The 49,869-nt window shown below is 72.7% G+C and carries 46 protein-coding genes and 1 pseudogene; 20 read left to right on the forward strand and 27 right to left on the reverse strand.

Annotated features, from left to right (window positions below; genetic code table 11):
* Positions 1-583 (reverse strand): RNA polymerase sigma factor (locus ACFVYA_RS21795; protein ID WP_387047411.1); only part of this gene is annotated, 583 nt, incomplete at its 3' end.
* Positions 584-1,030: 447 nt separating this feature from the next.
* Between ACFVYA_RS21795 and ACFVYA_RS21800 the strand changes: the two genes are divergently transcribed.
* From ACFVYA_RS21800 to ACFVYA_RS21810, 3 genes are read left to right on the forward strand one after another with little or no spacing between them, the layout of a single operon-like run.
* Complete coding sequence (locus tag ACFVYA_RS21800) at positions 1,031-1,399, forward strand: roadblock/LC7 domain-containing protein (protein WP_387047413.1); 369 nt, start codon at positions 1,031-1,033, stop codon at positions 1,397-1,399.
* A gap of 45 nt (positions 1,400-1,444) precedes the next feature.
* Entirely contained in the window at positions 1,445-1,816 is a 372-nt protein-coding gene (locus tag ACFVYA_RS21805) for a hypothetical protein (RefSeq protein WP_285993770.1), read from the forward strand.
* 6 nt (positions 1,817-1,822) lie between these two features.
* The gene (locus ACFVYA_RS21810) at positions 1,823-2,491 is read left to right on the forward strand and encodes a hypothetical protein (protein WP_387047414.1); all 669 of its coding nucleotides are present in this window, start codon (positions 1,823-1,825) and stop codon (positions 2,489-2,491) included.
* Positions 2,492-2,556: 65 nt separating this feature from the next.
* Here ACFVYA_RS21810 and ACFVYA_RS21815 read toward each other — a convergent pair whose 3' ends face one another.
* Positions 2,557-3,705, reverse strand: coding sequence for an epoxide hydrolase family protein (locus ACFVYA_RS21815; RefSeq protein ID WP_387047415.1), 1,149 nt, complete (start codon positions 3,703-3,705; stop codon positions 2,557-2,559).
* A 62-nt stretch (positions 3,706-3,767) separates the two neighbouring features.
* Between ACFVYA_RS21815 and ACFVYA_RS21820 the strand changes: the two genes are divergently transcribed.
* From ACFVYA_RS21820 to ACFVYA_RS21840, 5 genes are all read left to right on the forward strand, one after another.
* On the forward strand, positions 3,768-4,718 hold the full coding sequence (locus ACFVYA_RS21820) for a YafY family protein (protein WP_285990425.1): 951 nt from the start codon (positions 3,768-3,770) through the stop codon (positions 4,716-4,718).
* Positions 4,719-4,830: 112 nt separating this feature from the next.
* On the forward strand, positions 4,831-6,240 hold the full coding sequence (locus ACFVYA_RS21825) for a DHA2 family efflux MFS transporter permease subunit (RefSeq protein WP_387047418.1): 1,410 nt from the start codon (positions 4,831-4,833) through the stop codon (positions 6,238-6,240).
* A 4-nt stretch (positions 6,241-6,244) separates the two neighbouring features.
* On the forward strand, positions 6,245-7,021 hold the full coding sequence (locus tag ACFVYA_RS21830; RefSeq protein ID WP_387047420.1) for an isocitrate lyase/phosphoenolpyruvate mutase family protein: 777 nt from the start codon (positions 6,245-6,247) through the stop codon (positions 7,019-7,021).
* Positions 6,999-7,571: a maleylpyruvate isomerase family mycothiol-dependent enzyme gene (locus tag ACFVYA_RS21835; protein WP_387047421.1), complete on the forward strand. Its 573-nt coding sequence runs from the start codon at positions 6,999-7,001 to the stop codon at positions 7,569-7,571. The genes ACFVYA_RS21830 and ACFVYA_RS21835 overlap by 23 nt, the downstream gene beginning before the upstream one ends.
* Positions 7,568-8,536 carry an RNA polymerase subunit sigma-70 gene (locus ACFVYA_RS21840; RefSeq protein ID WP_387047423.1) on the forward strand — a complete coding sequence of 323 codons (969 nt, stop codon included), beginning with the start codon at positions 7,568-7,570 and terminating at the stop codon, positions 8,534-8,536. Before ACFVYA_RS21835 ends, ACFVYA_RS21840 begins: the two co-directional genes overlap by 4 nt.
* Here ACFVYA_RS21840 and ACFVYA_RS21845 read toward each other — a convergent pair.
* The 4 genes and pseudogenes from ACFVYA_RS21845 to ACFVYA_RS21860 all read right to left on the reverse strand — a co-directional run bounded on the left by ACFVYA_RS21845 (position 8,533) and on the right by ACFVYA_RS21860 (position 10,970).
* Positions 8,533-9,015, reverse strand: a complete 483-nt coding sequence (locus ACFVYA_RS21845; protein ID WP_285990430.1) for a hypothetical protein — start codon at positions 9,013-9,015, stop codon at positions 8,533-8,535. The genes ACFVYA_RS21840 and ACFVYA_RS21845 overlap by 4 nt on opposite strands.
* Positions 9,016-9,026: 11 nt before the next feature.
* The gene (locus ACFVYA_RS21850; RefSeq protein WP_387047424.1) at positions 9,027-9,674 is read right to left on the reverse strand and encodes a DedA family protein; all 648 of its coding nucleotides are present in this window, start codon (positions 9,672-9,674) and stop codon (positions 9,027-9,029) included.
* Positions 9,671-10,045 (reverse strand): bacteriophage spanin2 family protein, encoded by a 375-nt coding sequence (locus tag ACFVYA_RS21855; protein ID WP_387047425.1) that lies wholly within the window; start codon positions 10,043-10,045, stop codon positions 9,671-9,673. Before ACFVYA_RS21855 ends, ACFVYA_RS21850 begins: the two co-directional genes overlap by 4 nt.
* A 2-nt stretch (positions 10,046-10,047) precedes the next feature.
* Positions 10,048-10,970: pseudogene (locus ACFVYA_RS21860) on the reverse strand (TerC family protein).
* Positions 10,971-11,154: 184 nt separating this feature from the next.
* Here ACFVYA_RS21860 and ACFVYA_RS21865 point away from each other — a divergent pair.
* Positions 11,155-11,487, forward strand: a complete 333-nt coding sequence (locus ACFVYA_RS21865) for a winged helix-turn-helix domain-containing protein (protein ID WP_285990434.1) — start codon at positions 11,155-11,157, stop codon at positions 11,485-11,487.
* Between the two features lie 4 nt (positions 11,488-11,491).
* Here ACFVYA_RS21865 and ACFVYA_RS21870 read toward each other — a convergent pair whose 3' ends face one another.
* On the reverse strand, positions 11,492-13,147 hold the full coding sequence (locus ACFVYA_RS21870; protein WP_387047427.1) for a glycoside hydrolase family 13 protein: 1,656 nt from the start codon (positions 13,145-13,147) through the stop codon (positions 11,492-11,494).
* A 48-nt stretch (positions 13,148-13,195) separates the two neighbouring features.
* Here ACFVYA_RS21870 and ACFVYA_RS21875 point away from each other — a divergent pair, with 48 nt between their 5' ends.
* From ACFVYA_RS21875 to ACFVYA_RS21885, 3 genes are all read left to right on the forward strand, one after another.
* Positions 13,196-14,140: an RNA polymerase sigma-70 factor gene (locus tag ACFVYA_RS21875; RefSeq protein WP_387047428.1), complete on the forward strand. Its 945-nt coding sequence runs from the start codon at positions 13,196-13,198 to the stop codon at positions 14,138-14,140.
* A gap of 83 nt (positions 14,141-14,223) precedes the next feature.
* On the forward strand, positions 14,224-15,399 hold the full coding sequence (locus ACFVYA_RS21880; protein WP_387047430.1) for an NAD(P)/FAD-dependent oxidoreductase: 1,176 nt from the start codon (positions 14,224-14,226) through the stop codon (positions 15,397-15,399).
* A gap of 26 nt (positions 15,400-15,425) precedes the next feature.
* A complete protein-coding gene (locus ACFVYA_RS21885) occupies positions 15,426-16,268 on the forward strand; it encodes an NAD(P)H-binding protein (protein WP_387047432.1) in 843 nt (280 codons plus the stop codon).
* 66 nt (positions 16,269-16,334) lie between these two features.
* Here ACFVYA_RS21885 and ACFVYA_RS21890 read toward each other — a convergent pair whose 3' ends face one another.
* From ACFVYA_RS21890 to ACFVYA_RS21915, 6 genes are all read right to left on the reverse strand, one after another.
* A complete protein-coding gene (locus ACFVYA_RS21890; protein ID WP_387047433.1) occupies positions 16,335-20,051 on the reverse strand; it encodes a glycoside hydrolase family 2 TIM barrel-domain containing protein in 3,717 nt (1,238 codons plus the stop codon).
* 126 nt (positions 20,052-20,177) lie between these two features.
* A complete protein-coding gene (locus ACFVYA_RS21895; protein ID WP_387047435.1) occupies positions 20,178-22,133 on the reverse strand; it encodes a DUF2264 domain-containing protein in 1,956 nt (651 codons plus the stop codon).
* On the reverse strand, positions 22,130-23,143 hold the full coding sequence (locus ACFVYA_RS21900) for a hydroxyacid dehydrogenase (protein WP_387047437.1): 1,014 nt from the start codon (positions 23,141-23,143) through the stop codon (positions 22,130-22,132). The genes ACFVYA_RS21895 and ACFVYA_RS21900 overlap by 4 nt, the downstream gene beginning before the upstream one ends.
* Complete coding sequence (locus ACFVYA_RS21905) at positions 23,140-23,949, reverse strand: carbohydrate ABC transporter permease (RefSeq protein WP_285990442.1); 810 nt, start codon at positions 23,947-23,949, stop codon at positions 23,140-23,142. Before ACFVYA_RS21905 ends, ACFVYA_RS21900 begins: the two co-directional genes overlap by 4 nt.
* 104 nt (positions 23,950-24,053) lie before the next feature.
* On the reverse strand, positions 24,054-24,986 hold the full coding sequence (locus ACFVYA_RS21910) for a carbohydrate ABC transporter permease (protein WP_387047439.1): 933 nt from the start codon (positions 24,984-24,986) through the stop codon (positions 24,054-24,056).
* On the reverse strand, positions 24,986-26,302 hold the full coding sequence (locus ACFVYA_RS21915) for an ABC transporter substrate-binding protein (protein WP_387047441.1): 1,317 nt from the start codon (positions 26,300-26,302) through the stop codon (positions 24,986-24,988). The genes ACFVYA_RS21910 and ACFVYA_RS21915 overlap by 1 nt, the downstream gene beginning before the upstream one ends.
* Positions 26,303-26,409: 107 nt before the next feature.
* On the opposite strand from ACFVYA_RS21915, the gene ACFVYA_RS21920 reads away from it, so the two are divergent.
* Both ACFVYA_RS21920 and ACFVYA_RS21925 read left to right on the forward strand, forming a co-directional pair.
* The gene (locus ACFVYA_RS21920) at positions 26,410-28,224 is read left to right on the forward strand and encodes a heparinase (protein ID WP_387047442.1); all 1,815 of its coding nucleotides are present in this window, start codon (positions 26,410-26,412) and stop codon (positions 28,222-28,224) included.
* Positions 28,224-29,342, forward strand: a complete 1,119-nt coding sequence (locus tag ACFVYA_RS21925) for a substrate-binding domain-containing protein (protein WP_387047444.1) — start codon at positions 28,224-28,226, stop codon at positions 29,340-29,342. The genes ACFVYA_RS21920 and ACFVYA_RS21925 overlap by 1 nt, the downstream gene beginning before the upstream one ends.
* Positions 29,343-29,396: 54 nt before the next feature.
* Here the strand turns inward: ACFVYA_RS21925 and ACFVYA_RS21930 are convergent, their stop codons facing one another.
* The 4 genes from ACFVYA_RS21930 to ACFVYA_RS21945 all read right to left on the reverse strand — a co-directional run bounded on the left by ACFVYA_RS21930 (position 29,397) and on the right by ACFVYA_RS21945 (position 34,537).
* The gene (locus ACFVYA_RS21930; protein WP_387047445.1) at positions 29,397-30,284 is read right to left on the reverse strand and encodes a protein kinase; all 888 of its coding nucleotides are present in this window, start codon (positions 30,282-30,284) and stop codon (positions 29,397-29,399) included.
* Positions 30,285-30,378: 94 nt separating this feature from the next.
* Positions 30,379-31,479, reverse strand: a complete 1,101-nt coding sequence (locus ACFVYA_RS21935; RefSeq protein ID WP_387047447.1) for a LacI family DNA-binding transcriptional regulator — start codon at positions 31,477-31,479, stop codon at positions 30,379-30,381.
* Between the two features lie 125 nt (positions 31,480-31,604).
* Complete coding sequence (locus ACFVYA_RS21940) at positions 31,605-32,987, reverse strand: serine/threonine-protein kinase (RefSeq protein ID WP_387047449.1); 1,383 nt, start codon at positions 32,985-32,987, stop codon at positions 31,605-31,607.
* A gap of 164 nt (positions 32,988-33,151) precedes the next feature.
* Positions 33,152-34,537, reverse strand: a complete 1,386-nt coding sequence (locus ACFVYA_RS21945) for a protein kinase (RefSeq protein ID WP_387047450.1) — start codon at positions 34,535-34,537, stop codon at positions 33,152-33,154.
* Positions 34,538-34,849: 312 nt separating this feature from the next.
* Here ACFVYA_RS21945 and ACFVYA_RS21950 point away from each other — a divergent pair, with 312 nt between their 5' ends.
* On the forward strand, positions 34,850-35,269 hold the full coding sequence (locus ACFVYA_RS21950; protein WP_285990451.1) for an STAS domain-containing protein: 420 nt from the start codon (positions 34,850-34,852) through the stop codon (positions 35,267-35,269).
* 46 nt (positions 35,270-35,315) lie between these two features.
* Here ACFVYA_RS21950 and nrfD read toward each other — a convergent pair whose 3' ends face one another.
* The 4 genes from nrfD to ACFVYA_RS21970 form a co-directional block, all read right to left on the reverse strand.
* Positions 35,316-36,314 (reverse strand): NrfD/PsrC family molybdoenzyme membrane anchor subunit, encoded by a 999-nt coding sequence (gene nrfD, locus ACFVYA_RS21955; protein ID WP_387047451.1) that lies wholly within the window; start codon positions 36,312-36,314, stop codon positions 35,316-35,318.
* The gene (locus tag ACFVYA_RS21960) at positions 36,311-37,342 is read right to left on the reverse strand and encodes a 4Fe-4S dicluster domain-containing protein (protein ID WP_387047452.1); all 1,032 of its coding nucleotides are present in this window, start codon (positions 37,340-37,342) and stop codon (positions 36,311-36,313) included. Before ACFVYA_RS21960 ends, nrfD begins: the two co-directional genes overlap by 4 nt.
* Entirely contained in the window at positions 37,339-40,620 is a 3,282-nt protein-coding gene (gene fdh, locus ACFVYA_RS21965; protein WP_387047454.1) for a formate dehydrogenase, read from the reverse strand. Before fdh ends, ACFVYA_RS21960 begins: the two co-directional genes overlap by 4 nt.
* Positions 40,621-40,789: 169 nt before the next feature.
* Positions 40,790-42,298 (reverse strand): MFS transporter, encoded by a 1,509-nt coding sequence (locus ACFVYA_RS21970; protein WP_387047456.1) that lies wholly within the window; start codon positions 42,296-42,298, stop codon positions 40,790-40,792.
* A gap of 193 nt (positions 42,299-42,491) precedes the next feature.
* Here ACFVYA_RS21970 and ACFVYA_RS21975 point away from each other — a divergent pair, with 193 nt between their 5' ends.
* On the forward strand, positions 42,492-42,905 hold the full coding sequence (locus ACFVYA_RS21975; RefSeq protein ID WP_285990455.1) for an STAS domain-containing protein: 414 nt from the start codon (positions 42,492-42,494) through the stop codon (positions 42,903-42,905).
* A 73-nt stretch (positions 42,906-42,978) separates the two neighbouring features.
* Here ACFVYA_RS21975 and ACFVYA_RS21980 read toward each other — a convergent pair whose 3' ends face one another.
* The 3 genes from ACFVYA_RS21980 to ACFVYA_RS21990 form a co-directional block, all read right to left on the reverse strand.
* Positions 42,979-43,473 carry a hypothetical protein gene (locus ACFVYA_RS21980; RefSeq protein ID WP_387047458.1) on the reverse strand — a complete coding sequence of 165 codons (495 nt, stop codon included), beginning with the start codon at positions 43,471-43,473 and terminating at the stop codon, positions 42,979-42,981.
* 203 nt (positions 43,474-43,676) lie between these two features.
* Positions 43,677-44,159: a DinB family protein gene (locus ACFVYA_RS21985; RefSeq protein WP_387047460.1), complete on the reverse strand. Its 483-nt coding sequence runs from the start codon at positions 44,157-44,159 to the stop codon at positions 43,677-43,679.
* A gap of 11 nt (positions 44,160-44,170) precedes the next feature.
* Positions 44,171-44,788, reverse strand: coding sequence for an SAM-dependent methyltransferase (locus tag ACFVYA_RS21990; protein WP_387047461.1), 618 nt, complete (start codon positions 44,786-44,788; stop codon positions 44,171-44,173).
* A 65-nt stretch (positions 44,789-44,853) separates the two neighbouring features.
* Between ACFVYA_RS21990 and ACFVYA_RS21995 the strand changes: the two genes are divergently transcribed.
* From ACFVYA_RS21995 to ACFVYA_RS22010, 4 genes are all read left to right on the forward strand, one after another.
* Complete coding sequence (locus ACFVYA_RS21995) at positions 44,854-45,432, forward strand: helix-turn-helix domain-containing protein (protein ID WP_387047463.1); 579 nt, start codon at positions 44,854-44,856, stop codon at positions 45,430-45,432.
* An 84-nt stretch (positions 45,433-45,516) separates the two neighbouring features.
* On the forward strand, positions 45,517-45,837 hold the full coding sequence (locus ACFVYA_RS22000; RefSeq protein ID WP_387047464.1) for a hypothetical protein: 321 nt from the start codon (positions 45,517-45,519) through the stop codon (positions 45,835-45,837).
* Between the two features lie 70 nt (positions 45,838-45,907).
* The gene (locus ACFVYA_RS22005; protein WP_387047466.1) at positions 45,908-46,228 is read left to right on the forward strand and encodes a hypothetical protein; all 321 of its coding nucleotides are present in this window, start codon (positions 45,908-45,910) and stop codon (positions 46,226-46,228) included.
* 52 nt (positions 46,229-46,280) lie between these two features.
* The gene (locus tag ACFVYA_RS22010; protein ID WP_387047468.1) at positions 46,281-46,850 is read left to right on the forward strand and encodes a hypothetical protein; all 570 of its coding nucleotides are present in this window, start codon (positions 46,281-46,283) and stop codon (positions 46,848-46,850) included.
* A gap of 334 nt (positions 46,851-47,184) precedes the next feature.
* Here the strand turns inward: ACFVYA_RS22010 and ACFVYA_RS22015 are convergent, their stop codons facing one another.
* From ACFVYA_RS22015 to ACFVYA_RS22025, 3 genes are all read right to left on the reverse strand, one after another.
* The gene (locus ACFVYA_RS22015; RefSeq protein ID WP_387047475.1) at positions 47,185-47,943 is read right to left on the reverse strand and encodes an alpha/beta fold hydrolase; all 759 of its coding nucleotides are present in this window, start codon (positions 47,941-47,943) and stop codon (positions 47,185-47,187) included.
* Positions 47,825-48,262 carry a transposase gene (locus ACFVYA_RS22020; protein ID WP_387047469.1) on the reverse strand — a complete coding sequence of 146 codons (438 nt, stop codon included), beginning with the start codon at positions 48,260-48,262 and terminating at the stop codon, positions 47,825-47,827. Before ACFVYA_RS22020 ends, ACFVYA_RS22015 begins: the two co-directional genes overlap by 119 nt.
* Positions 48,263-48,516: 254 nt before the next feature.
* Positions 48,517-49,632, reverse strand: a complete 1,116-nt coding sequence (locus ACFVYA_RS22025; protein ID WP_387047471.1) for a serine hydrolase domain-containing protein — start codon at positions 49,630-49,632, stop codon at positions 48,517-48,519.
* Positions 49,633-49,869 lie beyond the last annotated feature (237 nt).

The raw sequence follows: 49,869 nt of genomic DNA on the forward strand, positions 1-49,869 counted from the left end.
CACCCCCAGCGGCGGTGCGGGCGTTCCGGCTTCGACCCGGGTGGACTTCGTAGCGCGAGGGGGGTTTTCCGGGGGTGTGCAGCCGGGCGCGGACCGCGGTCCGCGCCCGGTGCAGGTGGGATTTCATCGCCGCGGTGCTGAGCCCGAGCGCGCCGGCGACCGCCCGTCCCGGGTGCCCGAGGACATCGCGCATGACGAGCACGCGGCGCTGGACGTCCGGCAGCGCCCGGATGGCTTCGGCGACGCGCTCGGCTTCGAGCCGCCGGAGGACCTCGTCTTCGGCCGACGCGGCCAGGCCGGGGTCGGCGGCGTCCTCGAACAGCCGCCGGGCGCGGCGCAGGCACTCGTTCCGGACGATCCGGAACATCCACGACGCCAGCGCGGCCGAGGCCCGCAGGGAACCGATCTTGCGGTAGAGGACGAGCAGGGCCTCCTGCGCCGCGTCCTCGGCGTCCTGCGGCGACGCGCAGAGGTGGTCGGCGAAGCGCCGCACGTGCGGATGGGCCCCGTGCACGACCGCCGTGATCGACTCGAGGTCGCCACCCCGCGCCGCTTCGACGAGCCGCTCGCTGACCCAACCCATCGCATCTCTCCCTGTCGGTGTGACCACACCCCATAAGAGGCTCCGGCACCCCGAAAGGATTCACCACCGGTCCGGGACGGCGGTCCGGCGGCGGGTCTCGTCGCTCAGCGTGTCCGGGCCCGGGTGCTTCCGGACCGCCTCCCGCTCGCGGCGGGCAGCGCCGGTGGCGCGCCGTCGCTCCGGGAGGTCGCGTCGTCGCCTTTCCCGCCCTCCGCCCGGAAACGCCGAACATCGAAATCCCCGATTTCGTGATCAATGGACATCGTCACTTGTTCCCGTTACAACGCATAATTGAGGTTCACTCGATCGTGTGATACTGAAATTCTGGCTCTCGTGCTGGTTGGCCAAGAGTAATGGCGTCGGTAAGGTCGTCCCGTGGAGAGCAACCCGAATGGTTGACTATTTCGCCACTCGCCTTCCGTGATTCCGGAGCAGAAAGAAACAGCCTTGGATTTCGAAGCACTGGCCGGCGAGCTGCGGAACCTGCGGGAGAACGTCGCCGGGGTGACCGACACGGTGCTGGCCGCGGTCGACGGCATCCCGATCATCGCCGACGCCGCCGACGACATCGATCCGGCGAAGATCTCCGCGCTCGCCGCGGCCGATCTCGGGATCGCCCGGCAGGCCGCCGAAATCACCGGCAAGGGCACGCTCAACCAGACCGTGGTGTTCGGCAGCGAAGGCTACATGGCCGTCTACGCCATCGGGCGGCTGGCGCTGATGGTCGTGCTGGGCGACAAGGGCCTGAACGTCGGGCGCCTGCTGTTCGAAGCCCGGCCCGTCATCGAGCGGATCGGCTCGATCCTGGCCGCGTAGCACGCCGGCCGACCACCCGTTTCACCGAGAGGAAGCAGCACGATGATGAACATCGATACGGCACTCAAGGAAGCCATGTCGATCAGCGGCGCCGTCGGCGTCGCGCTGGTCGACTACGAAAGCGGGATGTCGCTGGGCACCAGCGGCGGCGGCGAATGGCTCGACCTGGAGGTCGCCGCGGCCGGGAACACCGAAGTGGTGCGGTCGAAACTGCGGGTGATGTCCTCGCTGGCGCTCAACGATTCCATCGAGGACATCCTGATCACCTTGCACCGCCAGTACCACCTGATCCGGCTGATGAATTCGGTGGGTTCCCGGAATTCGCTGTTCCTGTACCTGGTGCTGGACCGCGACCGGGCGAACCTGGCGCTGGCCCGGCACTACCTCAAACGCATCGAAACGGATTTGCAGGTGTAGCCCGGGATGACCGGAGGCGGCTCCCGCGCCGCACTCGTCGTCGGCTCGGCGTTCGTGCACGACATCGGTTCCCTGTTCCCCGTGACGATGAACCTCGCCGGTGAGGAGCTGGCGTTCACGTTCGTGTCGTCCTGCCCGTCACCCGACGCCGTCGCGGAGTGGGTCCGGCTGCGCTCGGGCACCGTCGTGGCCGGCCGGGTGCCGCGCTTCTTCGTCGACGCGAACGGGCGGCGGATCCGCGTCGAGCTGGCCGGATCGGCGATCCGCGCCCTGGTCGTCCTCGCCGACGAGGTGACCGCCGCACCGGCGTCCGTCCCGCAGCTCGGCCGCTGGCAGGACCAGATGCCCTGCCGCGTGCGGGGCGCGATGGACGAGCTCGCGCGGATGCTGTCGCGCTGCCACCACCGCGCGGGCGGCGCCGCGCCGCTGATCGACCTGGAACTGGCCTACCGGCCGGACCGCGAATACGAGACGCGGCTGGCCGGCGCGCACGAACGGGTGCGGGCCTACATCGCGCCGGTCCGCCCGGTGCTGGCCATGCGCTGGCGCTCGGCGACGGCGGCCCAGCGCAAGGCGTTCCTGGCGGAGATCCCGGACGATGCACCGGTCCGGGGCTGGCTCCGGCGGCGCCGGACCACGCGGATCATGGGAATGGAGGTGGAGGTCTCACCCTGACCGGCGCCCCTCGGGGCAGCACCGCACCGGCGGGGCGGCCGTCCTGCGCCCCGCCGGCGGACCGGTCACCGCAGCTTGCCGAAGAACGCCCGGACGTCGCCCACCAGCAGATCGGGTGCCTCCATCGCCGCGAAGTGGCCGCCCCGGCCGAACTCGGACCAGTGGACGATGGTGTGCTCGCGGTCCAGCGCGCCGCGGATCGACACGTCCAGCGGGAACACCGCGACCCCGGTCGGCACCGGAGACCGCTCGCTCGCGCCCCACGCGCCCGCGTGCGCGGTCTCGTAGTAGCAGTTGGCCGACGACCCGCCGGTGCCGGTCAGCCAGTAGAGCATCACGTTGGTGAGCAACAGGTCGCGGTCCACCGCGTCCTCCGGGAGCTCGGCGGCCGGGTCGGTCCACTCCTTGAACTTCTCCACGATCCAGGCCAGCTGCCCCACCGGGGAATCGTGCAGCCCGTGCGCCAGCGTCTGCGGCCGGGTCGTCTGCATCGCCACGTACCCGGACTGTTCGGTCCGCAGGTACGCGAAGTGCTCCAGCCGCGCCTTCTCGGCCTCGGTCAGCTCGGCGCCGTCGTCCGGCGCGCCGAACGCGGCGAGCCCGTTGGCGTGCACGCCAACGACCTTGTCCGGGGCGAGCCGGCCGAGGCCCGGGCCGACGACGGCGCCGGTGTCGCCGCCCTGCGCGCCGTAGCGGTCGTAGCCGAGCCGGTGCATCAGCTCGGCGAACGCGCGGGTGATCCGGCCGGTGTCCCAGCCCGTCTCGCGGGTCGGCCCGGAGAAGGCGGTGCCGGGGATCGAGGGGATCACCAGGTGGAACGCGTCCGCCGGGTCACCTCCGTGGGCGCGCGGGTCGGTCAGCGGGCCGATCACGTTCAGGAACTCGACGATCGAACCGGGCCAGCCGTGGATCAGGATCAGCGGCAGGGCGTCCGGCTCGGGGGAGCGGACGTGCAGGAAGTGGATGTCCTGCCCGTCGATCTCGGTGACGAACTGGGGAAACGCGTTCAGCTTCCGCTCGTGGGCGCGCCAGTCGTAGCCGTCGCGCCAGTACCCGGCCAGCTCCTTGAGGTAGCTCACCGGTACCCCGCGGCTCCAGCCCGCGCCGGGCAGGTCCGCCGCCCACCGGGTGCGGGTGAGCCGGTCGCGCAGGTCGTCCAGGTCGGCCTGGGGGACGTCGATGGTGAAGGGCCGGATCTCTTCGTTGTTCCGCATGCCTCCAACCTAGGAGCCGGTTAGGTCAGCTCCGGTCCTAGGCGAAGAGCAGAATGAGCCGCATGCGGGAAACCTCGGCACGGCTGCTGCGGCTGCTTTCGCTCCTGCAGACCCGGCGCGACCGGTCCGGAGCGGAACTGGCCGAACGCCTCGACATCACCCCGCGGACCGTGCGCCGCGACATCGAACGGCTGCGCGCGCTCGGCTACCCGGTGCTGGCCACCGCGGGCACCGCCGGCTACCGGCTGGGCGCCGGCGCGGACCTGCCGCCGCTGCTGCTCGACGACGACGAAGCCGTCGCCGTCGCGATGGGCCTGCGCACCGCTGCGGGCGGGTCGATCACCGGCATCGAGGAGACGTCGGTGCGCGCGCTGGCCAAGCTCGAACAGGTGCTGCCGTCCCGGCTGCGCCACCGGATCAACGCCCTGCGGTCGGCGACGGTGCCGCTGGCCGGCACCGGCCCCACCGCCGACCCGGACACCCTCACCGCCATCGCCGCCGCCGTCCGCGACTCGGTGCGGCTGCGCTTCGGCTACCGCGCCCACGACGGCACCGAGAGCGTCCGCACGACGGAGCCGCACCGGCTGGTGCACACCGGACGGCGCTGGTACCTCGTCGCCTGGGACGTCGACCGCGCGGACTGGCGCACCTACCGCGTCGACCGCCTCGAACCCCGCACGCCCACCGGGCCGCGGTTCACCCCGCGCACGCCGCCCGCCCCCGATCTCGGCGGCTACACCTCGCGGGCGATCTCGACGTCGGCCTACCGCTACCAGGGCCGGTTCACCCTGCACGTCAGCGCCGAGACCGCGGCCGAGCGGATCGCCCCCACCACCGCGGCGCTGGAACCGATCGACGAGCACAGCTGCACCCTGCGCGCCGGCTCCGACTCGCTCGACGAGCTCGCGATCTACGTCGCCGGCAAGGGCTTCGACTTCCAGGTGCACGAGCCCCCGGAACTCGTCGACCACGTCCGTGCGCTGGCGGCGAGGTTCGGCAAGGCGGCCGGCTGAGCCGAGGTGACCGCGCCGCGCTCCCCGGGGCACCGATTCCTTCGGGGACCGCGCGGAGTCCATGTCTTCGGAAGCGGCGCAGGCGCCGGTGACCGGAGGCGAGGAGACACGAGTGCGCACCAGGACATCACCCACGCCGGTGGCCCCGGCCGCGGGACCGGCACAGCGAAGATGGGTGCTCGTCATCACCTCGGTGGCGTCGCTGATGGTCGTCCTCGACGCGCTGGTCGTGGCGACCGCCCTGCCGGCGATCAGGACCGGCCTCGGCGCGTCGGTCACCGAGCTCGAGTGGACGGTCAACGCCTACGGCCTGAGCTTCGCCGTCCTGCTCATGACGGCGGCGGCGGCCGGTGACCGCTGGGGGCGGCGCCGGGTCTTCGCGGCGGGGGTGACGCTGTTCGCGGCGGCGTCGCTGGTCTGCGCGGTCGCGCCCGGCGTGGCGGTCCTGATCGCCGGGCGGGTGCTGCAGGGCGCCGGGGCCGCGTTCGTCATGCCGCTCGCGCTCGCCCTGCTCGGGGCCGCCTTCCCGGCCGGGCTGCGGCCCAAGGCCCTCGGGGTGTTCGCGAGCGTGAGCGGGGTGGCGGTGCCCCTCGGGCCGCTGCTCGGCGGCGCGGTCGTGGAAGGCATCTCGTGGCCGTGGATCTTCTGGATCAACGTCCCGATCGGGGCGGCGTTGGCGTACTTCGCGCTGACCCGGGTCGAGGAGAGCCACGGCCCGGACCCGGCCCTCGACGTCCCGGGCCTGGTGCTGGCCGGCGCCGGCTCCTTCGGGGTGGTGTGGGGCCTGGTCCAGGGCAACTCGGCCGGCTGGAGCAGCGTGGCCGTGCTGGGGCCGCTGGTGGCCGGGCTGGTGGCGCTCGGCGCATTCGTGGCGTGGCAGCGACGAGCCGCCCACCCGATGCTGCCGCTGCACCTGTTCCGGTCCCGCCGGTTCGCCGCCGGCAACGCCGTGATCTTCTTCCACTGGGCGTCCGCGCTGGGTGCGGTGTTCTTCATGGCCCAATTCCTGCAGGAGGGGCTGGGGTACGGGCCGCTGGCCGCCGGGCTCGGGCTGGCGCCGTGGGGACTGACGACGACGGTCGTCCCGCAGCTGGCGGGCCGGCTGGCCGGCCGGTTCGGCGAGCGGCCGTTCATCGTGGCGGGACTGGGGCTGCACGCCCTCGCCATGGGGTGGATCGCCCTGGTCGCCGGGCCCGGAATCGGCTATGGCGTGATCGTCGTGCCGCTCGTGCTGTCCGGCACGGGGATCGCGATGTGCCTGCCCGCCGCGCAGAGCGCGGTGCTGACGTCCGTCGCGCCGCGGTTCCTCGGCAAGGCCTCCGGCGCCTTCAGCGCGATGCGGCAGCTCGGCGGGGCGTTCGGCGTGGCGCTCCTGGTGGCCGCGTTCTCGCTGACCGGCAGCTACGCGTCGAGGGCCGAGTTTTCCGCCGGGTTCACGGCGGCCGCCGTGGGCAGCGCCGTGCTCGCCGCGGCCGGCGCGCTGGCCGGTTCCGTCATTCCCCGCCGTGAAACGAAGGAGTAGAGCCATGTCCGAGCCGAAAGCCGTTCTGTTGCGCGAACTGCACCACGGGAAGCTGCTGGTGCTGCCGAACGCGTGGGACGAGGCGAGCGCGGAACTCGTCGTCCACATGGGATTCCCGGTCGTGGCGACGTCCAGCGCCGCGGTGGCCGGTGCGCTGGGGCACGAAGACGGCGAACGGGCGCCGTGGCGCGAGATGTTCGCCGCCGTGGCGCGGATCGCCCGCGCGGTGCCGGTTCCGGTGACGGTGGACGCCGAGGCGGGCTACGGCCTGGAGCCGGACCAGCTCGTGGCCGAGCTGCTGGCCGCCGGGGCCGTGGGCTGCAACCTCGAAGACACCGACCACCGGGCCGGGGGACTGGTGCCCGCGGCGGCCCAGGCTGACCGGCTGGCCGCGATCCGCGCGGCGGCCGGGGAGTCCTTGGTGCTCAACGCGCGGATCGACACTTTCCTGCCGCCGAGCGGGTTTTCGGGAGCCGAGCGGACGGACGAGGCGATCCGGCGCGGGCGGCTGTATCGCGAGGCCGGAGCGGATTGTGTCTACCCGATCGGTATTTCGACCGCGGCCGACCTCGGGAAGGTGGTCGCCGGCGTGCCCGGGCCGGTCAACGGGAACACAGGCGCGGAGCTGGATTTGGCCACCCTGGCGGCGCTGGGGGTCGCCAGGGTGTCCTTCGGACCGCGGTTCTACCGCGTGGGGATGGCGGCGATGCGCGGCGGGCTCGAAGAGCTGCGCCGCGCGGCGGGGATGGAGGTACCCGGTGCCCGGGCCACCGGCCGATGAGGCGATGCTCGCCGCCGCGCTCGAGCACGCCGTCGCGTCGGCGGCCGGGGTCGGTCTCGCCGATCTCGGCCGGCCCTCGGCCTGCGACGGCTGGACCGTCGCCGACGCGCTTGCCCACCTCACGGGGTCCCTCCGCTGCGTGGCCACCGCACTCGCGTCCGGCGTCGTGCCGCCGGAGACACCGGCGCGGACCGGACCGGTCACCGCCCGGTGCCTCCGGCGCGATCTCGGCGACGCCGCGGCCGCGCTCACGGCCGCGGCAAGGGATCTTCGCGGCCGGCGCGCGGTCGCCGTCGACGGGCTGGCGCTGCCGTGTCACCAGCTGATCGTCGTGGGCGCCATCGAAGCCGCCGTCCACGGCTGGGACGCCGACCCGGCCCGGCCGATCCCCGGCGAGCTCGCCACCCGGTTGCTCGCCGAACTGCCGTCGGTGCTCGACGGCGGCACGCGCCGGGGGGTGTTCGCCGAGCCCGTCACCCTGCCGCCGGGGCGTCCTCCCGGTGTCCGGCTGCTCGCCGCCCTCGGGCGGGATGATCGACGATGTCCATGACGAACGAGGAGCGTGTGGTGTCTTCCGAGGAGCGGCTGCGGGACGAGTTCGGCTCGCTGCGCCCGGCGCTGGTCGCGCACTGCTACCGAATGACCGGGTCCTACCAGGACGCCGAAGACGTCGTCCAGGAGACCTACCTCAAGGCCGCCCGGGGCGTGGACGCCTTCGAAGGGCGGTCGTCCCTCAAGACGTGGCTCTACCGGATCGCCACCAACACCTGCCTCACCGAGCTGAACCACCGCAGCCGGCGGGTGCTGCCCGCCGGGCTCGGCGCACCGTCCGACGATCCGGGGGCGCGGGTCTTCGCCGACGACTCGGTCGCGTGGCTCGGGCCGCTGCCCGACGCCGTGCTCGGCGATCCGGGGGAGGTCGTGGTGCGGCGCGAGTCGGTCCGGCTGGCGCTGGTCGCGGCCCTGCAGCACCTCCCGGCGCGGCAGCGCGCCGCGTTCCTGCTGCGCGAAGTCCTCTCGTGGTCGGCCGCCGAAATCGCGGACGTCCTCGGCATCAGCGTGCCCGCGGTGAAGAGCCTCCTGCAGCGGGCCCGCGTCCGGCTCGACGAACTGGACCTCGACGGCCGGCCGGAGCCGCCCGGCCCGCAGGACGAGCGCGCGCTGCTCGACCGCTACATCGCGGCGTTCGAGGCCGAGGACACCGCGGCGCTGCGCACCGTCATCCAGGACGACTTCAGCCTCGAAGCGGTGCCGCACCCGGTCTGGTTCCGCGGCGTGGCCGTGTGCCTGCCGTTCCTGGAGCGGGCCTTCACCGCCCCGGGCGGCGCGGCCCGGCTGCTGCCCACCCGAGCCAACGGCCAGCCCGCCGCGGGCAGCTACCGTCCCGACGCCACGGGCGTCCGGCGCGCCGACGGACTGTGGGTGTTCACGGTGACCGACGGCCGCTTTTCCCGGGCGGTCAAGTTCCACGACCCCCGGCTGGTGACGGCGGCCGGGTTGCCCGGCCGGCTCTAGTGGGCGAGCAGCTTCACGCCCACGACGGCGAGGGCGATCGCCACCTCGACGACGAAGAGCAGCAGCTTGACCGGCCACCGGACGGCCGTGCGCCGCGTCGCGAGCAGGGCCAGTACGGCGATCGTGAGCACGAGCGACAGGGCGGCGAGCCACAGCGCGGTGCTCAGCGGCAGCCAGCCCAGTGCCGCGGCACCGACGCTGAGCAGCGGCAGCAGGGCGGTTTCCAGGACGTGGCTCGCCGCCTTGAGGATGTGGCGCAGATCGGGGCCGCGGGGAAACCGGCCATGGGCGATGCGGTGGGCGCTCACGTCCGCGAACCCGCCCGCCAGGCAGAGCGCGCCCATGGCGGACGCGATGTCCGCGACGGCCTCCGGCGCCGATGTCTCGTTCGCGTAGCTCACCAGGACCAGCACGGTCGACAGGCCGACCAGCGTCGCATACACACGTTCCCGCAGGGCGGACACGACGGCTTGGCTCATGGTGAGGAACCTTAAACGGCCTTGCGCTCCTTGATCCGGCGGACCACGAACAGTCCGATCGCGACGATGACGATCGCCAGGACGGCGTACTGGAAGAACCCGGCGTACCGCTCGACCAGCGGCCAGTTCTCGCCGAGCAGGTAGCCCGCGACGACGAACCCGGTGTTCCAGATCAGGCTGCCCGCCGTGGTGTAGAGCAGGAACCGCCCGAACGGCATCCGTTCGACCCCGGCGGGAACGGAGATGAAGCTCCGGAAGACCGGGATCATCCGGCCGAAGAAGACGGCCTTGCCGCCGTGGCGGGCGAACCAGGCGGCGGTGCGGTCGAAGTCGGCGGCCTTGACCAGTGGGAGCCGGCCGACGAGCCGGCGCGTGCGGTCGTGCCCGAGCCGCAGGCCCAGCAGGTAGACGACGACGGCACCGGCCACGGACCCGAGGGTGGTCCAGAAGAGGGCGCCGCCGAGCGTGAAGGCACCCTGCCCGGCGGCGAACCCGGCGAGCGGCAGGACGAGCTCGCTGGGCAGGGGCGGGAAGAGGTTGTCCAGCCCGACGACGAGGGCGGCGCCGGGACCCCCGAGCGACTCCATCAGCCCGACGGCCCACCCGGCCACCCCGGTCGGTTCTCCGGTGGTGGCCGGGACGGTGGCGGCGCCCGTCATGAGCCGGCGCAGGCCTTGGTCAGGGCCGCCACCTGGTCCGCCTTCTTCTGCACCCAGGCCGCCGGGGTCTTCACCAGCTCGTCGGCCGTCGTCTCGCGCAACGTCGTCGCCAAGCCGGTGATCGCTTCGGCCGCCGTGGTGTTCGCCGCCTTCGCGGCCAGCCCCGTCAGCTCGTCCGCCGCCGCGTGGGCCCGGTCGGCCGCCGCCTGGGGGTTCGTCAGGTCCGGGTTCGCCGTGGCGATCCGGACCGCGTCCGCGCAGACCGCGGCCGTCGAGGCCGCGTTGCCCACCTGGCCGGCCGTCTCGGCCACGCCGCAGCCCGTCAGGGTCAGCAGGAGACCTCCGGCGAGGACCGTTGTCTTGAGGCGCATGGTCATTCCTTTCGGGAGACAGCGGAGGTTCGGAGCAGGCTGGCGGTGACCGCCGTCGCGAGGATGGCGCCGACCACGCCCAGCGAGAGCACCGTCGGGATCTTCCAGACGTCCAGCAGCAGCATCTTCACACCGACCCAGACCAGCACCAGCGCCAAGCCGAGCTTCAGGTACACGAACCGGTGCATCACGTCGGCGAGCAGGAAGTACATCGCCCGCAGGCCGAGGACCGCGAAGGCGTTCGACGTGAACACCAGGAACGGTTCCTGGGTGACGGCGAAGATCGCCGGGATCGAGTCGACCGCGAAGACGACGTCGGTGACCTCGATCAGCACCAGGACCGCCAGCAGCGGCGTGGCGACCCAGCGGCCGGCCTGCCGGACCAGGAACTTCCCGCCGTGGTCGCCGTCGGTGGACGGGACGAGCCGGCGGAACGCCCGCAGCACCCGGTTCTGCTCGTAGTCGACCGTCTCGTCCCGGTGCAGCGCCATCCGCACGCCGGTGATGACGAGGAAAGCGCCGAAGACGTAGAGGATCCAGGCGAAGCTCGCGATCAGCACCGAGCCCGCGGCGATGAACACCGCCCGGAACACCAGGGCACCCACCACGCCGTAGAACAGGATGCGTGCTGGTACTCGCGGGGGACCGCGAAGTAGCCGAAGATGATCGCGAACACGAAGACGTTGTCGACCGCCAGGGACTTCTCGATGACGTAGCCGGCGAAGTACTGGCCCGCGAACTCCGCGCCCCAGACCCACCAGACCACGGCGCCGAAGGCGAGCCCGAGCACCACCCACGCGCCGGACCAGGCCAGCGCCGACCGGACGCCGACGACGGGTGTCTTGCGGTGGGCGGCCAGGTCGATCGCGAGCATGGCCAGGATGACGCCGAGCACGGCGGCCCAGGCCCAGATCGGGACGGTCACGAGACACTCCTCCGGTTCGGTGACGAACCGGAGGTCTCCCCGGTCACCTGACGGTGACGCCGGCACCGGGCTGCTCAGGGGCAGCCGGATTGACGATGCCGGACCGGGCGGGTACTCCCCTCCGTGACTCCAGAATGACGAACTGGACTTCGTCTGTCAAGTTCGGACGTCTACTGTGGCCGGTATGGCTTCGTGGACGTTCCTCAGCAACCACGCGCACGTCCTGCTGTGCGTGGCCGCGGATCCCGACCGGACGCTGCACGACATCGCCGAGCGGGTGGGCATCACCGAACGCGGGGTGCAGCTGATCCTCGCGGACCTGATCGCGGAGGGCTACCTCGAGCGCGAGCGCGTCGGACGGCGCAACCACTACAAGATCCACCCGGAAGGCCGGCTGCGCCACCCGCTGGAGGCGCACCACCGGGTGGCCGACCTGGTCGCGGCGCTCGGCCTCGATCCCGGCGAACTCCCGGCACCCGACGCGGCGATCACCCGGCGGCGAGGAGCGGCAGGCTGATCGCCTACCCGAGCCGAGCCGGCGGCACGAACCAGGCCGCGGAGTCGCCCGCCACCCCACCGGCCCCGTCGCCGCCGAGCAGTACCGCACCCCAGCCGCCGGGCGCCGCGAACGGCGTGCTCCCGGTGTTGACCACGCACACCAGCCCGCCGTGCCGGAACGCCAGCACCGCGTCGTCGCCGGTGTCGAGCCACTCCACCGGGCCCGGTGTGCCCGACCGCAGCTCCCGCCGGGCGCGGACGGCGCGGCGGTACAGCTGCAGCATCGAGGCCTCGTCCTGCTCCTGCACGTCCACCGCGTACCGGCCGAACCACGGCGGCTGCGGCAACCACGGCACCCCCGTGCCGAACCCGAACGCCGGGGCGTCCGCCACCCACGGCAGCGGGACCCGGCAGCCGTCGCGGCCCTTCTCCCGGCCTCCGGTGCGGTGGAACACCGGGTCTTGGCGGGCTTCGTCGGGCAGGTCCTGGACCTCCGGCAAGCCGAGTTCTTCGCCCTGGTACAGGAACACCGAGCCGGGCAGGGCCAGCACCAGGAGCAGTGCCGCCCGGGCCCGGCGCTCGCCGAGTTCCGCGTCGACTTCGCCGCGGGGGCGCATCAGGGCCGCGAAGGCGTCGTTGCTCGCCGGGGCGGCCTCGGGGCGGACGATGCCGTAGCGCGTGACCGCCCGGTGGACGTCGTGGTTGGCCAGCGTCCACGCCGCCGGGGCGCCGTGCACCGCGGTGCGGGCCGTGGCGCGTTCGATGGCCCCGCGCAGGGCGCGCGCCTCCCACGGCTGGACGAGCAGGTCGAACGAGAACGCCTGGTGCAGCTCGTCCGGGCGCAGGTAGCGGTCCAGGTCGGCCGGGTCCGGGACCCAGACCTCGCCGACCAGCAGCAGGTCGCGCTCGCGGCCGTAGCCGGCGGCGAGGGCGTGCCAGCGCCGGAAGATGTCGTGCACCTCCGGCCGGTTCCAGCTGTAGGCGTTGTAGCCGCCGTCGGCCGGGTCCCAGTCGCGCAGGGCGGCGTCCTTGACCAGGCCGTGGCACACGTCGATGCGGAACCCGTCCACGCCGCGGTCGAACCAGAACCGCAGGACGTCGTCGAAGTAGGCCAGGACTTCCGGGTTGCGCCAGTCGAAGTCCGGCTGCTCGCGGGTGAACAGGTGCAGGTACCACTGCCCGGGCGTGCCGTCGGGTTCGGTGACCCGGGTCCACGCGGGCCCGCCGAAGACCGACTGCCAGTTGTTGGGCGGCTCGTCGCCCCGGCCGTCACGGAAGACGAACCGCGCGCGCTCGGGGGAGCCGGGGCCGGCGGCCAGGGCCGCGGTGAACCAGGGGTGGCGCTCCGAGCAGTGGTTGGGCACCAGGTCCATGAGGATCCGCAGGCCGCGGGCGTGCGCCTCGGAGACCAGGCGGTCGAACGTCTCGAGGCTGCCGTACTCCGGGTTGATGCCGTGGTAGTCGGCGATGTCGTAGCCGTGATCGGCCTGCGGCGAGGGGTAGCAGGGGTTCAGCCAGATCGCGTCGGCGCCGAGCCCGGCGATGTGGCCGAGCCGCCGGATCACCCCGCCGAGGTCACCGACCCCGTCGCCGTCGCTGTCGGCGAAGGAACGGACGTAGAGCTGGTACACCACCGCGTCGTCCCAGAACGAGCGCGGGCGGGAGGAAGTCGAAGACACCTCGGGATCTTCGCACGCGTGCCCCAGTGCGGATGGTTGACTGGAAGCATGCCGGTGGGGACGCACGAGGTCGAGGTGTTCGAGGGGGCCAGGGGGAGGCTGGAGGCCATCGCCTACCGCCTGCTTGGGTCGGCCGGCGACGCCGAGGACGCCGTTCAGGACACGTTCCTGCGCTGGCAGTCCGCGGACCGGGAGCGCATCGAGACGCCCGAAGCGTGGCTGACCAAGGTGCTCACCAACCTCTGCCTCAACCGGCTCACCTCGGCCCGGGCCCGGCGGGAGACCTACGTCGGCCAGTGGCTGCCCGAACCGGTCTTCGCCGGGGACCGGATGCTCGGTCCCTCCGAGACCGTCGAACAACGTGAATCGGTCTCCATCGCGATGCTCACGCTGATGGAGCGGCTGTCGGCCAAGGAACGCGTCGTGTACGTGCTGCGCGAGGCGTTCGGGTACTCGCACGCCGAGATCGCGGAGGTGCTCGACCTCACCGAGCCGAACTGCCAGCAGATCCACCGGCGGGCCAAGCAGCACCTGGCCGCCGACCGGCGCCGGGTCGAGGTCGACGCCACCGCCGCCCGCAAGATCGTCGAGGAGTTCCTCGCCGCGGCCCTCAGCGGCCGGACCGACGCGCTGGTGAAGCTGCTGGCCGACGACGCGATCCACGCGGGTGACGGTGGTGGCGTGGTCTTCTCGTTGCCGTTGCCGATCACCGGTGCGGTGCGGGTGGCGCGGTTCCTGCGCGGGCTGTTCGAGCCCAACCCCGCCAGGTGGGCGATGATCGGCGGCCGGCCCCTCCTGTTCCCCGGGGTCGCCAACGGCGTGCCCGCGTTGGTGCTGGTGGTCGATGACCGGGTCGCCGCCGTCGTCTCGCTGGAGGTGACCGCAGACGGCATCGCGGCCGTCCACACCCAGGCGAACCCCGGCAAGCTCGAGCGCGCGACGCGCCACTGGGCCACCGGCGACCACGGGGAACCGTTCGCCGACCCCTGGTGACTCAGGTCACACCCCGCAGCTGTCAGGTTTCGCGCCGCTGTCCGGTTCAGGGAGCACACAACGAACCGGACAGGAGCGAAACCATGAAGCACCGCATCGTCGTCCTCGGGGCCGGCTACGCCGGAGCCAACGCCGCCGGCCGGCTCGCCAAGCGGCTGCACCCCGCCGGCACCGAGATCACCCTCGTCAACGCCGACCCCGAGTTCGTCGAGCGCGTCCGCCTGCACCAGCTGGCGACCGGCCAGGACCTGAAGCCCCGCCCGCTGGCCGACGTCTTCGCGGGCACCGGGGTGCAGGTGCGGATCGCGCGGGTCACCGCCGTCGACGCCGAACGCAAGACCGTCGCCCTCGCCGGCGGCGACGAAATCGCCTACGACACCCTCGTCTACGCCCTCGGCAGCACCGCCGGCGACAACGGCGTTCCCGGCGTCGCCGAGCACACCCACCACATCGCGGGCAAGCAGTCCGCGCTGCGGCTGCGGGCGCGGCTGGCCGGGCTCGCCGCGGGCGGCACCGTGCTCGTCGTCGGCGGCGGCCTCACCGGCATCGAAGCCGTCACCGAAATCGCCGAAGCCCGCCCCGACCTCGACGTCGCCCTCGCCGTCCGCGCCGGACTCGGCGACTGGCTGAGCGAGAAGGCGCGCAACCACCTGCGGAAGGCGTTCGACCGGCTCGGCATCACCGTGCACGAAAACACCGCCATCGCCGGCGTAGAGCCGTCCGCCGCGATCACCGCCGAGGGCCGCACGATCCCGGCCCGGGTGACCGTCTGGACGGCCGGGTTCGCCGTCCACCCCATCGCCGCGGCCACCACCCTGGAGGTCTCCGCGACGGGGCAGATCGTCGTCGACGACACGATGCGGTCGGTCTCGCACGCGGACGTCTACGCCGTCGGCGACGCCGCGTTCGCCCACGGCGCGAACGGCCATCCGCTGCGGATGTCCTGCGCCTCGGGCGTTCCCTCGGCCTACCAGGCAGCCGACGCCATCGCCGCCCGGCTGACCGGCCGCCCGCTCCCGGAGAACAAGATCGGCTACACCGCCCAGTGCATCAGCCTCGGGCGTCACGACGCCGTCGTGCAGTGGGTGACCCCGGACGACCAGCCGAAACCGTCCGCCCTCACCGGTAAGGCGGCCGCGCGCGTCAAGGAAATCATCTGCAAGAGCGCGGCCTGGAGCATCTCGCACCCGACCTCGATGGCCCCGTCGCGTCGCCGCCACCCGGTCCTGGCCGGAGAACCGGCCACGACGACCGTCTGATACCGCTGGAGAAGGGAGCCACCACCATGATCCTGCTCACCGGAGCCAACGGCGTCGTGGGACGCCAGGTGCAGAAAATGCTTTCGAACGAGGGTATTCCCGTCACCGCCGTCACCCGCGGCCTCGACGAGGGCCCGCAACCCGGAAACCGGAAAGTCGTTCGGGGCGACCTGTTCGATCCACGGTGGATCGAGGCCGCGCTGGAGGGGGTCGAAGCCGTGCAGATCAGCCCGCGCGCCACCGGCCCCGGCCTCGGCGAGCTGCTGAAGCTGGCCGTCAAGCAAGGCGTGCGGCGCGTGGTGCTCCTGTCGGCCACCACCGTGGAGCACCCCGCGGGGGAAGCCCGCTTCGCGGCTCAGTTCCGGGCCGCCGAGGACCTCGTCACCCGCTCCGGTCTGGAGTGGACGGTCCTGCGCCTGGCCGACTTCGCCGCCAACGCGCTGGCCTGGGTGCCGCAGCTCAAGGCGGGCGACGTGGTGCGCGGCGCGTACGGCCGGGCCGCCAGCTCGCCGATCCACGAAGCCGACATCGCCGCGGTCGCCGTGCGGGCTCTCCGCGGCGCCACCCCGGCGGAGTCGGTCCACACCCTGACCGGACCACAGTCGCTGGACCAGCACGAGAAGGTGCGGCTGATCGGGGCCGCCACCGGGCGGGCACTGTCCTTCCGGGAGCTGTCGCCCGAGCAGGTGCGCCACGGCATGCTCGCGCAGGGTCTACCCGACGAGGTCCCCGCCCGCCTGCTCGGTTCCCTGGCCGACTACAGCGAGCGTCCCGGCCCCACGACCGGCACCGTGGAAGAACTCCTGGGCCGGCCCGCGCTCACCTTCGCCGGCTGGGCGCGCGACAACGCCGCCGCCTTCGGCCGCTGAGCCCGCACCGAGAAGCCGCACCGAGGGCCGGCCCCGCTGCGGCTTCTCCGTCCGTGCGGACCCGGGTCAGCCGCCCGCGGGCAGGCCCGCCCACGCTTCGGTCAGGCTCAGCGGCCGCATCGACAGCGTGTACTCGTACGTGGTGTCCGCCGCCACCTGGCTCTTCTCCCGCACCGGGTTCGGCGTGTCGCCGACGCCGGTGGCCGCGTGGCCGGCGTGCAGCGTGAACCAGCCCGGGTTCCGCTGCAGCTGGAACGGGTACGCCGCCCGGTCCAGGTCGTCGTACGGCGTGACGCTGACGTCCTTCACCCCGCTGACCAGCAGCCCCGACAGCCGGCCGTCGGTCAGCAGCGCCCAGCGGGTGTCGGTGTGGTTGCCGTGGTCCTGCGGGCGGTGGTAGTCCACGTACTGTTCGTCCACAGTGGACTTGTTCACCGCGATCGGCGTGCCGTCCCTGCGGTCGGCGTAGCTCTCGGCGGTCCGGCCGTACCACGCGAACTGCTTGAAGCTGTCCGGGACGCCCAGCGACACCCCGATGCGCGGCAGGTAGTTCAGGGTGCGCACGGTGCCCTGCGGCGTCACCTTGTGGCCGAGGCGCAGCACGCCCGCCGAGTCCACTGTGTAGGTCATGGTCTGGTCGAACCAGGCGCCGGCCACGTCCGGCGCGGCCACCCGGCTGTCCACCACGACGCTGACGCTGCCGCCCGCGCGTTCCACGCGGACTCCGGAGACGGTGGTCCGCAGGCGGTCGAGCCCCAGCTTGCGCCAGTCTTCGCCCTCGGCCCGGCCCCAGGCGAACGTCTCGTTGCTGATCGGGGCGCGCCAGGCGTCGAGCTTCGGCCCGCTCGCCAGCAGTTCCCGGCCCCACGACCGCATCGACGACAGCGTCCCGGTGCGCTTGTCCACCCGGTAGGCGACCGGGCCGGCCTGGGCGGTGACCTCGTCGGTGGTCTCCCGCGCCGTCACCAGGCCCCAGTCGAGCGGCGCCCGGTCGAGGCCGGGCACCCGCGTGCCGCCGAGCGAGAACTGGTCGTGCGCCAGGACGTGCCCCGCGGGCAGCATCGGCCGCGGCGTCTTGACGACCGCCTCGACCGTGAGGAAGCGCTCGCGCTCACCCGCCTTGACCGGCAGGGGGATCCGGCCGGTGGTGGCCGCCGCGACGCGCAGGGGCTGCTCACCGCTCTTGATCGTCTTCGAGCCTTCGGTGACGCGCCACCTGAGGTCGACGTCGCCGGTGTCGCTGAACTGGCGTTCGTTCGTCACCGACAGCACGCCGTCGGCGTAGGCGAACCGCAGCGGCTGGTGCGCCCACGCCATCTGCAGGGTTTCCGGCTGGGGCTTGCGGTCCGAGCCGATCAGTCCGTCCACTCCGGACAGGCTGGAGCCGTAGGACAAGTACGTGCCCCGTTCGGTCACGCTGTCGAAGTCCAGCGCCAGCAGCGCACCGGGCACCGGCTCCGGCCCCGAGAGCTCCGCGGGGTTGAGCGCGCGGTCGTGGATGCGGACGTCGTCCACCACGCCCCGGGCCAGCCAGCCGATGGTCGAGGGGTCGTTCCACGACGTCTCGAAGTCGCGCCCGATGTTCACTTCGGCCGACGAGGTGTCGATCCGGCCGCTGAACGCCTTCTGCGCGACCTCCCGGCCGTCGATGTACAGCCGGAGCGTGGCGCCGTCGTAGGTGCCGCTGACGCGGTGCCAGTTGCCGGAGAAGTCCGCGGGCACCGGCGCCTGCACCGGGATCCACGTACCACTGTGGACGAAGAACTCGAGGGTCGTCTCGTTCTTCATCTTCAGGGAGTACTGGTGGTCGCCCTTGGTGATGATCGGGAACTCGCCGGTCCACTTGCCCGGCTTCACCCACGCGTCCAGTGTCAGCGCCGTCCCGGTGAGGTCCAGCCTGCGGTCGCGGTAGACCTCGGCGAAGTCGTCCAGGCCGGACAGTTCCAGGGCCTTCCCGCGGCGGCCGTCGACGAGTTTCGCCGCGCCGGAGAGGTGGGTGGAAATGCCGTGCCCGGAGACGTCCGGGACCGTGCGGACCGGTTGCCGGATGTTCTGCTCGGCCCAGTCCCAGATGAACCCGCCCTGGGTCTGCGGGTTGGCGCGGATGATGTCCCAGAACTCGCGGAAGTTGCCGAGGCTGTTGCCCATCGCGTGCGCGTACTCGCCGAAGATCAGCGGTTTGGTGGTCTTCTTCGCCTGGTCGGCGAACTTCTCCGGCGACGGGTACCGCGGGCCCCAGACGTCGGCGAAAGGCGCGTCGCCGTCGGGGTTGTTGGACTGGTGGTAGATCGGGCGTGTCGGATCGTGGGCCCGCAGCCAGTCCGCCATCGCGTAGTGGTGGGCCCCCAGGCCGGCTTCGTTGCCGGTGTCCCACAGGAAGACGCTGGGGTGGTTCTTGTCGCGTTCCACCATGCCGATCAGCCGGTCGAGGAACGCGTCACGCCACTCGGGCTGGTTCGCCTGGCACCAGGTGGCGCAGTTCTCGTGGTTGTGCGTCTCGATGTCGACCTCGTCGTCGATCCAGAGGCCGTGCTCGTCCGCCAGCCGGTAGAAGTACGGGTCGGACGGGTAGTGCGACGTGCGGACGGCGTTGACGTTGAGCTGCTCCATCAGCGCCACGTCGCGTTCCTGCGCCGTGCGCGGCACGTGCCGGCCGTGATCGGGGTCGGTTTCGGCGCGGTTGACGCCCTTGAACAGCACGCGCTTGCCGTTGACCAGCAGCTGCTTGTCGCGGATCTCGAGCTCGCGGAAGCCGGTGGTTTCGCGGGTGATGTGCGGGGTCTTGCCGTCCGGGCCGGTGAGGGTCAGCACGGTCGTGTACAGGTTCGGCGTCTCGTCGGTCCACTTGGCGGGGTTCCGCACCGGCAGGGTGAGGGTGACCGCGGCGCCGGTGTCACTCACCTCGACGTCCTGGCTGGTGGCACCGACCTCCTTGCCGGCGGCGTCGCGGAGGCTGAGCCCGACGGTGTGCTTCCCGGTGGTGCCACCCGGTTTGTGCGCGACCTCGACGGCGGCGGAGAGGACGGCGTCGGTGTAGGTCGCGTCGAGGTCGGTCCGCAGCGTGACGTCCCGGACGCTCGTGGCGGGGGTCGAGGTGAGGGTCACGGACCGGAAGATGCCGGCGTAGCGCCACTGGTCGTAGTCCTCGAGATAGGCGCCCGCGCTCCAGCGGTGCACCTGCACGGCGAGCCGGTTGCGGCCGGGTTTCAGCGCGGCGGAGATGTCGAACTCCGCGGGGGTGTAGCCGCCTTGGTCGTAGCCGATGTACCGGCCGTTGACCCAGACGAAGTAGGCCGAGGTCACGCCGTCGAAGCGCAGGGAGGTGCGCCGCCGGGCCCAGTCCGCGGGGAGATCGAAGTCGCGGGTGTAGGCGGCGGTCGGGTTGACGTCCCGGGGCACCTTCGGCGGCGCGTCCGGCTGGATTTCGGTGGCGATGTTGCGGAAGACGGGGTGGTCGAGACCGTCGGTCTGCCAGGTGTGCGGCACGGAGACTTCGCGCCACCCGGACGTGTCGTACCCGGCGGCGTGGAAGCCCGCGGGCACCTGGGCGGGGTTGTCCGCCATGGCGATCCGCCACTTGCCGTCGAGCGTCTTGGTGAACGGCGTCTGTTCCCGTCCCCGGACGGCGGACTCGACGTCGGCGTGCGGAGCGAGGAACGCGTGCGGCGGCTCCTGGCCTTCGCCGACCTTCCGCGGGTCCTCGAGGTAGGCGTAGACGTCGTCGACAGCAGCGTTGCCCTGGCTCGTGGGCACCAGGGTCCCCGCGAGAGCCAACAGAACCACACTCAGAGTGCGCAACCGCACGGGAAGAACCTCCATGTTCCGACAAGACCCGGGCAGAACCCAACAAAATGGAACAGGATGCGCCGGAGGAGGTCAATAGGACATTTGGTGCGGAACAGGGCGCCTTCAGGACGGTGCCGCGGGCAAGGGGACTTCGGCGGTGACGCCGTCGGGCCAGGTGAGGGTGACCTGGCGGCCGTCCGCGGCGACCGCCAGGGACGGGTCGGCGTCATCCGGGCCGCCGCGGTCCAGGACCACGACCGCGGCGAACACGGCTCCCGGCTCCGGCGGCCCGTCGGTCGCGACGAAGGGGGTCGCGGTCCACTCGCCCAGGGGCGAGGTGCCGGACTCGACCGCCACGTCCGCCGTGGTGAAGCCGCGAAGCGGCCGCACCTGCGACCGCAGCTCCGGGGTCCGTGCCGAGGCCGCCCCGGATTCCGGCGGTGTGTCGCCCGAGACCGGCCATCCGCTCAGCCGCAGCGCGGTGAACGAGTCATGCACTGCATCCGGGCGCGGACGGACCGGATCGTCGACGTCGTCGAGGCGCGCGAGGCGCACCTCCACGCCCCGCCGCACCACGGAAGCCACCGTCAGGACCGGCCCCGGCACCAGCGGCCCGCTGCGGCCGGAGCCGTGGTCGGGGGAGTCGTCGCCGGACGTGTCCACCCAGCGGACCCGGCCCTGGGACGCGGCCGCCAGTATCCCGCCCGGCAGCTCGATCGCGTAGCACGTCGAGAACCCCGCCCGGTGGCTCGCGCGGCCGTCCGCGTCCAGCACGACCACCGTGTTGTCGGGGACGGCGGAACCGAGCGGGGGGACGGTTGCCGTCGAATAACCGAGCCGGGCGTAGAGCGGCGCGTCGGCGCGCTGGTCATCCGGGTGCGCGTGGTCCGTGCCGTGGTTGACCACCAGGGCGATGCCGTCGCGACGCCGTCCCGACACCAGCCACCCCGGCGCGGGGACGACGCGGGCGACGTCCCCCGTCTCGATCGGCAGTGGCTCCTCGACGTCCGTCCACACGGGATGGTGGGCGGGCAGGGCCAGCCCCAGCAAGCCTTTGGCGGCCCAGTACGGCGATCCGGGCCCGGAGTACGCCTGGCGCATCGCGGGCCAGGCGTGGTGCCAGCCGAGGTCCAGCAGGCCGTCGGGCGCGCCCCGGTCGGCGAAGTGCCGGACCATCCCGCCGGCCACCCGCCGGGTCAGGCCCGGGGACAGCCCGGACGTCCCGGTGAGGGCGCCGACCCAGAACGGTGCCGCGGCCGCGAACCGGTAGACCAGGCTGCGGCCCTGCAGCAGCGGTGAGCCGTCGCTGCCCACCAGCCGCACGGCGTCGTCGAGGTAGCCCCGGAGGTCCGCGCCCCACTGGTGCCGCAGCGAGCCGGGGCACAGGGTGCCGGTGACGTCGAACAGGTGCGTCCACAGCAGCGGGTACAGGTGCAGGGCCCAGCCCGTGTAGTGGTCGTAGGCGCGCTCGTCGCCGTCGCTGAGCCAGCCGCCCGGCCGCCGCAGCGACGCGTGCACGGCGAGGTCCTCCTCGACGTCCGCCGCCGACCACGGCCCGCCCGCCTCGCGCAGGAACGACTCCACGACGATCCGGAACCAGACCCAGTTGATCGGCGGGTAGGGTTGCCCGATCACCGTCGCGAGCCAGGCGACGACCCGGTCGCGGACGGCGTCGTCGAGCCGGTCCCACAGCCAGGGCCGGGTCAGCTGCAGCACCAGCGCGATCGACGCGGCCTCCACTTTGGACTGACCGAGCTCGTCGGGGCGCGGCCACGCCTCGGGTGACGCCGGATCGGTCCCGGCGGCCAGCCCGCGCGCGTAGTGCTCCAGCAGACCGGCCGGATCCGCGCCGCCCTCCCCGGCGACGCGGAAGCCCGCGATGAGGAACGTCCTGGCGAACCCCTCGAGGCCGTCCGAGACGCGCCCGTTGCGGCTGGCCGGCCCGGGCAGGTCGATCCGGGCACCCGCCGGCGAGCGGTGCTTCCCGGCCGCCGCGAGCAGCCGGTCCGCGTACGCCGCCCAGTGCGCGCGGGTCCAGCCGGTGTACGGCGACAGCCGCCGGTCCTCGACGGCGGTCATGCCTGCACGGCCAGGGAATGCCGGGTCACCGGGGCCCGGGGCGGCAGGCCCGCGGCGTAGCGCTCGAGCTCGCCGAGCGCCTCGGCGCTCATCCGGCGGGTCTCCGAACCGAGCGAGCCCGCCACGTGCGGTGTCAGCACCACGTTGGGCAGGTCGTAGAGCGGGGACCCGGCGGGCAGCGGCTCGGGCTCGGTGACGTCGAGGACGGCGTGCAGGCCGTCGGCGGTGCAGGCGTGCTCGAGGGCCGCGGTGTCGACGAGGGCGCCGCGCGCGGTGTTGATCAGCACCGCGCCGGGCGGCAGGGCGGCCAGCTCGGCGGCGCCGATCATGTGCCGCGTTTCCGGCAGCGAGGGTGCGTGCAGGCTCAGCACGTCCGCTTGGGGCAGGGCTTCCGCCAGCGGTGCGGGCTCGGCCCCGGCCGCGCGGATCTCGCCCGCGTCGGCCACCGGGTCGACGACGAGCACCCGGGCCAGGTCCAGCAGCCGCAGCAGCGCGGCGACCCGGCGGCCGACGCGGGAGAAGCCGACCAGCACCACCGTCCGGTCGCGGCCGGACAGCTCGCCCCGCTGGTCGCGGTAGCTCCAGTCCTCGCGGAACTTCCGGGCGTCGGAGGCCAGGAACGGCACCTTCTTGAACGCCCACAGGATCGCGCCCAGGGTGTACTGGGCGACCGGCTCGGCGTTGGCGTCGGCGGCGGTGGTGACCAGCAGGCCGCGGTCGAACACCGCCGCGCCGACGTGGTCGCGGACGCTGCCGGCCGCGTGCAGCACCGCCCGCAGGTGCGGCGCGGCCCGCAGGACCGCGTCGTCGAGCGGGGGACAGCCCCACGACGTGATCAGCACCTCCACCTCGGCCAGCCGAGCGCGCACCGGCGCCGAGGCGAGTTCGTCGGTGCACAGCGGCTCGCCCAGCCGGGCGGTGGCGCGCAGCCGGGCCAGTTCGGCGGCGCCGAACTGCAGTTCCCTCGTGTCCCGCGCCATCACCAGCAGGGTCTCCGGGCGGCGGGTCACTTGACGCTGCCCGCCGCCAGCCCGGACCGCCATTGCCGGTGCAGCAGGACGAACGCCACGACCAGTGGCAGCACGGCCAGCAGGGAGCCGGTGATGACGAGCGGGTTGTACTGCGGGAACTGGGTGACGCGCGTGCTCCACTGGTACAGGCCGAGGCTCATCGGGAACAGTTTCGGGTCGGTGAGCATCACCAGCGGCAGGAAGAAGTTGTTCCAGATCCCGACGAACTGGAACAGGAAGATGGTGACCAGGCCGGGCCGCATCATCGGCAGCGCGATGGTGAAGAACGTCCGCAGCTCGCCCGCGCCGTCGGTCCGGGCCGCTTCGAGCACCTCGCCGGGCACCGCGGCTTCGGCGTAGACACGGGCGAGGTAGACGCCGAAGGGGTTGGTGAGCAGGGGGATGAACACCGCCCAGAACGTGCCGACCACCTGCAGCTGCGAGGCCAGCAGGTACAGCGGCAGGGCCAGTGCGGTGGTCGGCACGAGGACCCCGGTCAGCGTCACCGCGAACAGCGCGCGGCGGCCCGGGAAGTCGAGCTTCGCGATCGCGTACCCGCAGGCGGCGCAGATCAGCGAGCCGAGCACCGCGCCGAGGCCGGCGTAGAGCAGCGAGTTGCGGATCCAGGCGAGGAAGACCCCGTTCTCCTGGGTGAACAGGGCGCCGATGTTGCTGCCGAGGTTCCACTGCCCGAACTCGAACGCACCGGTCGTGGAGAAGTCGCCGACGGACTTGGTGGCCGAGGTGACCAGCCAGACCAGCGGCAGGACCGCGTACAGGGCGGCCAGCACCAGCAGGACGTGCACGACCGTGCGTGACGTCCACCGCGAACCTGCTTTCCGGGGGTTCCGGGTGGCCGAGCCCCCGGCCCGAGGCGAAGCCTCGGATGTCGCAGCGGCGGGGGACAGGGTCACCGGGACCTCCGGGCGGACAGGCGCATGACCAGCGCCGAGAGCAGGGCGGAAACGACGGCCAGCAGCACGGACGCGGCGGCGGCGCGGCCGTAGTCGTTGGCGATGAACGCGGCCTCGTACACGTAGAGGCTCGGGGACCAGGTGCTCGTCACCGAGCCGGTGAACCCGCGCAGCACCAGGGGTTCGGTGAACAGCTGCAGGGACCCGATGACGGTGAACACGAGGGCGACGAACAGGGTCGGCCGGATCATCGGGACCTTGACCGACCACGCCGTCCGGAAGCCCCCGGCGCCGTCGGCGCGCGCGGCTTCGAGGACGTCACGGGGGACGGCCTGCAGCGCCGTGTAGAAGATGATCATGTTGTAGCCGACCCACTGCCACGTCGCGATGTTCACGATCGAGGGCAGGATGCCGGTCTTGCCCAGCGGGTCGAACGGCAGCAGCGCGGTCAGCCCCGAGTTCGGGCTGTAGAGGTAGGCCCAGATGAGCCCGGTGATCACGGTCGGCACCGCGTAGGGCAGGAAGACCGCCAGTGACCAGACCCGCTTGAGGCGCACGACGGCGGAGTCGATGAGCAGGGCGAGCAGGAGGGCCAGGCCGAGCATGATCGGGATGTGGACCACGACGAACAGCGCCACGTTGCCGAGGCTGGCGTGGAACGCGCTGTCGGTGAGCACGTCGGCGTAGTTGCCGAGCGCGACGAACGCCTGCCGCGGGCCGGAGAAACCCAAGCCGGACAAGCGATCGGTGAACAAGCTCAGGTAGAGCGCGTACCCGATCGGGACGAGCACGGTGGCCGTCAGCAGGATCGCGAACGGCGCCGCCAGCACGAGACCGGCGCGGCCGCGGCCACGGCGGCCCTGCGCCGTGGCACCGGGGCGGGCGGGCGCCGGCACGCTCGCGGCGCGTTCGGGGGTGAGGACGGTCATCAGGCTTTCCCTTCCAGCACGGTCAATCCCCGCTCGCGCAGCTCGGCGACGGCGCCGGCCTGCGTCTGCCGGACGGCGGCGGCCAGGGTCGTGCCGCCGGTCTTCACCCCGCTCATGCGGTCGACGACGGTGGAGAAGATCCGCAGGGCGTTGGGGCCCCACGTCCAGTCCGGGACGCGCCGGGCGGCTTCGTCGAGCACGTCGTACACCGGGGCGCCCAGGAAGTACCCGCCCTTGTAGGCCTGCCGGGCGACGTCCCGGCTCGGCAGGTAGCTGGGGAAAGGCGTGGTGAACGTCGTGCCGATCTTCGCGACGGCGGGGTCGGTGCTCAGCCAGCGCAGGAACTTCACCGCGGCCTCGGGCACCTCGCTTTCGGCGGAGACGGCGAACGCGCTGCCGCCCTGCACGCCGTTGGCCGGGACGCCGTCCCAGGTCGGCATCGTGGTGACCGCCCACCGGTCCTTGTCCTTCGGGATGGACTTCACCAGCGAGCCGACGCTCCAGGAAGCGCCGAGCAGGCCCCAGAGCCGGCCGGTGTGCATCGCCCCGATCCAGTCCTGGTCCCCGGTCGGAGCCGTGGCGACCAGGCCGTCGCGGATCATGCCCTGCCAGTAGTCGGCGGTGCGGAGCGTGCCTTCGCCGCTGATGTTCACCCGCCACGACCCGCCGTCGACCCGCCACCACGGATCGCCCGCCTGCCAGCACATCCCGGCGAAGAAGGAGCCGTCGTTGAGCGGGAACGTCGTCACGCGCGCCGCCGGGTCGGCCTTCTTCACCGCCTGCGCGGCGGTGCGGAACTCGTCCCACGTGCGCGGCACCGCGATCCCGTGCCGGTCGAACAGGTCCTTGCGGTAGTAGAGCACCATCGGGGCGAGGTCCATCGGCACCGCCCAGGTGCGGCCGCCGGGCCGCACGCCCTGCCAGGCCGCGGGGGAGTAGCCGCGCTCCAGGTCCGCGAGGTCGTCGGTGAGGTCCCGCAGGCCGCCCGTGGTGAGCAGCTGCGGCAGGCCCTGGTACTCGGCGTGCAGGATGTCCGGGGCGTTGTGGGCGCGCAACGCGTTGGTCTGCTGGGCGTAGCCGCCCTTCAGGCCGGCCGCGATCACGTTGAGCTCCACCGTGATGTCCGGGTGCGCCGCGTTGAACCCGGCGACGTACTTGTCCATGCCGGTGAGCCAGGACCAGATGCGCACCCGCGTGGCACCGGAGGCCGTGGTCGTCGACGACGCGCAGCCGCCGACCAGTCCACCGGCCGCGAGGGCGGCCGTGGCCGAGAGGAACGTCCGGCGGTTCAGGCCCGCCGATTCCGGAAGCGTCATTGCTCCTCCGTCGAAGTGATGGCTGTCACTGTCGGGCTGTGCCATAGTTCGAGTCAACAATTCAGGTCAAAACCGATCACAAACGATCAGAAGCGAAGGAACACACCGTGGTGTTGCGCTCGCTCTTCGACGGCCGTCCGGTGGTGCGGCCCGCCTTCCCGGACGTGCGCGACCGGGCGGTCTGGGACGCGGCCGACGGCGGTCCGGTGCTCGCGGACGCCCGCGCCCTGCTCGCGCGGCCGGGGCCGGTCCTGGCGGCCACGGCGTGGGCCCGGACGTTCCGCGACGGCGTCCGGACCGATTACGAAGACGCCGCCCGCGAGCTTCGCGAACGCGTCACCACGCTCGTGCTGGCCGCGGTGCTGGCGGCCCCGGAGGAGACGTCGTTCCTCGACGGCGCGATCGACGGCCTGGTGGCGCTGGCCGAAGCGACCACCTGGTGCTGGGCGCCGCACGACCGCCACGCGGCCGCCCGGGGCGAGGTGCTCGCCGATCCCGACGATCCGTTCCTCGACCTGGGCGCGGCCGAAGTCGCGTCGCTGTTCGCCTGGGCCGACCAGGTCCTCGGCCCGCATCTCGACGTCCGTGCCCCGGGCCTGCGCAAGCGTCTGCGCCGGGAGGTCGAACTCCGCGTCCTGACGCCGTTCGAGCGGATCCGCGACTGGCACTGGCTCGGCCTGGACGGCGACGCGCACAACTGGAACCCGTGGATCCACAGCGCCGTCCTCACCGCCGCGCTCCTGCTCGTCGACGACGAAGAACGGCGCCTGCGGCTCGTGCGGCTGGTCGTCGAAGGCCTCGACCACTACCTCGCCGTGCTGCCCGACGACGGCGGCATCGACGAGGGCGTCGCCTACTGGTGGCACGGCGCCTGCCGGCTGCTGGAGTGCCTCGACCTGCTGGCCGACGCGACCGGAGCCGACGCGGGACGGCTTCCCGTGCTGGCGCCGCTGATCCGCTTTCCGCACCGCATGCACCTGGGCGGCGACGCGTACGTCAACACCGGGGACGCCCCGGCCCGCCTGTCACCGGCCCAGCCGTGGCACGTGCTGCACCGGTGGGGCGGGCGGCTCGGCGACGACGACGTCCGGGCGCACGCGGTGAGCCGGGCGCGCGCGAGCGGACGGCTGGTCTGGCCGTCGGCCGGGCTGGGCCGCGCCCTGGCCGGCCTGGCCGACCCGGACTGGCGGAAGGCGACGACCGAGGAGCCCGCGGCGAGCTGGCTGGCCCGCGAGGAGTGGCTGTCGCGGGTGCAGGTGCTCGTGGCCCGGGAGACGGCGGGCACCCCGCACGGGCTGACCGTGGCGGCCAAGGCCGGGCACAACGGCGAGCGGCACAACCACCTCGACGTCGGGTCCTACTGGGTGGCGGTCGACGGGGTGCCGGTGGTGGCCGACGTGGGCCAGCCGACCTACACCGCGGCCAGCTTCGGACCGGACCGGTACCGGGCCTGGGCGCTGCGCAGCGAGTGGCACAACGTCCCCGAGCCGGGCGTCGCGCAGGAACCGGGGGAGGACCGCGGGGCGCGAGACGTCCGGGTCGAGCTCACCACGTCCGCGGCCACGCTGTCCGCGGACCTCGCCGGGGTCTACCCGGGGGTGCCGCGCTGGACCCGCTCGGTGCGGCTGGTCCGCGAACCCCGCGCCCACGTCCTGGTGGAGGACGACGATTCGGTCCGGCCGGTCCGGCTGCGGCACGTCCTCGCCGGTGACGTCGAGCTGGGAGAGGGCGAAGCGTTCGTGTCCCGGGGCGGGCGGCGGGTGCTGCGGCTGAGCTGGGACTCCCGGCACACCACCGCGGAACTCGAGCGGCGGCCGTTGGACGATCCCCTGCTGCGGGCCTCCTGGGGGACGCACCTCGGCCGGCTCACCCTGCTGGTGCGCGAGGGCCCCGCGCGGGTCCGGCTGGAGCAGGTCCGGTGATGCTCGCCTCCGAACGGCACCAGCTGATCCTTTCGGTGGTGCGCGAGCACGGCGCGGTCCGGCTCGCCGAGCTGGTGGAGCGGCTGGGCGTCACCGCGGTCACCGTGCGGCGGGACGTCACCGAGCTGGCCGACCGCGGGCTGCTGACGCGGGTGCACGGCGGGGTCACGCTGACCCGGCCCCGCGGCGGCCACCACGAGCCGGGGCGCGCCGCTTCGGCGTTCGGCCCGGCCGCGCACGGCGCGCTGGTCGGCATGGTCGCGCCGTCGGTCGAGTACTACTGGCCGACGGTGGTCCAGGGTGCGCAGTCCGCGGTGGCCGCCACCGGCGGCCGGCTGGTCCTGCGGGCGTCCAGCTACGACGCGGCCGAGGACCGCCGTCAGATCACCAAGCTCCTCGAACGCGGCGTGCAGACACTGCTGGTCGCCCCGGCCACCAGCGGGCGCGGCGCGCTGGACCTGCTGCGCTGGCTGGGGTCGCTGAGCGTCCCGGTGGTGCTCGTCGAACGCCTGCCGCCGCCGGAGCTGCCGACGCTGGCGCTGGACGCGGCCACCACGGCGCACGCGCTCGGCGCGGGTCTGGCCGTCCGGCACCTGGTTTCCCTCGGCCACCGCGGGGTGGGGCTGGTCACGTCGCGGTCCAGCCCGCACAGCCCGGCGGTGCGCACCGGCTGGCGGGAGACGATCGGCTCCCTGGGCCTGGACGCGGCCACGGCGCTGGACCTCGACGTCCCGGCCTACGGCGCCCCGGGCTGGGCGCGGGAGTACGACGCGCTGCTGGACCGCTGCCGCCGGGCCGGCGTCCGGGCGCTGCTCGTGCACGCCGACCGGGAGGCCATCGGCCTGATCGAGCGGGCGCGCGACGGCGGCATCGCGGTGCCCGGCGAGCTGGCGGTGGTCTCCTACGACGACGAGGTCGCGGCGGCGTCCGACCCGCCGCTGACCGCGGTGTGCCCGCAGAAGCACCGGCTCGGCGCGGTGGCCGCCGAACTCGCGCTGGCCCGGCTCGCCGACACGACCGAGCGGCCCGTGCACCGGCTGCAGCTCTGGCCGACGCTCGTGGTGCGCGAATCGTGCGGAAGCGCACCGGAAGCCACCCCGGAATCCACGCCGCACTGAGGTGGCTCGGTGGCCACGCCCGGGAGCGCCTGGGGCCGGGCAGCGGAGTCCGGTTCAGGAAGTGATCCGGCGGGTGCGCGCGGACGACCGGGGTGCCGGGCGGCGGAGGGCCGCGCGCGTCGTCACCGCCGTGCCGAGGGCGACCACGAGCACCGTGCCCGTCACCAGGACGCGGGTCCGGGACCGGGCGCTGCGGGCCGGGATCACCGCCAGCGGACGGGACACGGCGAGGTCGGTGAGCGTCCGGCCGGCTTCGGCCATCGACGGCCGGGCCGCCGGCTCCGGGCGCACGAGGTCCAGCACGGCGTCGAGGACCGGTCCGCGCGTCCGCGGCGGGACGGCGGTGCCGGGCACCCGCCCTTCGAGCGCGAAATACAGCGTGGCGCCCAGGGAATAGACGTCCGAGGGACATCCCGCGCTCGAACCGCCGGCTGCTTCGGGGGCGGGGAAACCGCCGGTACCCAGCCCGAAGCCGGCGATCTTGGCCGTCCCGTCGGCGGTGACGAGCACCTTGTCCGGGCCGAAGCCGCGGTGGAGGATGCCCTCGGCGTGCGCGGCCGCCAGCGCCGAAGCCAGCTGCGCGCCGAGGGCCGCGACGCGGTCCGGCGGGAAGCTCCCGCGCCGCTCGACCAGCTCGGCCAGGGTGCCGGCCGCCAGGTCCTCCGTCACCACGTACGGCGTCAGGTCGTGCTCGAAGACGTCGTGCACGACGACGACGTGCGGGTGGTGCAGCCGGACGGCCACGCGCGCGTCGCGGATCGCCTTGGCCCGGACGCGGTCGGAATGGGCCGCGTCGAACGGGCACCCGGGCGGCAGCTGTTCGACGACGACGAACCGGTCCAGCAATTGGTCCTTGGCCCGCCAGGCCGTGCCGCCGGGATGGCGGCCGGCCGGTTCGAGCAGCCGGTACCGCCCGGCCAATGCACCCTTTTTCGCTGCCACCCGTAATCCCCTGTCGACGTCGACGATCCCTCGAAAGGAAATACGGCCACCGCGCGGTTCGGGTTCGGTCAGGACCTCGATTTTCCGGGAATTCTCACCCTCCGGAAAACGCCGCCCCTTCCCGGACGGCGGGGGCGGCGGCGGTGCTTTCCCCGGTGACGAGCGCGGGGAACACGGTGCCGGGCTCGGCCGGTCCGCCGTCGAGCTGGCGCACCGCCCGCCGGACGGCCAAGGCGCCCAGTTCGGCTGCCGGGAGCACCACCGCGGTGGGCCGGATCCGCTGCTGCCCCGCCACCGTGTCCGAGCAGACCGCGACGACGGAGACGTCGCCGGGGACCTGCCGCCCGCGTTGCCGCAGGGTGCCCATGACCAGGGGAAGGGCGGCTTCGTCGTGCACGACCAGCGCGGTCGGGCCGCCGTCGGCGAGTAGCTCGTCCAGGCAGCGGGCGACGTCTTCGGCGGCCGGCGCGCAGGGCCGGGAGATCGCTTTCACGTCGAGCTCCCCGGCCGCGGCTTGGAAGCTCTCCTCGAAGCCCTTCAGGTACCGGAGCCGCTGGCCGGGCAGCGCGGCCGCCGGCCCGAGGTGGGCGACCGACCGGTGGCCCAGGTCGGCCAGGTGGGTGAGGCAGCCCCGGCCGGCCGGGGCGAAGTCGAGCGTCAGCGACGCCAGCCCGCGGTACTGCCCCGGCGCGCCGACCAGCACCGCGGGCCGGCCGGAGGCCAGCAGGACCGGCACGCGCGGGTCGTCGTCGCCGGCGTCCAGCACGATCACCGCGTCGGCGAGTGCGGCCGACGTCACCCGGTGCAGGCCGGAGGTGCCGTCGTCGTCGGTGACCAGGAGCAGGTCTAAGCCTAGTTCGCGGGCCGCGCCCGCGGCCGCGGAGAAGAACTCCATCTCCAGGCCCAGCTGCCGGTCGCCGAGCGGCGGCACCGCCACCGCGAGGACACCGGCGCGGGGGGACGGCGAGCCGCCGCGGCGCCGGTAGCCGAGGGTGCGGATGGTTTCCTCGACCCGGCGCCGGGTGGCCGGGGAGATCGTCCGCTTCCCGGTGATCACGTAGGACACCGTGCTCGCCGAGACGCCTGCCGCGTTCGCCACGTCGGTGATCGTCACCGCACCACGGCCGCCGCCCGACGGTTCGTCCGCCACGTCGCGGAAATTCGTCATCTTGGTGAGGACTTTCTCGAGACCCATTGTCCGATCCGTTGTCCGGCCGGAAGTTAGCGCTAACAAGAAGGGGTGGATGTCGACCTTAATGCCGGTCAACGCCGCTGGTCAAGCCACCTTCGTCGGATGATCGAAAACGATCGGATGCCGATTCATTCCCCGGGGCGGCAGTCGGTCACCGGCATCCCGCGGTTGCCGCCGCGGGCCAGGGCGATGAAGCCGAAGGTGGTCGATTCGCCCGGCTTCAGCACCGCATTCCACTCGGCGTTCGCGATCGCCGCGGTGGCGCCGGTCCGCACGAGCCTGCCGTTCCAGAGGTCGTCGATGCTCGTCCCGGCGGGGGTCGCCCAGCTGACCGTCCACCCGGTGACTTCGGCCCGCCCGCTGTTGCGGACGGTCACCAGCCCCTGGAAGCCGCCGTCCCACGACTTCACCACCTGGTAGCGCGCGGCGCAGCCGGCGGGGCCGGTGGTCCGGGACGCGAGCGGCGCCGCCGACGGGGTCGTGGACGGCGCCGAAGCGAGCTGGGCCGCCGCGCTCGCGGGCTCCCGGCCGGGCGGGATCGACGTCGCCGCCACGACGGCGGCCGCCGTCAACGCCAGCGCCGTCCCGGCGAAGGCCACCCGGGAGCGGCGCCGGCGCACCGGCGCGGGAGCGCTGTCCGCCGGGGCCGCCACCGAGACCACGCCGGGCGTGGTGGAGCGGGTCAGCAGCCGTGCCGCCACGGCCATCGCGGGGCGGGCCGCCGGATCCCGGTGGAGCAGCCGGAGGACGGCGTCGGTGACCGGGCCGCTGGTGGCGGGCGGGGTGATGGCGCCGGCGCCGACGCGCTTGAGCAGGGCCAGCTGGTTTTCGTCGGTGCCGAACGGCGGCCGCCCTTCGAGTGCGGTGTAGAGTGTCGCGCCGAGCGAGTAGACGTCGGAGGGGAAGCCGGGCTCGGCGCCGTCCGCGACTTCCGGGGCGAGGTAGGCCGGCGTGCCGACGACCAGCCCGCGGCCGGTGGCGGTGCCTTCCCCGCGCGCGTGGGCCACCCCGAAGTCGGTGATCTTCGCCGCGCCGTCGGTGGTGATCAGGACGTTGTTGGGGCTGATGTCGCGGTGCACCACGCCTTCCGCGTGCGCCGCGGCCAGCGCCGAGGCGAGCTGGGCGCCCAGTTCGGCCACGTACTCCGGCACCAGCGGACCGTGCTCCTCCAGGAGCTCGGTCAGCGTGCGGGCCGGCAGGTACTCCATCGTGATGTAGGCCGCGGACCCCTGCTCGACGACGTCGTACACGACGACCGCGTGCGGGTGGCGCAGCCGGGCGGTGACCCGGGCCTCCCGGATCGTCCGGTCGCGCGTGCGCTCGGCGGCCGCCGGATCGGCGGGGGAGTCGGGGAAGAGCTGCTTGATCGCGACCAGGCGGTCGAGCCGCTCGTCCTTCGCCCGCCACACGGTCCCCATCGCGCCGTGACCCGCCCGGCCGAGCACGCGGTACCGGCCGGCGATCACTGCCCCTTCGTGCACGCGCACGCTCCCCTCCGTCGTTTCCGTCATCAGGGAACACGGGCGGTTCCGGCGTGCCGTTCGGCTCGACGGACCAATTCACTCACCTGGGTGGGGGTACGAAATGCGTTCGACGTATTCGTTCCGGATGCCGGAAACGGAACCGGCCGCTACGGAAGAAATGGCGATCCGGTTGTGACGGAACGATAACGGTGTCAGTTCGACCGGCAGTTGAGGACCGGGACGGCGGGGTGGGCGGACGTGACGTCCTGGTTGAGCCCGAACGAAGCCGAACCGTCCGGCTCGACGAGGGCGTTCCAGCCGGCGTCGGTGACGGTCACCGCCGAGCCGACCTGGCTCAGGGTGCCGTTCCAGAGGTCCCGGATGCCGGCTCCGCCGGGTTGCACCCAGGTCACCGTCCAGCCGGTGAGCCGCCTCGGCCGGTCGTTGTGCACGGTCACCTGCACCTGGGACCCGCCCGGCCAGGCGTTCGTGATCTCGTAGCGCGCGGTGCACCCGGCGGTGGCGCCGAGCGGTTCGGGTGGTGCGGGCGGCGTGGAACGCCGCGCCGATCCGTCGGGCACGCGAGCCGGCGCCGGGGCCGTGGTGGTGCTGCTGACCGTGTGGTCGGCGGTGATCGTCGTCGGCGGGTGCTCGACGGGGGCCGCGGTGGTGGTCGCGGGCCGGTCGGCGAGGGCGAGGCCGGCCGCCACGCTCACCGACGTCAGGCACGCGGCGGCCCCGGTCACCGCGGCGCGGCGGAACCGGGAGCGGCGGGGCGCGCCGGCCGGGACCGGCTTGCCGACGGCGGCCAGCAGGTCCACCGCCTCCTGCATGGACGGGCGCGCGGCCGGATCGCGTTCGAGCATCCGCATCAGCACGGCGGTCAGCGGGCCGCCGTGGGGCGGCGGGGTGAGCTGGTTCTCGGTGATCCGCCGGAGCAGGGTGATCGGGTCGTCGCTGGTCCCGAACGGCGGCGTGCCCTCCAGCGCCGTGTAGAGCGTGGCGCCGAGCGAATAGACGTCGGACGGCAGCCCCGCTTCGCCACCGCGGGCGACTTCCGGAGCCAGGTAGGGGAGCGTGCCGACGACGACGCCTTCGTCGGCGGCCGGGTGCTCGCCGAGCGCCCGCGACACGCCGAAGTCGGTGATCCGGGCGGTGCCGTCGTCGGTGACGAGCACGTTGTTGGGCGTGACGTCCCGGTGCAGGATCCAGTCGCCGTGCGCGGCGGCCAGTGCCGCGCCGATCTGCCGCCCGAGCCGCAGCACGGTGCACCGGGGCAGCGGCCCGCGTTCGACGAGGAGCTCGGTCAGGGACCGGGCGGGCACGTACTCCATGACCAGGTACATCGAGCCGGCGTCCTCGAACACGTCGTACACCGCGACGGCGTGCGGGTGCCGCAGCCGGGACGCCAGCCGCGCCTCCCGGATCGCCCGCTCGCAGACGTCGCCACCCGCGCCCGGCTCGTGCAGGAACTGCTTCACGGCCACGACGCGGTCCAGCCGCTCGTCCTTCGCCCGCCACACCAGGCTCATCGCGCCGCGGCCGAGGTGCCCCAGGAGCCGGTATCGCCCGTTGACGAGCTGTTCCTCGAAAGCCACCCGTACCCCTGCATCGGTCGATGAAACCGATGCACTTTTTAGCAGAAGACGGGCGTCCGGTGGGGCATCGGGCCGACTGGATCTCCGAACCGTTATCCGGAACGGTGGCGCGCATTCCGGGAATTGGCCGCACGTGCGTCCGAATTCGACGAATTCGGTGGCGGCACGGACGCCGCCGCCGCACAGGCGTACGGTGTGTGTCATTGCGGTTCAACCGGCAGCCGCCCGCCAGCTCCCCCCGCGCGTCCGTCCCGTGGGTGAGCCGGGATACGGGGCCGCTTCCCGGCCTTCCCTCGCTTCGAGGAGGCTTGTGTGCTCGATCAGATCGCTCCTCCGCAGTTTCGCGTCGACGTCCCGTCCGCGATGACCCTGCGGGTGACCGCCACGGCGGAGGCGACGGTCGTCGCGATCCGCGGCGAAATCGACCTGCCGGTGCTGAGCCGGCTCCGCACGCGGCTCGGCGAGGAGATCGACCTCGCCCCGCGGGCCCTGGTGCTGGATCTGCCGGGCGTGTCCTTCTGCGGCGCGGGCGGGATCACAGAGCTGCTGGTGGCGGCCTCGGAGGCGCACGTGAGCGGGGTGCCCTTCGCCATCGCGGCGGCGGGCCGGGCGGTGCGGCGGCCGATCCGGGTACTGGGGCTGGAGCGGCTGCTGCCGGTCCACGAGAGTGTCGAGGCGGCGCTGGACTGGCTGGCCGTGCTGCCCCGGTTGCGGGGGAGCGGGCGGGACTGAACGCGGCCCGGCCGGACGGCGGGCCACGCGGGGAGCGTGGCGGCCGTCATCGCCGGTTCGCGCGCTCCCGCTGGGGCACGACGACGTACTTCGGGTCCTTTGTGGACTCCACGCCCGCCTCGAACACGCCGAAGCGCTGCAACGCGCTCCCGGCGAACAGCGCCGCCCCGGCCGTCGCCGAGACCGCGCGGCTGCGGTGCCCGAGCACCGCGCCCAGCAGTCCCACCGCGGTCAGGCGCTCCGACCACTTCCGCAGCCGGTGTGCCTTGCCCGTCGTGTACGCCTCCGCCGTGAGGCCGAGCCGCTTCTCCAGCACCTTCGACGCCACCAGCTCCGTTGCGGCGCCGAAGGCGGCCAGCGCCCGCGCCGGACCCGCCTCCTCGACCGGGACCAGCACCATCGCGAAGCCGCCCGAACTCGCCGCCGCCGAGCCGGTGAACACGAACGGCAGCGGGCCGTGCGCTTCGTGCCAGGCCGGGACCGCCGTCTGCGACAGCAGCACCGCCGTGTACGACGCGACGGCCGGCGCGATGACCGCCGAAGCCAGCCCGGCCGGCCGGGCGGCCGCGCGCAGGAGCCGGCCCGGCAGGGCGCGGCGCAGCCCGGCGGGCAGCACCTCGGCGGCCGCGGCCACGCCCACCCCCGGGCCGAACGCGCTCAGGATCCAGGTGCCCACGCTCATCGGCGACGTCGGCTTGGCGACGCGCAGCATGTGGTGGAACCGTTCCGGCCGCCCGAGGTCGGCCACCAGCAGGTAGACGCTGGCGAGCAGCGCCGCCAGCGAGCCCGTGCGGCCCACCCGGCGCAGCGCGGGCCGCCCGGTCAGGTCGGCCCCGGCGGCCAGCAGCGACGTGCCCGCCGCGAGCCCGCCGGTGAACAGGTACGCCGGCACCTTCCACTCCCACACCGGCGGCTTGAGCACCGGCCGCCCGTAGTAGGACCGGAACTCGGCGCGGGGCACCATCAGCTCTTCCCCGGACCCGCCGCGCTTGCGGCGGCCGGACCCGCGGGCCCGGGCGTCGCCGCGCGGTTCGCGCGGGGTCACCGGCGCCTCCTGCCGAACGACGCCACCGCGGCGGCGAGCAGTGCCGAGGCCGCCATCCCGGCGTACTTCCACATCGCGGGCAGCTCGCGGGTCGGCACCACCGGATCCGGCGGGAGCCCGTAGACCTCGGGTTCGTCCAGCAGCAGGAAGAACGCGCCGTTGCCGCCGACGCCGTCGGACGGGTCGTGGCCGTAGAGCCGCGCCTCGGGCACACCGCGCTCGTGCAGGTCCTCGACGCGGCGGGCCGCCCGCTCGCGCAGCTCGCCGAGTTCGCCGAACTGGATGGAGTCGGTCGGGCAGGCCTTGGCGCACGCCGGTTCGAGGCCGTCGTGGAGCCGGTCGTAGCAGAGCGTGCACTTCTGCGCCCGCCCATCGCCCGGGCGGCGGTCGATGACGCCGTACGGGCAGCCGGAAACGCAGTAGCCGCAGCCGTTGCAGATGTCCTGCTGCACGACGACCGAGCCGAACTCGGTGCGGAACAGTGCGCCGGTCGGGCAGACGTCGAGGCAGCCGGCGTGGGTGCAGTGCTTGCACACGTCCGACGCCATCAGCCAGCGGAAGTCGGTCCGGCCCTCGGCCCCGGTCGTCGCGCCGGGCAGGTCGAACGACGGCATGCCGAGGTCTTCGGGAGCCCGTGGCAGGGGAGTGGTGCCCAGGCCGCCGCCGCCCCTCGGCGCCTCCCGCAGCTCCTCGGCGACGAAGGCGGTGGTCACGTCGATCGCGGACGGCCCGGTCGGCAGCCCTTCGAGCCCGGGCGACTGGCCGCCGAGCGGGCGCTGCTGCTCGATGAAGGCCACGTGCCGCCACGAGTTCGCGCCGAGCGCGCCGGTGTTGTCGAACGACATCCCGAGCAGGTCGAGCCCGTCTTCGGGGACGTCGTTCCACTCCTTGCAGGCGACTTCGCAGGCCTTGCAGCCGATGCACACGGACGTGTCGGTGAAGAACCCGACGCGCGGCGGGTGCGCGGTGTGCCCGGCCTCACCGGCGACGTCCGGCAGCGGCCCGGAGAGCCGGTTCTCGATGCTCATGGTCGCTCCTCCGTGGCGTGGCCGGGTTCGACGTGCTCGGTGTCGTGCGCGGTGGCGACCCGGGTACCCGTTTCCGGCGTGATGCCCGCCCGCGCGCGGTACTCCTCGAGCAACGCGAGCAGCTCGGCACCGCGCGGCCGCCGCCCGGGCCGGACGTCGCAGGTGGCCACCTTGCTCTCCTGGATGAAGACGTTCGGGTCCAGCACCACGCCGAAGAGGTCGTTGACGACGTCCCGGGACACGAGCCCGGAGCCGCCCCAGTGGTAGGGCATCCACACCTGGTGCACGACCCGGTCCTGCACCCGCAGCGGCGCCATCCGGTCGGTCACGAACACCCGCGCCTCGACGGCCGCCCGCGCGGTGACGACGTGCGCCCAGCCCAGGTGCGCCAGCCCGCGCAGCTTCGCGAGCTCGGGGGAAACCTCGACGAACAGGTCCGGCTGCAGCTCCGACAGGTACGGCAGCGTCCGGCTCATCCCGCCCGCGGTGTGGTGCTCGGTCAGCCGCGCGGCGGTGAACACGAACGGGAACACCTCGCCCCCGTTCTCGGGCGGTGAGGGGTGCGACGGGTTGTCCGTGCGGCCGTAGACCTTCCGCGCCGGATTCCCCTGCTGCGTGTAGAAGGGGTTGCGGAACGGCGATTCGTGCGGCTCGTAGTGCGCTGGCAGCGGCCCGTCGGCCAGCCCCGACGGCGCGAACAGCCACGCCTTGCCGTCGGACTGCATGATGAACGGGTCGTCGCCGCGCAGCGCGGCCGGGCCGACGGCGTCCGGTGGCGGGACGTGGTCGGGCGGCTTGGTCTTCTCGAAGTCGGGGACGTCGTGGCCGGTCCACTCGCCGCGCTCGGCGTCCCACCAGATCAAGGCCTTGCGCTCGCTCCACGGCCGTCCCTGCGGATCGGCCGACGCGCGGTTGTAGAGCACCCGCCGGTCCATCGGCCACACCCAGCCCCACTCGTGGGCGTAGAAGTCCTGCTCGAAGCGGGACTTGCGGCGGGCGGCCTGGTTGACGCCGTCGGCGTAGACACCGCTGTAGATCCAGCACCCGCAGGAGGTGCTGCCGTCGGCCTTGAGGTCCAGGTAGCCCGAGACCTCCTTGCCGGTGGTCAGGTCCTGGCCGTTGATCCGCCGCAGCACGTCCTCGGCGGAGGGCTCGTCACCGTGCACTTCGTAGTCCCAGGCCAGGTCCAGCACCGGCCGGTCGCGCTCGTCTTCCGAGCCCGCCAGCCGCTCGCGGACGAGCCGGCCGAGGTGGTGGAAGAACCACAGCTCCGAGCGCTGGTCCCCGGCCGGCTCGACGGCTTTCTCGCGCCACTGCAGCATGCGCTGGGTCTGGGTGAACGTCCCCTCCTTCTCGACGTGCGAGGCGGCGGGGAAGAAGAACACCTCGGTGCGGCACTGCTCCGGCACGATCTCGCCGGTCTCGATCTCCGGCGCGTCCTTCCAGAAGGTGGCGCTCTCGATCATCGTCAGGTCCCGGACGACCAGCCAGTCGAGGTTGGCCATGCCGAGCCGCTGCAGCCGGCCGTGCGCGGACCCGACGGCCGGGTTCTGCCCGAGCAGGAAGTAGCCGGAGACCTTGCCGTCGACCATGTCCATGACCGTGCGGTAGGTGCCGTGGTCACCGTTGATCCTCGGCAGGTAATCGAAGCAGAAGTCGTTGTCCGGCGTGGCTTTCTCGCCCCAGTACTCCTTGAGCAGCGACACGGTGTAGGCATCGGCGTTGCGCCAGAAGCCCTTCTGCTTGTCGCCGCGGACGCTGTGCAGGTAGTCGTCCAGCGTGGCCTGCTCGGGGGTGGGCATCGGCAGGTAGCCGGGCAGCAGGTTGAACAGCGTCGGGATGTCGGTCGAGCCCTGGATGCTGGCGTGCCCGCGCAGGGCGAACACCCCGCCGCCGGGCCGGCCGATGTTGCCGAGCAGCAGCTGGATGATCGAGCCGGCCCGGATGTACTGGGCGCCGACGCTGTGCTGCGTCCAGCCGACGCTGTAGACGAGCGCGGCGGTGCGTTCGCGGCCCGAGTTGCGGGTCCAGGCGTCACAGACCCGCCGAAAGAGCTCCTTCGGCGTCCCGCAGGTGGCCTCGACCATTTCGGGCGTGTAGCGGGCGAAGTGGCGCTTGAGGATCTGGAACACGCAGCGGGGGTGCTGCAGCGTGGGATCGGCGGCGATCTCCTCGCTGCCGCCTTCGAGCACCGGGCCGCCCGAGCCGTGCTGGTCGGACGCCGACGTCTCCTTGCCGTGCCCGCCGTCCCCGGCCGGCCGGACGCTCTCGTAGTGCCAGGTCGAGGGATCGTAGGCGGCCTTGGCTTCGTCGTAGCCGCTGAAGAGGCCGTCGAGGTCCTCGGTGTCCCGGTAGTCCTCGGACACCAGGAAGGAGGCGTTCGTGTAGGTGACCACGTACTCGCGGAAGTCGAGGTCGTTGCTCAGGATGTGGTGGATCACCCCGCCGAGGAACGCGATGTCGGTGCCGGCGCGCAGCGGGACGTGGGCGTCAGCGAGCGCGCTCGTCCGGGTGAAGCGCGGGTCGATGTGGAACACCTCGGCCCCGCGGGCCTTCGCCTCCATCACCCACTGGAACCCGACCGGGTGCGCCTCGGCCATGTTCGAGCCCATGATGACGACGCAATCGGCGTTCTGCAGGTCCTGCTGGTAGTCCGTCGCGCCACCGCGACCGAAGGAGGTCCCCAGACCGGGAACCGTGGCGGAGTGTCAAATCCGGGCCTGGTTTTCGATCTGGATCGCGCCCAGCGCCGTGAAGAGCTTCTTGATCAGGTAGTTCTCTTCGTTGTCCAGGGTGGCACCGCCGAGGCTGGCCAGCCCCATGGTGCGCCGCAGCGGCTTCCCGTGCTCGTCGGCGTCCTGCCAGCCCTTCCGGCGCGCGTCGAGCACGCGGTCGGCGACCATGTCCATGGCGGTGCCGAGGTCCAGCTCGGTCCATTCGGTGGCGTAGGGCGCGCGGTAGCGGACCTTCTGTTCCCGCTGCGGGCCGGTGACCAGCTGCTTGCTCGCCGAGCCCTTGGGGCAGAGCCGGCCGCGGGAGATGGGGCTGTGCGGGTCGCCTTCGATCTGGACGACCTTCTCGTTCTTCACGAAGACCTGCTGCCCGCAGCCGACGGCGCAGTAGGGGCAGACGGACCTGGCCACCCGGTCGGCGCTCGCGGTCCGCGGAGCGAGGGCTTCGGAGCGCGGCGATTCGGCGGCCTTGCCCCGGCCGAGGGGGTCGCTGCCGGTCAGCTGCCGGTAGACGGGCCAGGATTCGAGCCACTGCCGTGGTCCCACGCCCACCTCCCGACTCCGCCGCGGTCGCCGCTTCCGCTGGGCCGACTACCCGGGGCTTCCCGAGCATAAACCGGTTCGTCCGGAGCCGCCCGCGTGAGCGCTGCAGCCCTGGCACGCGCGGAGGCCGCCACCGGGGTGAACCCGATGGCGGCCTCCGAACAGTTCGCCGTCACGTCGAGAACGGCGACGATGCCCCTTCCGCCCGGGTCCGTCCCCGGCGTCCCGCGGCCGCCAGCGGCTGGGCGATGTCCTCCAGGGACTTGCCCTCGGCGTCCACCGCCAGGAACCGGGCCACCAAGCCGCCCGCGATCATCACGGCCGCTCCCAGCAGGTAGCCGATGAACAGGCGGACCGGGTGGTCGCCGGTGCCGATCAGGGCGCCGTAGATCACCGGGCCCAGCGCGCCGAAGCACTGCGCGATCGCGAAGAACACCGCGATCGCCTTCGCCCTGACCTCCAGCGGGAAGATTTCGCTCACCGTCAGGTAACCCGCGCTCGCGCCGGCGGAGGCGAAGAAGAAGATCACGCACCACGCGATCGTCTGCGTGATCGCGTTGAGCGCGCCCGCGTAGAACAGCACCGCCGTCACCGCCAGCAGGACACCCGACACGATGTACGTCCCGGAGATCATCTTGCGCCGGCCGAGGGTGTCGAACAGGTGGCCGATCGTGAACGGGCCGACCAGGTTGCCCACCGCGAACGCGATCAGGTAGATCGGCGTCGTTTCGGAGGAGACCCCGTAGAACTTGCCGAGCACCAGCGTGTAGGTGAAGAAGATCGCGTTGTAGAGGAACGACTGGCTGATCATCAGCGACGCGCCCAGCACGGCCCTCGACGGGTAGTCGCGGAACAGCACCCTGGCCAGCGCGACGTACCCGATCCGCTCGGCGGGCGTCACCTCGATCGCCTTCTTCTCGTCGACCGGCGGCAGGCTGCGGCCGCCGTGCTCGACCTCCCGCTCGATCTGGGCGATCGACTCCTCGGCCGCGTCCGCCTTGCCGTGCATGATCTGCCACCGCGGGCTCTCCGGCAGGTGCCGCCGCACCAGCAGGATCACCAGCCCGAGCACCGGCCCGATGAGGAAGCCCAGCCGCCAGCCCAGGGAGAGGTCCATCCGGTTGAGCAGGATGTAGGTCCCGATCGTCCCCAGCACCGCCCCGGCCCAGTAGGTGCCGTTGACCGCGATGTCGACCCGGCCCCGGTAGCGGGCCGGGATCAGCTCGTCGATCGCCGAGTTGATGGCCGCGTACTCGCCGCCGATGCCCATCCCGGCCACGAACCGGGTGGCGTAGAGGAAGATCACCCAGCCCGCGCCGTTGCCCAGGGTCAGCGCGGTCAGGCCGCTGCCGACGAGGTAGACGGCCAGGGTCAGCATGAACAGGTTCCGGCGGCCGAGCTTGTCGGAGAGGCTGCCGAAGAACAGCGCCCCGACCACCTCGCCGGCCAGGTAGATCGTCGCCAGCAGCCCGACGGCCGCCGACGACATGTGCAGCGTCTCGGGCTTGGTGAGGGTGTCGGCGACCGCGCTGGCCACCGTGATCTCCAGGCCGTCGAGGATCCAGGCCACCCCGAGGGCGACCACCATCCGGGTGTGGAACGGGGACCAGGGCAACCGGTCGATGCGCGCCGGGATGAGCGTGCGCACCCCGGTGGCCGCCGGATCGGGTGTTGCCGCCATGACAACCTCCTTGTGAGCAGATCGCCCCGCGTGACTTCCCCCGTCTTCGCCTGGTGAAACACGATCGGGTCGACTCCCACGGCTACGGCTTGTGATCAACCGGATACGCTTATTAGCGTGGCGCGCGAGCGGGTCGTGCAGGGCCGCAATGGCTGTCGAGGCCGGCCTTTGACGAAGATGGGGGTGTTTTCGCGTGGCGTCCTTCGGTTCCCGGCCGGGGCGGTTGCGGGTCTCGTGCTCGCACGGAGAGCCGGCGCTCCTGGCCCTGGCCGGTGAGCTCGACGCCGGGACGGTGCTCGTCGTCGTGGGCTCCGTGGCCGCCGCGCTGGCCGGGAGCCCGGAACCGCGGGTGATCGTGCTGGACCTCGCCGGGCTGCACTTCCTCGGCGCGGCAGGCGTTCGCGTGCTGAGCGCGATGACCGATCACGCCGCCGCCCAGAACGCCCGGCTCCGCATCGTCACGGGCGAGAACGCGGTGGTGAGCCGGGCGCTGCGGCTGACCGGGGTGGACCGGGAACTGGACGTCTACCCCGATCGGGGTACGGCGCTGCGCGCCGGCGACGGCCGGGAGTTCCTCCAGCTGACCGCCCGGATGTGGAACACCTGACCGTCTACACCGGACACTTTGGCCACCGGGTTTCCGTGCGGCGGTCCGCACCCGGGCCGCCGCGCGAAACTGCTCAGCGCCGGCCCTTGACCGCCGCGAAGTAGGCGTTCGACGGGCCGGTGAACGACAACACCACGCCGATTACCGCCGCGAGCACCGCGACGTAGCCGCCGACCGTGCTCTGCCCGGTCACCACCGACAGCAGCTGCAGGGCGGCGAGCACCGTCAGCACGATGCGCGCCCAGTTGCGGCCGGCGCGCAGCTTGAACGCGAACAGCAGGTACAACCCCGCGATGACCACCGCGATCACCACCGCGACGATCATCGTGACGTTCACCGCCTGGTCGATCTGCGCGTCGGTGAGGTTGCCGCCGCGTTGTCTGTTCGTGTCGCGCATGGTGGCGGCGATCTTGTCCCGGTTGCCGAAGATCAGCAGGCCCCCGATGAGCCCGATCACCGGCGCGGCGATGAACGCCCAGAAGGCGCCTTCGACCGTGCCCGGCCGGGGTGGAGCGGGCGCCGGGTCCGTCGAAGCGGACGACTGCGGGTAGTTCAGTGATTCACTCATAAAGGATCAAATAGCACTCTTCCGGGTGACCCGCAGGACGAGCGGGCCGGGCCTTCCCGGCCGGACCTTTTCCCGCTCCGGTCCGCGCGCTGGAATTCCCCTTCCGGTCGCCGTTCCACAGTGGATTCGTAAGCGATTCCCCGGTCAGGGGGCGAAAAAGCGCAAGATCCGGTCCGCGGCGGCGGCCGTGCCGGTCACGGCGGTCAGCGGCCGGTGCTGCCGTCGATCAGCTCGCGCAGGATGTCGGCGTGCCCGGCGTGGCGGCCGGTCTCCTCGATCAGGTGAACCAGCGCCCAGCGCATCGACGGCGCGGTGCGGCCGGGGCGGGCCACCGGCGGTGTCAGGTCGGTGCAGGCGTCGATGACCGCGTTCGCCCGCTCGCACGCGGCGCGGTAGTCCGCCACGACCGAGTCCACGGTCTCGTCCGGGCGGGGGCGGAACGTCCCGGGCCAGTCCGCGGTCTCCTCGCCGAGGAACATGAAGCGTTCGACGTGCGCGAGGTGCCGGACCAGGCCCAGCAGCGACGTGCCCGACGGGACGCCGGGCGTCCGGACCTGCGGCTCCGGCACGTCCTGCGCCTTGGCCACCACGGCGGCCCGCAGGTGGTCGAGGAAACCGCGCAGCACGTCCTTTTCGGTCGGTCCGGTGCGTGGGGGCGGGGTGTCCCGCCGTCGGGTTCGGGGCATGGCCGGGCCTTTCAGCGGGTGCGGCGGATCAGCAGGAGGTGGTCGACGACTTCGGCGGTCTGTCCGCCGGGGCCGGTGGCGTGCCGGGCGAGGGCGTCCACGCGCTCGACGGTCCACACCGCGGGATCGAGTGACGGCGCTTCGAGGGGCGGGCAAGCAGCCGGGTCCTGGTTCCACGACCACGGCGCGACGGACCCGTGCTCGACGACCAGCAGCCGGCCGCCGGGCGAGAGCGCCGCCGCGGCCTGCCGCAGCACCCGGTCGCGGGGGAGCGGGAAGGACGTGTGCAGGTAGTGCGCCGAAACGAGGTCGAACGGGTCCGCCGGGAACGTCGCCGCCAGGTCGTGCCGCTCACCGGTGATCCGATCGGCGAGCCCGAGGTCGCGGGCGCGGCGGCCGAGGTGGGCGAGGGCGACGGCGGAGATGTCGGCGGCGGTCACGCGCCAGCCGCGCCGGGCCAGCCACAGCGCGTCCCCGCCGCCGCCGGACCCGAGGTCGAGGGCCCGCCCGGGGGCGAGCCGGGAGACGACCTCGACGAGCCGGACGTTCGCGCGCGGCTCGCCCTCCGGGAGGTGGGCCGCGTAGTGGCCGTCCCAGAACCGGGACGCTTCGGTGGTCGATGTGGTCATGGGTCCACCCTGACCGGCCCTGGCGGTTCCGGCACGGTTTCTTGCGGTTCCGGCAAGATGGCGGAGTGAGCGATGACTTCGAGGACGTGCTGCACGCGGTCGGCCCCCGGCTGCGGGCGCTGCGCCGGCACCGCGGGATGACCCTCGCCGACGTCGCCGCGACCACCGGGGTGTCGGAGAGCACGCTGTCGCGGCTGGAAAGCGGGCAGCGGCGCGCCGGCCTGGAACTCCTGCTGCCGCTGGCCCGCGCCTACGACGTCCCGCTCGACGACCTCGTCGGCGCACCCCGGACCGGCGACCCGCGCATCCACTTCACCCCGATCCACCGCCACGGCATGACGTTCGTGCCGCTGTCCCGGCGGCCCGGCGGCATGCAGGCGTACAAGATGATCATCCCCAGCGCGGACCGGCCCCCGGTGCCGGACCACCAGACCCACGAAGGCCACGAATGGCTGTACGTGCTCCACGGGAACCTGCGGCTGGTCCTCGGCGAGCACGACCTGGTCCTGCCCGCGGGCGAGGCGGCGGAGTTCGACACCACGATCCCGCACTGGCTCGGCAGCGCCGACGGAAAGGCGGTCGAGCTGCTGATCCTGTTCGGCCGCCACGGGGAACGCGCGCATCTGCGCGCCCGCGCGCACTGAACCGGATGGCCGCGATCACCCGGGGGATCCCGGCTACGATCGCCCCGCGCGGCAGGAGATCGAGCGGGCCGGAAGAACGGGATGATGGCGGACCAAGCGGACGAGTGGTACGCGGTGCGGTGCGTTTTCCGGTGGACCGAAGCCGCGGGGCAGCCCTACGAGGAGCGGATCACGCTGTGGCGCGGCTCCGACGCCGTCCTCGCCCGCGCCGAGGCGGAAGCGCGGGAGTACGCGGCGAACACCGGCACCACGTATCTCGGACTCGCGCAGAGCTATGCGACGGGGGAGAAACAGCTGTCCCCGGGTAGCGAGGTGTTCTCGCTGCTCCGCGACAGCGTGTTGCCGCCGGAGGAATACCTGGACCGTCATTTCGACACCGGCGGAGAACGCCAGCACAGCCCCTGACCTGAGGAGTCACGACATTCCACGCGACAGACCCGACGCGCAATGCCCGTTCCGCATCACGCACGGCGACGTGATCCTGCTCGGTTCGCGGGACCTGAACTGGCCCCGGGATCGCGGCACCGACCGTGCCGAAGCGTTCGAGAACGGCACCACGAAGTACGACGCGCAGGCGGAATTCCTGACGGCCCGGTTCGCGATGAGCGACTTCCGGGTGACCGGCACGGAATTCGGCCCCGCCGGCCTGCTCGCCATCGAGGCCGCGAACGACGGCGATCCGATCCGCCTCGAAGTCGTCCCGGACTGCTCGGGGCCGTGGATCGAGAGCTGGCGCCTGTTCGACCTCGGCGACGGCGAACGGCACTTCGTGTACCCGGAAGCAGCCGGCCGGTGAGGCGAGCTGCCACCATCTGTCCCGTCGAAGACCCGCCCCCTGGAGGACATCGATGACCGCACCCGCTCGTGACGCGCTCCTGGCCGTCGCCGCCCTGCTGGCGCCGGACGCCCCGCAGGTGGCCGAGCACGCCGGGGTCGCTCACGACGATCCCGGCGCTTTCCTGCTGGCGCACGCCGAGCGGCTCGATGAGCGCGGGATCGACGAACCCTTCCCGCTGCTGGCGTGGATCGCGCTGGTGAACGCCCTCGCCGATCACGGGCTGCTCGCCGAAGCCGACTGGAAGGAGCCGCCCGGTGAGATCACCGGCCGGCTGCGGGCCCTGCGGTCCGCGCCGCCCGCCGACGAACTCTGGACGTCACTGGCCCGGAGTGGGCTGCCCACCTACGAGTTCCTCGAAGCCGCCGGAAACCGGCTGCACAGCACGGGAACGGCCCTCGCGGTCCTCGACATCGAGTCCGACTGCTACCGCTCGTCCTCCTGCCCGCCGCCCGCGGTGGCGACCTCGCCGCCTTCGCCGCGGCGGCGGGGTTCACCGCCGAGGTGCTCGGCCGCTAGTACTCCAGTTGTAGATCGTGATCTTCGTGGTCGTGGAGTGGTGTGGAGGCGCCGGTGCCAGTGAGCCGAGGAGTGTACCTGCCGAACAGGACCGGTCAGGAGGCCCGTCTGCGAGCGGGTTAAGTGGCCTCAACGCCACCCGACGATTGCGTTGCCGGGCGGAGGAAGGTCCGGTCGAAGCGACGGATGCAGCGGGTCTCGGTGCTGAGCTGTCAGAGCTGCTGAGCTTCCGGATCCTGCCGGGTGGCAGCACGATCGGGATCCACCCCGTCACGTACGTCCCGAACGCGACAGTCTGGCTGGGATCGATCTCATAGCGCGCAGATGACAAGTGATCACGTGAAAGCTTTCCTTCTGGCCCAGTGGGTACCGGTCGCGGTCGGCACCGTCCCCAGCAGTCACTCCGGGGTGCTGACCTGGCCTGCTGGTGCCGGGGCAAGGAGCCCAGCGAGGAGTGCACCGAACTCCTCGGACGCTTCCAGCATCACCATGTGGCCTGTACGGGGAAGCTCGGTGTAACTGGCAGCGGCGGACAGAGCCCAGGCCGGCACGTCCCACCCCGCGCGTGAGCGGGCCCCGGCGACCAGATGGACCGGGACGCGCTCGAACACGTCCCGCAACAGCTGCTGGTAGTCAGGTCCAGCGGTGTACTCGACGACAGCACGAGCCATGGCGTGGATGGTCGAAGCGGGCTGGTAGGCCAGGTCTCGAGTCGCAGAGCGGAGGCGCTCCCTGGTCGGCTCGATGCCGCCGGCACGCAGCCACCGCCCGGGATCGGCACGGTCGGCTTGCACGATCTGCTCCACCTCGGCGGCTGTCTTGGCTGCCAGCTGTTGCGACCAGAAAGCGTCCGCGAGACTGAAGTTGCCCTCGACGCTGACCAGCGATGCGGTCCGCTCCGGGAACCGGTGGGCGAACGCGGCGGCGATCACGCCGCCGACCGAATGCCCGACCAGATGGACGCGACCGCCCGGCAGCGCCTGGTCAACGGCCGCACGCAGGTATTCCACCTGCATGTCGATGGTGATAGTGCCGGGCTCAGCCTGGGCATCGGCCCCGTAACCGTGCAGGTCGGGGCAGAGGGTAGGGGCCGGGTGAAGCGGCGCGAGGGCACGTGGGTCGGCGAATGAGCCGATCAGACCATGAATGAAGATCACTGGCAGCACGGGATGTCACCTTCTCACGGGCTGCCGGGGCTCGTCTACCACGGTCGTCGGAGATGCCGTCTTCGTGGTTGGGGTACGACTCCCGGTCGATCAGGGCGTGCCCGGCGGCGGTGGTGCAGGTCAGAAACACCCCGACCTGAGCGTTCTCGATCCGGCCCGCGGTCCCGGTGTACTGCCGTTGCACCCCGACGGTGTGCACGCCCTTCTTCACGGCGCCGGTCTCGTCCACGACCAGGATCGCGTCGGTGGTCCCCAGGCGCTTCACGGCGACCACAGGGATATCGCCACGGACGGCGTCGGCATCCCACACCGCCTTGCGCAGCAGGTGTCTACGGCCGCACGGACAACCCGTCGCACCCCTCGCCGCCCGAGAACGGGGGCGAGGTGTTCCCGTTCGTGTTCACCGCCGCGCGGCTGACCGAACACCACACCGCGGGCGGGATGATCTTGGACAGTCCTCACAACCGTTCATGATCACTTGGTCGCCGCAGCCCTCTACACGGGCCCCTGACCAGCCAAGATCACGAACTTTGGTGGGAGTACCAGGAAGGCCGCGATCCGGCGTCAGCGGCAGAAAGCCGTGTCCACCGCGGACACCACCGCCCGCGCCGCCTGGTCGGGGTCGCCGAAGGTGCCCGGTAGCGCCGTCACCGCCAGGCCGACCGAACGGCCGTCGTCCGTGGCGCCGCCGCGGGTTTCGAATCCGTGGATGTCGCCGCCGTGGCCCCAGTACACGCCGCCGCAGCTGAGGGGGACGCTGAACAGGCCCAGGCCGTAGCGCCAGCCCGGCAGCACGGGCGCTTCGACCGTCTTGCGCATCTCCGCCAGCTGCGGTGCCGGCAGCAGCCGGCCCGCCAGCAGGGCGCGGGAGAACTGCGCGAGGTCGCCCGGGGTCGAGATCAGCTGGCCGGCCGCCCAGCCCCACGACGGGTCCAGCTCGGTCACGTCGATCACCTCGCCGCCCGAGCGCGCATAGCCCCGCGGGTGCGGGCCCCGGATGGCCCGGTCGCCGGCTTCGGGCCAGTAAGTGTTGCGCAGGCCCGCTTTCCGGATCACGCGCTCGGTGATCTGCTCCGCCACCGGGCGCCCGGTCACCCGCTCGATCAGCAGGCCGGCCAGCACGTAGTTCGTGTTGCTGTACTCCCACTTCGTGCCGGGGGCGAACTTCGCCGGGTGGGCCAGCGCCAGTGCGAGCAGCTCGTGCGGCCGGAAGTACCGGTGCCGCAGCTTCGCGATGTCGTCCAGGCCGAGGTACTCGGTGTAGTTCGGGAGCCCGCTGGTGTGCTGCAGCAGCTGCCGGACGGTGATCGCCGCCCCGCCGGGCACCAGGCCGGGCAGGTACCGTTCGATCGGCGCGTCCAGCACCACCTTGCCCTCGGCCACCAGCTGCAGCACGACGACCGCGGTGAACGTCTTCGTGTTGCTGCCCGCCCGCACCCGCCCGCCGGCCGGGACCGGAACCCGGCTCCCGAGCCGCGCGGAACCGGCGACCAGCGACTCCGTGCGGCCGCCGCGGCTCACCGAGGCGAGCGCCGCCGGGAACTGGCCCACCAGCGCGTCGAGCTTCTCCTGGAGGGCGCCGTTGCGGGGCGGCCCCGCCTCGGCCGTCGTGACCGTCGCGCCCAGCAGGCCCGCCACCGCCAGGACCACCACACCCTTGCGCACCAGGGAACTGCTCATCGTTTCGCTCCTTCACCGCCGGATTCGGACACCGCTCACGATGCCGAGGTCCGGCGCGAAGATCAGGAGTGCAGACCACCGGATCCGGGGTAGCGCGGGCGCTACCCCGGGCGGCCCCGGTGCTGGTGCTCCGGCGAAACTCGCGTGATCAACGCCGGAACTCGCGTGATTGAAGCCGGAACTCGCGTGATTGAAGCCGGAACTCGCGTGATTGAAGCCGGAACTGGCGAGTTAAGG

Source organism: Amycolatopsis sp. NPDC058278 (genome assembly GCF_042881395.1).
Classification (GTDB): Bacteria; Actinomycetota; Actinomycetes; order Mycobacteriales; family Pseudonocardiaceae; genus Amycolatopsis.

Excerpts from the sequence above, each read along its gene's own strand:
- ACFVYA_RS21865 (WP_285990434.1), top strand. The coding sequence starts at position 11,155 with ATGGCTTCGTGGACGTTCCTCAGCAACCACGCGCACGTCCTGCTGTGC.
- ACFVYA_RS21970 (WP_387047456.1), bottom strand. The coding sequence starts at position 42,298 with ATGGCGGCAACACCCGATCCGGCGGCCACCGGGGTGCGCACGCTCATC.
- ACFVYA_RS22000 (WP_387047464.1), top strand. The coding sequence starts at position 45,517 with ATGGCGGACCAAGCGGACGAGTGGTACGCGGTGCGGTGCGTTTTCCGG.
- ACFVYA_RS21910 (WP_387047439.1), bottom strand. The coding sequence starts at position 24,986 with ATGACCGTCCTCACCCCCGAACGCGCCGCGAGCGTGCCGGCGCCCGCC.
- ACFVYA_RS21820 (WP_285990425.1), top strand. The coding sequence starts at position 3,768 with ATGCGGGAAACCTCGGCACGGCTGCTGCGGCTGCTTTCGCTCCTGCAG.
- ACFVYA_RS21885 (WP_387047432.1), top strand. The coding sequence starts at position 15,426 with ATGATCCTGCTCACCGGAGCCAACGGCGTCGTGGGACGCCAGGTGCAG.
- ACFVYA_RS21805 (WP_285993770.1), top strand. The coding sequence starts at position 1,445 with ATGAACATCGATACGGCACTCAAGGAAGCCATGTCGATCAGCGGCGCC.
- ACFVYA_RS21815 (WP_387047415.1), bottom strand. The coding sequence starts at position 3,705 with ATGCGGAACAACGAAGAGATCCGGCCCTTCACCATCGACGTCCCCCAG.
- ACFVYA_RS21990 (WP_387047461.1), bottom strand. The coding sequence starts at position 44,788 with ATGACCACATCGACCACCGAAGCGTCCCGGTTCTGGGACGGCCACTAC.
- ACFVYA_RS21925 (WP_387047444.1), top strand. The coding sequence starts at position 28,224 with ATGCTCGCCTCCGAACGGCACCAGCTGATCCTTTCGGTGGTGCGCGAG.
- ACFVYA_RS21915 (WP_387047441.1), bottom strand. The coding sequence starts at position 26,302 with ATGACGCTTCCGGAATCGGCGGGCCTGAACCGCCGGACGTTCCTCTCG.
- ACFVYA_RS21880 (WP_387047430.1), top strand. The coding sequence starts at position 14,224 with ATGAAGCACCGCATCGTCGTCCTCGGGGCCGGCTACGCCGGAGCCAAC.
- ACFVYA_RS21840 (WP_387047423.1), top strand. The coding sequence starts at position 7,568 with ATGACGAACGAGGAGCGTGTGGTGTCTTCCGAGGAGCGGCTGCGGGAC.
- ACFVYA_RS21875 (WP_387047428.1), top strand. The coding sequence starts at position 13,196 with ATGCCGGTGGGGACGCACGAGGTCGAGGTGTTCGAGGGGGCCAGGGGG.
- ACFVYA_RS21985 (WP_387047460.1), bottom strand. The coding sequence starts at position 44,159 with ATGCCCCGAACCCGACGGCGGGACACCCCGCCCCCACGCACCGGACCG.
- ACFVYA_RS21960 (WP_387047452.1), bottom strand. The coding sequence starts at position 37,342 with ATGAGCATCGAGAACCGGCTCTCCGGGCCGCTGCCGGACGTCGCCGGT.
- ACFVYA_RS21810 (WP_387047414.1), top strand. The coding sequence starts at position 1,823 with ATGACCGGAGGCGGCTCCCGCGCCGCACTCGTCGTCGGCTCGGCGTTC.
- ACFVYA_RS21940 (WP_387047449.1), bottom strand. The coding sequence starts at position 32,987 with ATGACGGAAACGACGGAGGGGAGCGTGCGCGTGCACGAAGGGGCAGTG.
- ACFVYA_RS21830 (WP_387047420.1), top strand. The coding sequence starts at position 6,245 with ATGTCCGAGCCGAAAGCCGTTCTGTTGCGCGAACTGCACCACGGGAAG.
- ACFVYA_RS21850 (WP_387047424.1), bottom strand. The coding sequence starts at position 9,674 with ATGACGGGCGCCGCCACCGTCCCGGCCACCACCGGAGAACCGACCGGG.
- ACFVYA_RS21855 (WP_387047425.1), bottom strand. The coding sequence starts at position 10,045 with ATGCGCCTCAAGACAACGGTCCTCGCCGGAGGTCTCCTGCTGACCCTG.
- ACFVYA_RS21895 (WP_387047435.1), bottom strand. The coding sequence starts at position 22,133 with ATGACCGCCGTCGAGGACCGGCGGCTGTCGCCGTACACCGGCTGGACC.
- ACFVYA_RS22025 (WP_387047471.1), bottom strand. The coding sequence starts at position 49,632 with ATGAGCAGTTCCCTGGTGCGCAAGGGTGTGGTGGTCCTGGCGGTGGCG.
- ACFVYA_RS21935 (WP_387047447.1), bottom strand. The coding sequence starts at position 31,479 with ATGGGTCTCGAGAAAGTCCTCACCAAGATGACGAATTTCCGCGACGTG.
- ACFVYA_RS21980 (WP_387047458.1), bottom strand. The coding sequence starts at position 43,473 with ATGAGTGAATCACTGAACTACCCGCAGTCGTCCGCTTCGACGGACCCG.
- ACFVYA_RS21845 (WP_285990430.1), bottom strand. The coding sequence starts at position 9,015 with ATGAGCCAAGCCGTCGTGTCCGCCCTGCGGGAACGTGTGTATGCGACG.
- ACFVYA_RS22010 (WP_387047468.1), top strand. The coding sequence starts at position 46,281 with ATGACCGCACCCGCTCGTGACGCGCTCCTGGCCGTCGCCGCCCTGCTG.